Consider the following 57671-nt stretch of genomic DNA (forward strand, 5'->3'; position numbering starts at 1 on the left):
CGCAGGCATCATGGGTGGCGGTATTGCCTATCAGTCCGCGTCCAAAGGCACGCCGATCCTGATGAAAGACATCAACGAACACGGCATCGAGCAAGGTCTGGCAGAAGCCGCCAAGCTGCTGGTCGGTCGCGTTGATAAAGGTCGCATGACCCCGGCGAAAATGGCTGAGGTGCTCAACGGTATTCGCCCGACTCTGTCTTACGGTGATTTTGGCAACGTCGACCTGGTGGTCGAAGCCGTTGTCGAGAACCCTAAGGTCAAGCAGGCCGTTCTGGCCGAGGTGGAAAACCACGTCCGCGAAGATGCCATTCTGGCGTCCAACACTTCGACTATCTCCATCAGTTTGTTGGCCAAGGCCCTCAAGCGTCCGGAGAACTTTGTCGGCATGCACTTCTTCAACCCGGTGCACATGATGCCGCTGGTTGAAGTGATTCGTGGCGAGAAATCCAGCGACCTGGCAGTAGCAACCACCGTTGCTTACGCCAAGAAAATGGGCAAAAACCCGATCGTGGTCAACGACTGCCCGGGCTTTTTGGTCAACCGCGTACTGTTCCCGTACTTCGGCGGTTTCGCCAAGCTGGTCAGCGCCGGTGTCGACTTTGTGCGCATCGACAAAGTGATGGAGAAATTCGGCTGGCCGATGGGCCCTGCCTACCTGATGGACGTGGTCGGTATCGATACCGGTCACCACGGCCGTGACGTGATGGCTGAAGGCTTCCCGGATCGTATGAAAGACGATCGCCGTTCGGCGATTGACGCTCTGTACGAAGCCAAGCGTCTGGGTCAGAAGAACGGCAAGGGCTTCTACGCCTACGAAGAAGACAAGCGCGGCAAGCAGAAGAAAGTCGTTGATTCCAGCGTCCTTGAAGTGCTCAAGCCGATTGTCTACGAGCAACGCGAAGTGACCGACGAAGACATCATCAACTGGATGATGATCCCGCTGTGTCTGGAAACCGTGCGCTGCCTGGAAGACGGCATCGTTGAAACCGCAGCCGAGGCCGATATGGGCCTGGTATACGGCATTGGCTTCCCGCTGTTCCGTGGCGGCGCATTGCGCTACATCGACTCGATCGGTGTTGCACAGTTCGTGGCCCTGGCTGATCAGTACGCTGAACTGGGCGCGCTGTACCACCCGACTGCGAAGCTGCGCGAGATGGCCAAAAACGGTCAGAGCTTCTTCGGTTAAGCGCCCCATTAGAGTGAGAGTGAAATTATGAGCTTGAATCCTAGAGACGTGGTGATTGTTGACTTCGGTCGCACCCCGATGGGCCGCTCCAAGGGTGGCATGCACCGCAACACCCGTGCTGAAGACATGTCTGCGCACCTGATCAGCAAAGTGCTGGAGCGCAACAACAAGGTTGACCCGAACGAAGTGGAAGACGTGATCTGGGGCTGTGTAAACCAGACCCTGGAGCAGGGCTGGAACATCGCGCGCATGGCGTCGCTGATGACCCAGATCCCTCATACTTCGGCCGCGCAAACCGTGAGCCGCTTGTGCGGTTCGTCCATGAGCGCCCTGCACACTGCTGCGCAAGCAATCATGACCGGTAACGGTGACGTTTTCGTGGTGGGTGGCGTCGAGCATATGGGTCACGTAAGCATGATGCACGGCGTTGATCCTAACCCGCACATGTCGCTGTACGCGGCCAAAGCCTCGGGAATGATGGGTCTGACCGCTGAAATGCTGGGCAAGATGCATGGCATCACCCGCGAGCAGCAGGATGCTTTCGCCGTGCGTTCTCACCAGTTGGCTCACAAGGCGACCATTGAAGGCAAGTTCAAGGACGAAATAATCCCTATGCAGGGTTATGACGAAAATGGCTTCCTGAAAATGTTCGACTATGACGAGACCATTCGTCCGGAAACCACCCTGGAAAGCCTCGCGGCGTTGAAGCCTGCCTTCAACCCTAAAGGCGGGACCGTGACAGCGGGCACGTCATCGCAGATCACCGACGGTGCATCGTGCATGATCGTGATGTCGGCACAGCGTGCAAAAGACCTGGGTCTGGAACCGCTGGCGGTGATTCGTTCGATGGCAGTTGCCGGTGTGGATCCGGCGATCATGGGCTATGGTCCAGTACCGGCTACGCAAAAAGCACTGAAGCGCGCGGGCTTGAATATGGCCGATATCGACTTCATTGAGCTCAACGAAGCTTTCGCCGCACAGGCCCTGCCAGTGCTGAAAGATCTGAAAGTGCTCGACAAGATGAATGAGAAGGTTAACCTGCACGGCGGTGCCATCGCCTTGGGCCATCCATTTGGATGCTCGGGTGCTCGTATCTCCGGCACTTTGCTCAATGTGATGAAGCAAAATGGCGGCACTTTCGGGTTGTCCACCATGTGCATTGGTCTTGGCCAGGGCATTGCCACTGTCTTCGAACGCGTTTAAAGCGTTGCGTTGATGGAAGCCGGGGCCATGTGCCCCGGTTTTTGTTTTTTGGGTGTTTTGAATTTTTTTCTTTTAGGGAGCGCAACATGTCGGTACAACTTGGGCTCTATCAGCACTATAAAGGCCCGCAATATCGGGTGTTCAATGTGGCGCGTCACTCTGAGACCGAAGAGGAAGTCGTGTTTTACCAGGCTTTGCATGGTGAATTCGGCTATTGGGTACGTCCGCTGCAGATGTTCATTGAAACGGTCGAATATGAGGGCGAAACAGTCCCTCGTTTCGCACTGGTAAAGGCTGAGCCAAGCATTTTCCCCACGCCATAAGGCAAGGTCGCGCAGAACCCTGTGCTTGACCTCACCTTGTAGCCACTATATATAGCGGTGCCGCGTCAGGCGCGAACCGCCTTTCACTTCTAGAATTCAGGAATTTTCTGATCCATGGGCAAATCGCTGGTCATTGTGGAATCCCCGGCTAAGGCCAAGACCATCAACAAGTACTTGGGTAACGAGTACGTGGTGAAGTCGAGTATCGGCCATATCCGAGACCTGCCCACCAGCGGTTCGGCTAGCGCCACCAAAGAACCTGCTGCCAAGCGCGGCAAGGCTGCTGCTGGTGAGGTGCCGGCCCTGTCGCCCAAAGAGAAAGCTCAAAAGCAGCTGATCTCGCGCATGGGTGTCGATCCGGAGCATGGCTGGAAAGCCAAGTACGAGATCCTCCCGGGCAAGGAAAAGGTCATCGAAGAGCTGCGCCGGCTCGCCAAGGATGCTGACACCATCTATCTCGCAACCGACTTGGATCGCGAGGGGGAAGCCATTGCCTGGCACCTGCGCGAAGCCATCGGTGGTGATGACAGCCGCTACAAGCGCGTGGTGTTCAACGAAATCACCAAGAAGGCGATTCAGGAAGCCTTCTCCAAGCCGGGCGAGCTGGACATCAACCGTGTCAACGCTCAGCAGGCGCGTCGTTTCCTCGACCGCGTGGTGGGCTACATGGTTTCGCCACTGCTGTGGGCGAAAATCGCCCGTGGCCTGTCGGCCGGTCGTGTGCAATCGGTAGCCGTTAAGCTGGTGGTCGAGCGTGAGCGTGAAATTCGTGCGTTCAACCCCGAAGAGTACTGGGAAATCCACGCAGACCTTGGCACTGCCAAGGGTGCGAAAGTGCGCTTCGACGTTGCCCGTGAAAAGGGCGAAGCCTTCAAGCCGCTGAACGAAACTCAGGCCATGGCGGCGCTGGAGAAGCTAAAAGCCTCCAACTACACCATCTCCAAGCGTGAAGACAAGCCGACCAGCAGCAAGCCTTCTGCACCCTTCATTACCTCCACCCTGCAACAGGCCGCGAGCAATCGCCTGGGCTTCGGGGTGAAGAAAACCATGATGATGGCCCAGCGTTTGTACGAAGCCGGCTACATCACGTATATGCGTACCGACTCCACCAACCTCTCGGCTGACGCGGTTGAAATGGCGCGCAACTACATCGAGGGTGAGTTCGGTGCGTCCTACCTGCCGCCGGCACCGAACGTGTACAGCAGCAAGGAAGGCGCTCAGGAGGCTCACGAAGCAATTCGTCCTTCTGACGTTAATACCGATCCAAGCAAGCTGTCGGGCATGGAGCGTGATGCTGAGCGGCTCTACGAGCTGATCTGGCGCCAGTTTGTTGCTTGCCAGATGCTGCCGGCCAAATACCTGTCAACCACCGTCAGCGTCGCTGCCGGTGACTTTGAGCTGCGCGCCAAGGGCCGCATCCTGAAGTTCGACGGCTATACCCGGGTCATGCCGCAAATTGCCAAGCCGGGCGACGACGATGTGCTGCCGGACATGGCGCAGGGCGACGTGCTGAAATTGATCGAACTCGATCCTAGCCAGCACTTCACCAAGCCACCTGCGCGTTACTCCGAAGCCAGTCTGGTTAAAGAGATGGAAAAACGCGGTATCGGTCGTCCCTCGACCTACGCCGCGATCATCGGCACCATTCAGGACCGTGGTTACGTGGCGCTGCATAACCGTCGCTTCTACTCCGAAAAAATGGGTGACATCGTTACCGAACGTTTGTCCGAGAGCTTCTCTGACCTGATGGACTACGGCTTTACCGCCGGTATGGAAGAGAATCTCGATGATGTGGCGCACGGTGAGCGCGACTGGAAAAACGTGCTGGACGAGTTCTACGGCGACTTCAAAAAGAAACTTGAAGTAGCGGCTGCACCGGAAGGCGGGATGCGTGCCAACCAGCCGGTAATGACCGACATTCCGTGCAAGGAATGCGGGCGTCCGATGCAGATACGTACTGCGTCGACCGGTGTGTTCCTGGGTTGCTCGGGCTATAGCCTGCCTCCTAAAGAGCGCTGCAAGGCTACGGTTAATCTCGTACCCGGCGACGAAATTGCTGCCGACGACGAGGGTGAGTCCGAATCGCTGGTACTGCTGGGCAAGCACCGTTGCCCGATTTGCAGCACCGCGATGGATGCTTACCTGCTGGATGAGAAGCACAAGCTGCATATCTGCGGTAACAACCCGGATTGCACGGGCTACGAAATTGAAGAAGGCAGCTACCGCATCAAGGGCTACGAAGGGCCAAGCCTGGAGTGTGACAAGTGCGGTAGCGAGATGCAGCTCAAGACCGGTCGCTTCGGCAAGTTCTTCGGTTGCACCAACGCTGAATGCAAGAACACCCGTAAATTGCTGAAAAGTGGTGAGGCTGCGCCGCCGAAAATGGATCCGGTGAAAATGCCGGAGCTCAAATGCGAGAAGGTCAACGACACGTATATCTTGCGTGACGGTGCTTCGGGGTTGTTCCTGGCGGCCAGTCAGTTTCCGAAAAACCGCGAGACCCGTGCGCCGCTGGTCATCGAAATTGTTCCGCACAAAGACGAGATCGATCCCAAGTATCACTTCCTGTGTGAGGCGCCGAAAAAAGACCCGGATGGTCGTCCTGCGGTAATTCGCTACAGTCGCAAGACCAAAGAGCAGTACGTGCAGACTGAAGTTGAGGGCAAACCAACCGGCTGGCGTGCTTTCTACGACGGCAAGAGCTGGAAAGTTGAAGACAAGCGTAAAGAGAAAGACGCTTGATTTAGCGTGACGGTTTAACAAAAAAACCGCGCAAGGGCTGCATGCCTTGCGCGGTTTTTTTGTGATTGTCCTGTACTGGCCTGTGTAGCAGTTGCCGCAGGCTACCTCCGGTTGCAAAGCAATCGTAAATCCTGCGAGCGGGGGGCTCCTGTTTTACGACGACTGCGTCGCCGGACGTGGCCTGCGGCAACTGCTACAAATAGGAGGGCCCAGCTTTTGGCGCTTGCACCTGCCGCCCCTGATCCCTGAGACTGCTCAGCTGCACTTGTCTAATTCGCTGTGGAGCGCGCCCGCATGGCCCATGAACTCTATACCCGTACCAATCAGAAAATCTATTTCGCCGGTCTGGCCCTGGAGGCCATGAACAAGGCCGGCGAAGGTCGGGCCATGAATGCTCAGGCGCTGGTGCAGGCTGAGCGAGAGTCGGCGGTGTTCCATTTATATGGTGCGCTGTTGGGGTTGTGTCATGAGATCGCGGGGTTCTACCGTCTGCCTCAGGCTAGCGCGCCCAGGGTTGAACTGTTACTCACTCAAGAGGTGCTGGAGGCGATCGCCATCCCCGAATTGGCAGAAATGGTCGAGCTGGCGCGTGCGCCGCAGACATGGCTGGCCCAATTGATAGCCACCCATGGAGCGTTGTATCAGCCCTTGCAGGCGCCGAAAAAGGTTAAGGCCGATGTTTTCCAGCCCTTGATCGTGGCGGTCAATCTTGATGACGAAACGCCCCATGAGCTAAGCCGGGAAACGCTGGAAGAGTGGCGCCAGAATTTGAAGTCTTTGGCTATCCGCTTTCGCGATGGGCTTAATGAGTGCTGATGGTCGAAGTTAAAACTGTACAGTCATTCATCAGGCTGTAATGAAACCGGCACAGATCCCGGGAAATTTCCAAGGGATGGCTGATATAATCCCGCGCTTTCGTGGAGAACAAACTTTTATGCCAACGTCCTTTCTAGAAATTGTCGAGTTGCCAGACGGCCGTATCGAGTTGCGTCGGGCTGAAGACGAAGGGTCTTTGGTGACGCTGAGTTTCTCTGAAGATGCCAAGGCATTTCTTCAGGGGCAGCACGTAGAGGTGGCCAAGGCCATGCTTAGCGTAGGTGTGCAGATGGCCGGCCGGCTGGCCGAAGGTGAGCTCGAAAAAGATGACGGGCCGCATGTTCTTCATTAAGAAGCGACTCGTGCCTCTCGCGTGCCACAGGCCGGCTTCTGTGTTCAGCAGAAGCCCTGTGACAGCGTCATTGGTTTAACCCAGGCGGATATTCAAGCTTTGCCCATGACCGGTGCGTGCCGCGCCAATCAACTGTTGGCGGGCAGCGGTATTCAGCGGGTTGATCCAGCTGACTACCGTGTGGCTTCGGCCCAGGCGCAGGGCTTCGCAGGTGAGTTGCAGCGTGCTTTTATTACCGTTTGGCTGCAGCAGCAAAATACGTTCGCGGTTCAGGCCCGCATCGCGTAACCAGCTTTGAGTCAGGCTGGCGGGTGGTGCAATCAGTGTCAGCCAGCGGTCGTCCGGTTGTTCGCTCAGTTCGCGCAGCATGGGAGCAAGCAGGTTCAGGCAGTTTCCGGCGGCACCGCGCAGCGACAATTCACTGAATACTTCAGGTTCGGCGCTCCAGGGTGAATCGAGCACGTCTTTGATCACAGGGGTCATTGGTTTTGCCATGAACGCCTCGAACAGAGTGAGTTGTGCTGGCAGCGGTGTTTGGGGGAACTGCATGAAGCCTCCTTTAGCGGCGAATGACGCCGACACTCAAGCCTTCAATGACCAGTTCCTGGTCCTTGAGGTTGACTTCAATCGGTGCGAAGTCAGGGTTCTCGGCGATTAGCCAGACCTTGTTACCTTCACGCTTGAAGCGTTTTACAGTCACTTCGTCGTCAATACGGGCCACGACTATCTGGCCGTTACGGGCTTCGCGACAGGTATGAACGGCAAGCAGGTCACCATCGAAGATGCCGACGTCTTTCATGCTCATGCCTTGTACCCGAAGCAGGTAGTCGGCGCGCGGATGGAAGAAGGTCGGGTTGATGTTGCATGACTCTTCGACATGCTCCTGCGCCAGGATCGGGGCGCCGGCAGCAACCCGGCCGATGATGGGCAGGGTGGATTCGTCGGACTTGGCTTCGAAACCGGGGATGCGAATGCCGCGTGATGCTCCTGGAGTCATCTCGATGGCACCCTTGCGGGCAAGGGCCTTGAGATGCTCTTCGGCGGCGTTCGGTGATTTGAAGCCCAGCTCCTGTGCGATCTCGGCACGGGTGGGCGGGTATCCGTTGTCATCCAGGCATCGCTTGATGAAAGCCAGGATCTCAGCTTGGCGTGGCGTCAGTTTTAGCATGTTGATCGCTCTGTCTTTTTATACAGTGACTGGGATTATATACAGTGATAGCTGATTGGCAATCACCCATTTCCAGGAGTCCGCCGGACGGTCGCCTGGGGCGTTGCGCACTTTATCAGCTGCGACCTTGCGGGCCGAGGCTGTGATTAAATGCAAAACTGCACGGTCGCAATGTGAATACGCCACCTTGACTTTTTATAAGCTGAAACGTATGTTTCAAACAACTGTTTAAATGTTTGTCAGGCGGAGTAGCCATGGCCCAGTCGGAAACCGTTGAACGTATCCTTGATGCTGCCGAGCAGCTGTTCGCGGAAAAAGGGTTTGCCGAAACCTCATTGCGGCTGATTACCAGCAAGGCCGGAGTCAATCTCGCGGCGGTCAATTACCATTTCGGTTCAAAGAAAGCGCTGATCCAGGCGGTTTTTTCGCGTTTTCTGGGGCCTTTTTGCGCCAATCTGGATCGCGAGCTTGAGCGCCGTCAGGCCAAACCGGAAAATCGTCCCGCCCTTGAAGAGTTGCTGGAGATGCTGGTCGAGCAGGCGCTGGTGATTCAACCGCGCAGCGGCAATGATCTGTCGATCTTCATGCGCTTGCTGGGTCTGGCATTCAGCCAGAGCCAGGGCCACCTGCGTCGTTACCTTGAAGACATGTACGGCAAGGTTTTCCGCCGTTACATGTTGCTGGTCAATGAAGCAGCCCCGCAAATTCCGCCTCTGGAGTTGTTCTGGCGCGTGCATTTCATGCTCGGCGCCGCGGCGTTCAGCATGTCCGGGATCAAGGCGTTGCGCGCCATTGCCGAAACCGACTTCGGGGTAAACACCTCGATCGAGCAGGTGATGCGTCTGATGGTGCCCTTCCTGGCGGCGGGCATGCGCGCTGAAAGCGGCGTAGTAGATCCGGCAATGGCCAGCGCCCAGCTGCGTCCCCGCACCAAAACCCCGCAGGTCAGCGCCAAGGTTTGACCTGCTGCTGGTGGGCGTGGCAGCTGAGTTCCGCTAAGCTAGCTGCCATGCTTGCCCCTGACTTATTCCCCGTTCCCAACTCGCAGCTGCCTCATTTGTTTGAGGCCCGTAGCGCTGTGTCCGCGGCTTTTTATTTAAAGGATTACCCATGAGTTCTGCCCTGCAAGGCTCCTTGATGGTGGACGTCGCCGGTACCTGGCTGACGGCTGAAGATCGGCAATTGCTGCGCCAGCCTGAAGTGGGGGGGTGATTATGTTTGCCCGTAACATTGAGCATCCCCGCCAGGTGCGCGAGCTGAGTGCTTCGATTCGGGCCATTCGTCCTGACCTGCTGCTGGCGGTCGATCAGGAAGGCGGACGGGTCCAGCGTCTGCGCCAGGGTTTCGTGCGTCTGCCTGCCATGCGCGCCATAGCCGATAACCCCAATGCCGAGTATCTGGCTGAACAATGTGGCTGGATCATGGCGACCGAAGTGCTGGCTGTGGGGTTGGACCTGAGCTTCGCGCCGGTGCTGGATCTGGATTACCAGCGCAGTGCAGTGGTTGGCAGTCGTTCATTCGAAGGCGACCCGCAGCGTGCGGCGTTATTGGCCGGGGCATTTATTCGCGGGATGAATGACGCGGGCATGGCTGCAACCGGCAAGCATTTTCCCGGCCACGGGTGGGCAGAAGCTGATTCCCATGTAGCGATTCCCGTAGATGAACGCAGTCTTGAACAGATCCGCAGTCACGACCTGGTTCCCTTTGCCCTGTTGAGCACGCACCTGGCTGCTGTCATGCCGGCCCATGTGATCTATCCGCAAGTCGACAGTCAGCCAGCCGGTTTTTCCCGTCGTTGGTTGCAGGACATTTTGCGGGGTGAGCTTGCGTTTGACGGCGTGATCTTCAGTGACGATCTGTCGATGGCTGGCGCCCATGTCGTGGGCGATGCGGCCAGCCGTATAGAAGCGGCTCTTTCGGCCGGTTGCGACATGGGGCTGGTGTGCAACGACCGGGCGGCGGCAGAGCTGGCACTTAGCGCGGTGCAGCGCATGAAGGTTACCCCTTCGCCGCGGATTGCCCGTATGCGCGCCCAGGCATGGGCCAGCACCGACTACCGCCAGAGCCCGCGCTGGCTGGTGGCGACGGGTGCGCTCAGAGATGCTCAGTTGATTGATTGAAGGGCTTTGACCTGTAGGAGCGGCCGGTCGACGCTCGATTGCTCGCGAGCTTTTGAAGAGCTCGCGAGCAAGCTCGCTCCTACAGCAGGGCATTGTTTCAGCGCTTTTCGATTTTGGGCGGCAGCGGCGCAAACAGTGCATCGATGTCGTCGTCCTGCAGTTTCCAGTCTCCGGCGATCCGGCCATCCAGAACACCTGCCGCCAAATCCGACTTTTCCTGCTGCAAGTGCTGGATTTTCTCTTCCACGGTGCCGCGGGCAATCATCTTGTACACAAACACCGGTTTTTCCTGGCCGATGCGGTAGGCGCGGTCGGTTGCCTGGTTTTCCGCTGCAGGGTTCCACCACGGATCGTAGTGGATCACGGTGTCGGCCTCGGTCAGGTTCAAGCCCACGCCGCCAGCCTTGAGGCTGATCAAAAAGATCTGCAACGAGCCGCTCTGGAAGTCCTTCACCGGCGCGCGACGGTCGCGGGTTTGCCCGGTCAGGATGGCGTAGCGCACTTTGCGTTTTTTCAGTTCGGCTTCGATCAGCCCGAGCATTGAAGTGAACTGCGAAAACAGCAGGATGCGCCGGCCTTCGGCAAACAGCTCATCAAGCATCAGCATCAAGCTGTCGAGCTTGCCGGAGGTGCTGCCTTTTTTCGGCGGGGTGTCGCTGACCAGTCGCAGGTCGCAACACACCTGGCGTAGTTTGAGCAGCGCTTCAAGGATGATGATCTGGCTGCGGCCGACCCCTTTGCGGGTGATTTCGTCGCGCACCTTTTTGTCCATTGCCAGGCGCATGGTTTCGTACACATCGCGCTGGGCTTCATTGAGATCCACCCAGTGGATGATCTCGGTCTTGGGCGGCAATTCGGTCGCGACCTGCTCCTTGGTGCGGCGCAACAGAAATGGCTTGATCCGCGCATTGAGGTGCTGCAAACGCTCATCGCTGCCCTGACGCTCGATCGGCACCCGGTAATCGCGGTTGAAGGTTTTGACATCACCGAGCCAGCCCGGCAGCAAAAAGTGGAACAGCGACCACAACTCGCCAAGGTGGTTTTCCAGGGGCGTGCCGCTCAGGCACAAGCGCTGACGTGCATTCAGTTCACAGGCGGCCTGAGAAGCCTTGCTGCCGGGATTCTTGATGTATTGCGCTTCATCCAGCACCAGAACATGCAGGGGCAGTGTTGCCAGTCGCTCGATGTCTTTGGGCAACAAGGCATAGGTGGTCAGGATTACGTCATAGTCGTTGAGGTGCTCAAAATGCTTTTTGCGGGTCGCCCCATACAGCGCCAGTACCTTGAGTTGCGGGGTGAAATGCGCCGCCTCGTCGAGCCAGTTGGGAATCAGGCTGGTAGGCATGACCACCATGGCCGGGCGATCCAGTCGGCCGGCGTTTTTCTCACACAGGATATGGGCCAGGGTTTGCAGGGTTTTACCCAGCCCCATGTCGTCCGCCAGGATCCCGCCAACCTCAAGCTGGCGCAGTGACTGCATCCAGCTCAGGCCTTCCAGTTGATACGGGCGCAGGTTGGCGTTGAGGCCCTCCGGGGCCTGGACGCTGAAGTCCTTGATGTCGCGCAGGCGCTGGGCAAAACCACGGATGTGCTCGCCGCCTTCCCAGCGTAAAGGCAGTGCATCCAGAGCGTTAAGGCGCGGCGCATCGGCACTTTTGATGCGCAGGCTGGTTGCACCCGGCTCTCCCAGATAAAACTCGTCCAGGGTCGCCAGTACCGGTTTCAGTCGCCCGTAAGGCAGGGCTACTTGCAGCGGGCCCTGGCCACTGTTGGGGGGGGTGGGGATGTTCACCAGGATCAGATCGTCGTCCCGACGCTTGGCCAGTTTTTCGGGGCTCAGCAGGTCGGTGTGGGAGCGCATCAGGTTTAGCAGAATTGGCAGCAAACTCAGGCGCTGGCCGTTGACGATGATCCCCAGCTCCAGGTCGAACCAGTCGTGCTCCGGGGCCTCATCGACACTGGCGTACCAGTCTTGCACCGGGCTCAAGTCAAAACCGAAGTCTTCATCAATCTGCAACTCCCAGCCTTGTTCACGCAGGCTGGGCATCTGATTGAGGGTGAAGTTGAGCCAGGCACTGTCATTGACCATTTCAAACAGTTCGCCGGCGCTTTCAGGCAACGCCTTGCTCTGGCGGGTGGCAATTTTAAAGCCCAGTGTGCGCAACTGCTCGCGAAAGGCGTTTTCCGCCTCGGGCTGGCGTTTGATCCGTAAGGTCTGGTGTTCCTGGCGGATCAGGATGTCGGCGTTTTTTTGCCCGCTGGCGTATTGCTCAAGGTAATTGAACGACAGCGCGGCACGGTGCTGGATATAGCGCTGCATTTTGCCGTTGCGCGGTTCGAAGGCGCTGAATTCGGCACTGGCCAGCCATAGGCGCGGCACGGGCTGCACATCGTCAATCAGCACTTCGGGCAGGTTGGCAGGGCGACGTGAGTCAAGTACGGCCTGGAGTTTTTCCAGAAGCTCGGCGTCCTGGGCAGCGGCAGGGTAGTTCAAGGTTTCTTCAATCTTCAGTAATACGGCAGCAGTGTGCTTGCAGTTGGCGCGCACCGGGCAGGTGCAATTGGCGCTCACCAGCAGCAATGTGCCTTTGGCCGAGTCGCGCAGTTGAATGGTCTGGCGGTAGGTGTTCTCGCCCGAACCCTGACAGCTTGCAGTAATCAGGCTGTCACCGATCTGGACAATCCTGACGCGGTTTTGCCTGGCGTAACTGCGACCACGCTCCAGGCATTGCTCCTTGAAGCGACTGACCCAGGTCGGTGCGAGCGGTTTGGTCAGTTGCGGTGTCAGGCTCAGGGACATGGGGGCTTCATTCAGGACGACTTCGGCGTCAGACGCTCAAACAGCGTCTCAATAGTGTTGAAGCGTTCTTCGGCACGTTCCATCGGCACCATGAACTTGAACAGGGTGGCGCCTTCGAATTTGTAACGGTTGGGCTGGCCCTGAATCAGCTTGATCAGCACCAGCGGATCAACCGGGGTGTCCGCGGCAAATTCGATGCGTCCACCTTGCGGGCCGGCGTCGACCTTTTTGATCCCCAGTTGCTCGGCCTGCAATTTGAGCAGGGTAATGCGCACCAGATTTTTGGTCGGTTCAGGTAGCAAGCCAAAGCGGTCGATCATCTCGACCTGCAAATCCTTGAGACCTTCTTCGTCGCTGGCGTTGGCAATGCGTTTGTAGAGAATCAGCCGGGTGTGAACATCCGGTAGATAGGCTTCAGGAATAAGGGCCGGTACCCGCAGGTTGATTTCCGGTCCGCCGCCCAGCGGCTGGTCGAGGTTGGGCTGTTCGCCCTTGCGGATCGACTTCACCGCGCGCTCGAGCATTTCCATGTACAGGGTAAAACCGACGGCCTGGATCTGGCCGCTTTGGCCGTCACCGAGCAGCTCGCCCGCACCACGGATTTCCAGGTCGTTGGTGGCCAGCACAAAACCGGCACCCAGGTCCTGGGTGTTGGCGATGGCTTCCAGACGCTTTTGTGCGTCGCCAGTGATTTGCTGGCGCGGTGGTGTCAGCAGGTAGGCGTAAGCCTGGTGGTGACTGCGTCCAACCCGGCCGCGCAACTGGTGCAGCTGTGCCAGGCCGAACTTGTCGGCGCGCTCGATGATGATGGTGTTGGCGCTCGGCACGTCGATCCCGGTCTCGATGATGGTCGAGGCGATCAGCACGTTGAAACGCTTGTGATAGAAGTCGCTCATCACCTGTTCGAGTTCGCGTTCGCGCATCTGCCCGTGGCCGATGCCGATCCGCGCTTCGGGTACCAGCTCTGCCAGTTCGGCGGCGCATTTCTCGATGGTTTTGACATCGTTGTGCAGGTAGTAAACCTGGCCGCCACGCAACAATTCACGCAGCAACGCCTCTTTGACGGTGCTGTTGTTCTGCTCCATGACGAAGGTGCGCACCGACAGGCGGCGGGCGGGCGGCGTGGCAATGATCGACAGATCACGCATGCCCGACACGGCCATGTTCAAGGTGCGAGGGATTGGCGTTGCGGTGAGGGTCAGAATGTCGACCTCGCTGCGCAGGGCCTTGAGCTGTTCTTTCTGGCGCACCCCGAACCGGTGCTCTTCGTCGATGATCACCAGGCCGAGGTTTTTGATTTTGACGTCGTCCTGCAGCAGCTTGTGGGTGCCGATCACGATGTCGATCTTGCCCTCGGCCAGCTGGGCCACGGCAGCGTTGATTTCTTTGGCGGACTTGAAGCGGCTCATCACCTCGACCGTTACGGGCCAGTCGGCAAAACGGTCGCGGAAGCTGTTGTAGTGCTGCTGCGCGAGCAGGGTGGTGGGCACCAGAATCGCCACCTGACGGCCGCCATGCACGGCAATAAAGGCGGCACGCATGGCCACTTCAGTTTTGCCGAAGCCCACGTCGCCACACACCAGGCGGTCCATCGGCTTGGGCGACAACATGTCGGCGCGCACGGCTTCGATGGTGGTTTGCTGGTCCGGCGTTTCCTCGAACGGGAAGCCAGCGCTGAAGGTCGCGTAATCAGCCTTCGGGTCGGCAAACGCATGGCCTTCACGGGCAGCCCGGCGCGCATAGATGTCCAGCAGCTCGGCCGCCACGTCTCGTACTTGCTCGGCGGCTTTGCGCTTGGCTTTTTGCCAGGTTTCGGAGCCCAGGCGATGCAGTGGCGCTAGCTCGTCGTCGCTGCCGGTGTAGCGGGCGATCAGGTGCAGGTTGGCCACGGGCACGTAGAGCTTGGCGCCCTCGGCGTATTCCAGGGTCAGGAACTCGGCCACCTGATTGTCGACTTCCAGCGTCGCCAGCCCTTGATAGCGGCCGACACCGTGGTCGATATGCACCACCGGTGCGCCTTCGCGCAGCTCGGTAAGGTTTTTGATCACTGCGTCGTTGTTGGCGTCGGCGCGTTTCTCGCGACGCCGACGCTGCATCACCCGCTGCCCGAACAGCGGGCTTTCGGCGATCAGTGCCAGCGCCGGATCGTCCAGCAGCAAGCCCTCATCGAGGGGCGCAATGGTGATGGCCAGTCGATGTTTACTGGCCACGAAATCCGGCCAGTTTTCGACGGTTTTCGGGCGAAGTTTCAGACGCTCCAGCAGTTCGAGCAGTACTTCGCGGCGACCGGCGGATTCGGCAGTAAACAGCACGCGGCCATCAAACTGCTCTAAAAACCCGGACAACGCCGCCAGTGGCTGATTGGCCTTGGCTTCGATCGCCAGATTCGGCAGCGGCCGTGCCGGGAAGCGTTCGCGGCTGCTGCCGGTGTCAACGTCGTCCTGGCTGACCACTACCCGTGGCCAGTTTTTCAGCCGGGCAAAGCAGTCATCTACCGGCAGGAACAGTTCGGCAGGCGGCAACAACGGGCGGGACGGGTCGACGCGGCGTTCTTCGTAACGGTTGCGCACGTCAGACCAGAAATTCTCCGCCGCTTGCTCGATACCCGGCAGCGAGAACACTTGTGTGTCTCCCGGCAAGTAGTCGAACAGGGTCGAGGTTTCATCGAAAAACAGCGGCAGGTAGTACTCAATACCTGCAGGGGTGATCCCGCTGCTCAGGTCCTGAAAGACCGGGCAACGGCGGAAGTCCACATCAAAGCGTTCGCGAAAGCGCGCCTTGAAACGGGTTACGGCGTCTTTTTGCAGCGGAAATTCGCGTGCCGGCAGCAAGCGTACCGACTCAACCTTGTCGATCGAGCGCTGGGTTTCCGGGTCGAAGGTGCGCAGGGTTTCGATTTCATCGTCGAACAGGTCGATCCGGTAGGGCAGTTTGCTGCCCATCGGGAACAGGTCGATCAGCGCACCGCGTACCGCGAACTCGCCGTGCTCATACACCGTATCGACGCAGCGATAACCGCTGGCCTCAAGCCGGGTCCGCATCTGCTCGACGTCCAGCTTCTGCCCGATATCCAGCACCAGGCTGCTGCCCAGCAAAAAACGGGTCGGAGCCAGGCGATGTAGGGCCGTCGTGATCGGCACTACCAAAACCCCGTGACTCAGCTCTGGCAGCCGGTACAGGCTGGCGATACGCTGGGAAATGATGTCCTGGTGCGGCGAGAACAGATCGTAGGGCAGGGTTTCCCAGTCGGGAAAATGCAGCACCGGCAACTCGGGCGCGAAAAACCTCAACTCCTGCTCAAGGCGTTCGGCGCTTTGGCTGTCGGCGGTCAGGAGCAGGGTGAAGCGCTGGGCGGCGCTGGCAGCTTCGGCGATTGCGAGGCTCAGGGCGGCACCGGGCAGGTTGCCCCAGTGCTGTTTACCTGCAGTGGCAGGGAGTTTCGGTAGACGCAGGACGGGCACGGAAGGTTGAGCTCCAAGCGTTGCGACAAAGTCGGCAATTGTAACGGGCCAAGGGGCTGGCTGTCAGTTGCAGTCTTTAAAGAGGGTGTTGAAATCTGTGTGTGATACCTGACATGGGGGCGCCAGCAGGGTTGCTCAAGGGCTGCAAGCCCATGAAATGATGGGTGTTATAAATTTATTCGCCTTTATTTACGGGTGCTTAAACGTTTCAGTTATGGCGTATGACAGGCGTGCATTGCCCATGCAGGGAGGCAGCGGCATAATGTAGCCCCTTTTTTCAGCCCCTACATGTGGAAGGTTCCCGTGACTCAGAAGCCCGACCAGTGTCTTGGTGAATGGATCGACCGTGAAGCACTCGCAGAAGCGATGATCCCGCTAATCGGTCAGCTCTACCGCAATAACAATGTGGTGAGTTCGATCTATGGCCGCAGCCTGATCAACCGTTCAGTCATCGCGATTCTCAAAGCTCACCGCTTTGCGCGTCATCGCCAGTCCGATGACAGCGAATTGTCCGTACACGAAACTTTCCCTCTGCTCAAGGCAATGAGCGAGCTCAAGCTCGGTGCTGCTTCGGTAGACCTGGGCAAGCTGGCCGTTAAATTCAAGGCCGAAGGCAATGGCCGTACTGCCGAGCAGTTCGTGCGTGAAGAACTGGCCGATGTAGTGGGTCAGCAGAATGCTTCTGCACGCAAAGGCACTGACGTTGTGCTGTACGGCTTCGGTCGTATCGGCCGTCTGCTGGCACGCATCCTGATCGAAAAAACCGGTGGCGGCGACGGCCTGCGTCTGCGTGCCATCGTGGTGCGCAAAGGCGCCGACAACGATCTGGTCAAGCGTGCCAGCCTGCTGCGTCGTGACTCGGTACATGGCCCGTTCGATGGCACCATCGTTATTGATGAAGTCAACAACACCATCACCGCCAACGGTAACCTGATCCAGGTGATCTACGCGAAGAACCCGACTGAAGTGGACTACACCCAGTACGGTATTCAAAACGCACTGCTGGTGGACAACACCGGCGTATGGCGTGACGCCGAAGGCCTTGGCCAGCACCTGGCATGCCCTGGCATTGACCGCGTGGTGTTGACCGCTCCGGGCAAAGGCAAGCTGAAAAACATCGTTCACGGCATCAACCACGGCGAAATCACCGCAGACGACAAGATCGTTTCGGCGGCATCCTGCACCACCAACGCCATCGTGCCGGTGCTCAAGGCTGTCAACGACAAGTTCGGCATCGTCAACGGTCACGTTGAAACGGTTCACTCGTACACCAACGACCAGAACCTGATCGACAACTTCCACAAGGGCGATCGCCGTGGTCGCAGCGCCGCGCTGAACATGGTTATCACCGAGACCGGTGCTGCCACAGCTGCTGCCAAGGCTCTGCCCGAGCTGGCCGGCAAGCTGACCGGTAACGCGATCCGCGTTCCGACGCCAAACGTTTCGATGGCCATCCTCAACCTCAACCTTGAGAAGCCGGCTACCCGTGAAGAAATGAACGAGTACCTGCGCTACATGGCGTTGCACTCCGATCTGCACAAGCAAATCGACTACGTGAACTCCCAGGAAGTGGTTTCCACTGACTTCGTAGGTTCGCGTCACGCCGGTGTGGTCGATGCTGAAGCCACTATCTGCAATGACAACCGCGTTGTGCTGTACGTGTGGTACGACAACGAATTCGGTTACAGCTGCCAGGTAGTTCGCGTGATGGAAGACATGGCCGGGGTCAACCCGCCAGCGTTCCCGCGCTAAGCAACCGCCGCAACTGAAAACGCCCCGACTGGTTCGGGGCGTTTTTGTGTGTGAAGCTTTTTGTAGTCGCTGCCGAAGGCTGCGAAGGGTTGCTGGGTAACCCGTTTCCTTGAGACCTCATGGATCCGATCGCAGCCTGCGGCAGCGACTACAAGTGTAGCCTTAGCTGTTGCCCGGGATTGCGGCTTGAGCCGTGCGCAGTTCATGTTTGTTGCCGCGAAACAGCACCACGGTTGCAATCAGGCCCAGTACGGCGGCACCGGTCAGCCACAGGCCCGGTGCGGCCTTGTTGTCCAGCACGTGGATCAGGTAGGTACAGGCCGCCGGGGTAAAACCACCGAAGGTCGCAGTCGCCAGGCTATAGGCCAGCGAGAATCCAGTGGTACGCACTTCAACCGGCATGATTTCGGTAAGCGCCACGACCATGGCGCCGTTATACGAGCCATACAGGAACGACAGCCACAGCTCGACGATCAGCAGATGGCTGAAGCTCGGGTTGGCCACCAGCCAGGACAGCGCCGGATAAGCGGTCAGGATCGCCAGGATGGTTGCGCCCAGCAGCAGCGGTTTACGCCCCACTTTATCGGACAGCGCGCCCATGACCGGCAGCCAGAAGAAGTTCGACAGGCCAATGCACACCGTCACCAGCAGCGCATCGAAGTCCGACAGGTGCAGTTCTGACTTGCCGAAGGTCGGGGTGTACGCGGTGATCAGGTAGAACGACACGGTGGTCATTACCACCAGCGCCATGCCGCCCAGTACCAGCCCAAAGTTCTGACCGATGGAACGTACGATTTCACGCAGGGTAGGGTGATGCGTCCGGGCTTCGAACTCAGGGGTTTCTTCCATCGATTTACGGATGACAAAGATCACCGGCACGATCATGCAACCAATCAGGAACGGGATGCGCCAGCCCCAGTCACCCATGTCTTGCGGGCTCAACCAGTGATTGAGGCCAACACCCAGCAGGCCGGCGAAGACCACGGCTGCTTGCTGGCTAGCCGATTGCCAGCTGACGAAGAAGCCTTTGCGCCCGGGGGTGGCGATTTCCGCCAGGTATACCGACACACCGCCCAGTTCCACGCCCGCCGAAAAGCCTTGCAGCAAGCGACCGAGCAAAACCAGTAACGGAGCTGCGACACCCAGTGTGGCGTAGCCCGGTACACAGGCAATCAGCACGGTGCCCATGGCCATCAGGGCGAGGGTAATGATCAGGCCTTTACGGCGGCCATGACGGTCGATATAGGCGCCGAGAAAGATTGCGCCCAATGGACGCATTAGGAAGCCTGCGCCGAAAGTGGCCAAGGCGAGCATTAATGACGCGAATGCGCTGTCGGACGGAAAGAAGGTTTTGGCAATGGCCGTGGCATAGAAGCCAAAGACCATGAAGTCGAACATCTCTAGAAAGTTACCGCTGACAACGCGAAAAATCGCCTTGCCTTTGCCCATACTGGAGGCCATCAAAAATCACCCGCTGTTATCTGTTTTATGCGTAATCCATGTTTTCTTACTCGTCCACACTGCAAGATCAAGGCGTACGCCGTTGTCCAAAACAGTTTTGTAACGATATGTGTATCCGTCTGTGTAGGCAACTGCTGTTGGAACTACAGGAGGCTCAGGGGATTTGTGCCAGCAGGCTCTGGCGCAGCTTTTCAGGCAGTCCGTCAGGGCTGAGCCAGATGCCCAGATAGGCCTTTGCCAATTCCGGGTCCTGGCTGTTGAAGATGACTTTGCCATTGCATTCAAGGTTCAGGCCCCGTTGCGGGTCATAGTCCAGGGCGTAGCGATCACCGCGTTTGATATCGCCAAAGCTGGCTTGCAGCTGTTTCAGCGGTTTTTCCAGGCGGGCAAGGACGGCCGCCGGCTGCTGGCGTTTGAGGATGGTGGCAGAGGCTCGGGTTACATCCTTGTGATCAAGATCGCGCAGATAGAACAGTTCCAGGCGCAGGTCGCGCTGTTCATTGAACGCCTGTTGCGGGCTGAGACCGGGCCGGGTGAACAGTGCTGCAGCGTAAATGTCGGCCCAAAGATACGTCAGCACGATCTGGCCTCTGCGCTCCATGATGTGTGAGCCGTCTTGCCACTGCGCGGGAAAGTTGGCTTCTTTGAGCCGCGCGGGTTCATCAGCCAGGGCGCCGGCGCTACAAGACAGCAGAAGAACGATCAACAACTGGCGCATGCAGGCGATCCTGATCGATGTGTTGCTAAAGGTTATGCCAGTTTTGCGAAAGCATGACGAAGATCTCAGCAGGAGCGCGCTTGCTCGCGAGCATTTGACCTTAATAGCTCGCTCCTGCAGGGCGCGCGCGTCTGAACGATGACAGGCTGACAAAAATTGTTTTCGACCAGACCAAGGGTTAATGTTCGCGGCGTTCAGGCTTCTATAGACTGTGCCCACGTTTTGATCCTTCATGGCGCTGGCCGCGACATGATTTAGCCGCAGGTGCCCAAATGGGTGCTGCGGCCTGTTCTGAGGAGTACGCATGGCTGTCTACAACTACGACGTAGTGGTACTGGGTTCCGGCCCGGCAGGAGAAGGTGCGGCAATGAACGCCGCAAAAGCAGGGCGCAAAGTGGCAATGGTCGATAGCCGGCGCCAGGTGGGCGGCAACTGCACGCACTTGGGCACTATCCCATCCAAAGCCTTGCGTCACTCGGTTCGCCAGATCATGCAGTTCAACACCAACCCGATGTTCCGGGCCATTGGTGAGCCGCGCTGGTTCTCGTTTCCGGACGTGCTCAAAAGCGCCGAAAGAGTCATCTCCAAGCAAGTGGCTTCGCGCACCGGTTTCTATGCGCGCAACCGCGTCGACCTGTTCTTCGGCACCGGCAGCTTCACCGATGAGCAAACCATTGAAGTGGTCTGCAGCAACGGTGTCGTTGAAACCCTGATGGCCAAGCAAATCATTATCGCCACCGGCTCGCGTCCTTATCGCCCGGCCGATATCGATTTCACTCATTCGCGTATCTACGATAGCGACACCATCCTGAGCCTGGGTCATACCCCGCGTAAGCTGATTGTGTATGGCGCCGGGGTGATCGGCTGCGAATACGCCTCGATCTTCAGCGGTCTTGGGGTGTTGATCGAGCTGGTGGACAACCGCGAGCAATTACTGAGCTTCCTCGATTCCGAGATCTCGCAGGCGCTGAGCTATCACTTCAGCAACAACAACATCACGGTTCGCCACAACGAAGAATATGAACGGGTAGAAGGCGTCGAAAACGGCGTGATTCTGCACCTCAAGTCCGGCAAGAAGATCAAGGCTGACGCCTTGCTCTGGTGTAACGGCCGTACCGGCAACACCGATCTGTTGGGTCTGGAAAACATCGGGATCAAGGTCAATGGCCGCGGCCAGATCAGCGTTGATGAAAACTACCGCACCAGCGTGCCGAATATCTATGGCGCGGGCGATGTGATCGGCTGGCCAAGCCTGGCCAGTGCTGCGCATGACCAGGGCCGTTCGGCCGCAGGCAGCATTGTGGATAACGGCAGCTGGCGTTTCGTGAACGATGTGCCAACCGGCATTTACACGATTCCGGAGATCAGCTCGATCGGCAAGAACGAGCAGGAACTGACCCTGGCCAAAGTGCCGTATGAAGTGGGCAAGGCGTTCTTCAAGAGCATGGCGCGGGCACAGATTGCCGGTGAGCCCCAGGGCATGCTGAAAATCCTGTTCCACCGTGAAACCCTGCAAGTGCTGGGTGTTCACTGTTTCGGCTACCAGGCATCAGAGATCGTGCACATCGGTCAGGCGATCATGAACCAGCCGGGTGATCTCAATACCCTGAAGTACTTCGTGAACACCACGTTCAACTACCCGACCATGGCCGAAGCCTATCGGGTAGCCGCTTACGATGGTCTTAACCGGCTTTTTTGAGCGGCTCCGGCCGGTGGCCTGAGCCGGCCGGGGAGACCGATTTCAGCTTTTCCCGAGGGTGGCAATGGCCAAACCGGGAAAGTCTGTAATCAGGCTATCTACGCCGAAGTCGGCGAGCCTGCGCATCAGCGCGGGTTCGTTGACTGTCCACACCGACACATGCAAACCCTGGCGCTGGGCTTTTTCAAGGCGCTCGGGGGTGCAGAGTGTCCAGTTCAGCGCCAGCATTTCACAGCCATAACTTTGCGCGACCTTGATCGGGTCGAGCCAGGCGTATTCGGCTACCAGTCCGCGGGACAGGTCCGGGGTCAGCTCCAGTGCGGCCTTGAGTACTTCACGCGAGCTTGAGGTGACGGTGACCTTGTCCATGATGCCGTGGCGCACCGCCATTTCTCGAATGGCCAGTACGGTGCTTGCAGCCCGGGTGCGGGATGCGCTTTTGACTTCCAGCTGCCAGTGCTCGAAGTTGCATTTCTCGAACAGCTCTTCAAGACGCGGGATAGGGCATGGCTGCATCCAGCCGGGGCCGCCTTTGCGTGCGTCATAGGTCACAAGATCGGCGGCGGTGTGCTCGATGACTTTGCCGCGCCGGTCGGTGGTGCGCTTGAGGGTGGGGTCGTGGATCACCATCAGCTCGCCGTCTCTGGACAGGTGCAGGTCAAGTTCACAACGACGCACGCCATGCTTGAGGCATTGCTCAAAGCTGGCAAGTGTGTTTTCCGGTGCTTCGCCTTTGGCGCCGCGATGGCCATAAATCAGGGTCACAGTTGCTCCTTAATAGGTAGTGCCCGAGTAGTCACTCGGGCACGGATTCGTTTTGTTCGCGGGCCAGGCGGCGTGCCTGCGCCTGTTTTTGCAAAATGTAGCGCGCCAGCAACTGACGTTGGGTGTCGTTAAGGGATTCAAATTCGGTATCGATGGTGTAACCGCCGTCCTGCCCGTGGCACCTTACGACTCGGGCACGCAGCAGCAACCCAAGGGCCTGGGGCATCAGTACCATTTTCACCGAAAGGTGGCTGTCGACCGCGCAGGCATGGGGGTGGTGGAACTCGATGCCACCTTCGGACAGCGTCACCGGTTGAAGCTCGCCGATCTTGCCCAGCACTGTCTGTGCAACGATCTGGCTGAGCAGGTCGACACGTTTGTTCAGGGTTTTAAGGTAGCTGGATACGCTACGGTCACGCTCGCTGATCTGGCGCAGCTGGTGCTGAGACTCGAATTCGCTCAGGTGCAGTTCACTGAGTAAATTGAACAGTGGGGATGCATCCTGCAACACTTTGCTGCTCGCGGCCTCGGAGGCCGACAGCGGGGTTATTTCCAGTGCGATCAGATCCTCGATACGGTAGTATTCGCGGCGATCTGCGTCATTTAATGTCGACATGGCGAACCCATGATGGCGGCTGTGGTCTGAGTGTAAAGCTGCTTATCAGGCCCCGCCACAAGGACGTCTTCTTTTCCCTCGAACAAGCCCCGACATGTTCAGACCTCTCTTCGTATTTATCGGCACGCGTTATACCCGTGCAAAGCGTCGCAATCATTTTGTGTCGTTCATATCGCTGACATCCATGATCGGCCTTGCCCTTGGCGTGGTCGTAATGATTGTGGTGCTCTCGGTGATGAACGGCTTCGATCATGAGATGCGCACCCGCGTGCTGGGCATGGTGCCCCACGCGACTATCGTCGGCGATCAACCGATCAGCGACTGGCAAAGCCTGGCCGACAAAGTCCGGCAGAACCCCAAGGTGGAGGCGGTAGCGCCGTTCACCCAGATGCAGGGGCTGCTGACCCATGACGGCAATGTGCAGAAAGTAATGCTCAATGCCATCGACCCGGTGCAGGAACGCAAGGTCTCGATCATTGACAAGTTCATGCTCGAGGGGCAACTCAACTCGCTGACCCCCGGCAGCTTCGGCATCATCATTGGTGACAAGGCGGCCAAGAAGCTTGGGGTTGCCATCGGTGACAAGCTGACCTTTGTCGCGCCGGAAGTCACTGTGACCCCGGCCGGGATGTTCCCGCGCATGAAGCGTTTCACTGTGCAGGGCATCTTCCATGTCGGCGCGGGTGAGATTGATGGCTACCTGGGCGTGACCAACCTGCAGGATCTGGCGCGTCTGCAGCGCTGGAAGCCTGATCAGGTGCAGGGGTTGCGTCTCAAGTTTGACGACCTGTTCCAGGCGCCGCGTACGGCATGGGAAATCGCCCAGCAGCTGGGCGAGAGTCAGTACTACGCCCGTGACTGGACTCGCACCCATGGCAATTTGTATCAGGCGATCCGCATGGAAAAAGCCATGATCGGTTTGCTGTTGTTGCTGATCGTTGCCGTGGCGGCCTTCAACATCATTTCCACGCTGGTGATGGTGGTTAATGACAAGAAGGGCGACATCGCGATTTTGCGCACCCTGGGCGCTACGCCGGGCACCATCATGGCCATCTTTATGGTCCAGGGCACCGTTATCGGTGTGGTCGGGACAGCCATTGGCGCAGTGCTCGGCATGTTGGCGGCACTCAATGTGAGCGCCGCGATCTCGGCCCTTGAAGGCTTGATCGGGCACAAGTTTCTCAACGCCGACGTGTACTTCATTGACTACCTGCCGTCGCAATTGCAGGCGCAGGATGTGTTGATGGTGTGCGGCGCGGCATTGGTTCTGAGTTTCCTCGCGACCTTGTACCCGGCCTGGCGTGCTGCGCGCACCCAGCCTGCGCAGGCGCTTCGTTATGAGTGAGTTGGGCATGAAAGAACAAGCAGTGTTGAGTTGCCGCGACCTGGGCAAGTCCTACGAGGAAGGCCCGGAGTCGGTCGTGGTGTTGTCCGGCCTGCAGCTGGAGCTGCACCCGGGCGAGCGCGTGGCGATTGTCGGGACCTCGGGTTCGGGCAAAAGTACCTTGCTCAATTTGCTCGGCGGCCTCGACACCCCGTCTTCGGGCAGCGTCTGGCTGGCGGGCGAAGAGCTGTCGGCGCTGGGCGAAAAGGCCCGTGGCCTGCTGCGCAACCGCTCGCTGGGCTTCGTTTACCAGTTTCACCATTTGCTGGCCGAATTCACCGCGCTGGAAAACGTCTGCATGCCATTGCTGATCGGTAAAACCCCGATCCCTGAGGCGCGCGAACGTGCGACCGCGCTGCTGACCCGGGTGGGTCTGGGCCATCGCCTGGAGCACAAGCCGGCAGAACTGTCGGGTGGCGAGCGCCAGCGCGTGGCGATTGCCCGTGCACTGGTCAACAATCCGGGGCTGGTGATGCTTGATGAGCCCACCGGCAACCTCGATTCGCACACTGCCCAGGGCATTCAGGACTTGATGCTGGAACTCAGCACTTCGATGCGCACGGCGTTCCTGGTGGTGACCCACGACATGAACCTGGCCCGCCAGATGGATCGCGTGTTGCACCTTCAGGAAGGTCGTCTGAGCGCGATGTAATCGGCCAAGCCCGGCGCCGCATTCCGGTGCCGGGTCTTTTATTTTTCTACGGTGCCCGCGAATGTTCAGACCGTTATCGATTTTTATCGGCACGCGCTATACCCGCGCCAAGCGCCGCAATCGTTTTGTTTCGTTTATCTCCATGACTTCGATGATCGGCCTCGCCCTGGGCGTGCTGGCAATGATCGTGGTGTTGTCAGTGATGAACGGTTTTCAGCGTGAAATGAGCAACCGCATTCTCGGTATGGTGCCGCACGCGACCATCGTCGGGGTCAAGCCCATCGATGACTGGCGCCCGGTGGCCGAAGCGGCGATGAAGAATCCTGAGGTCACGGCTGCTGTGCCGTTTACCGAGATGGATGGCATGTTGTCCTACAAGGGCTCGATGCAGCCGATTCAGATCAGCGGCGTCGATCCGGCGCTGGAAGGCCAGGTTTCGATCGTTGCCCAGCACATCGTGCAGGGCAAACTCGAAGACCTGAAGCCCGGCGAGTTTGGCGTGGTGCTGGGTGACATTACCGCGCGCCGTTTTCGCCTGGGTGTTGGTGACAAGATCACCCTGATCGTGCCGGAGGCCAGCACCGCGCCGGGGGGGATTACCCCGCGCCTGCAGCGCTTGAATGTGGTCGGTATCTTCAAGGTCGGGGCGGAACTGGACGGCTCCATGGGCCTGATCCACGTGGCCGATGCCGCGGCCATGCAGCACTGGGAGCCGAACCAGGTGCAAAGCGTGCGTCTGGCGGTCAAGGACCTGTACGCGGCGCCACAAGTGTCGAAACAGGTTGCGACCAGCCTGGGTGCCGGGTACACGGCGGATGACTGGACCCACACCCAGGGCAGCCTGTTCAGTGCCATGAAAATGGAAAAAACCATGATCGGCCTGTTGCTGCTGATGATCGTGGCCGTGGCGGCATTCAACATCATCGCCACCTTGATCATGGTGGTGAACGACAAGGGGGCGGACATCGCCATCTTGCGCACGATTGGCGCCACGCCGCGTCAGATCATGGCGATCTTCATGGTCCAGGGCACGGTTATCGGCATTGTCGGCACTCTGATCGGTGGCGTGCTGGGCATAGTCGCAGCGTTGAACGTCAGCGAGCTGGTGGGCTGGATGGAGCGGATTTCCGGGCAGCACATTTTCAGTTCCGACGTGTACTTCGTCAGCAACCTGCCGTCGGAGCTGCAAGGAGGCGATGTAGCCTTGATCTGCGGCGCAGGCTTTTTGCTGAGCTTTCTGGCGACGCTATACCCGGCGTACCGCGCGGCGAAAATCCAGCCGGCCCATGCGCTGCGCTACTCCTGACCGCCCCTGACCCTGTCGGAGCGAGCTTGCTCGCGAGCTCTTCCTGGCGTGCTGAAAAGCTCGCGAGACAAGCTCGCTCCTACAGTACGTGTGGCTGCTCAATTTCCAGCCGTGTCGCGCGGCGAAAATCCAGCCGGCCCATGCGCTGCGCTATTCTTGACCGCCCCTGACCCTGTTGGAGCGAGCTTGCCTCGCGAGCTCTTCGTGTCATGTGCGGGACGGTAGTTCAATCACAAACCGTGTCATGCCATCTTGCGATTCGCACCTGATCTGCCCGCCATGGGCGCGAATGATCGACTGGGTGATGGCCAGTCCCAGCCCCGCATGCTCGCTGCTGCCTTCACGCCGCGCCGGATCGGCACGGTAAAAACGATCAAACAGGCGCGGTAGCAATTGAGCAGCGATTCCCGCTCCGGTGTTTGCGATGCTGATGCGCACGTGGCTCGCCGTTTCTTCGATAAGTACCTTGATGGCTCCACCACCCGGCGTGAAACGCAAGGCGTTATCCAGCAGGTTGGAAAGCGCACGGCGCAACATGCTGCGATCGCCTGCAATCTGTCCGCTACCTTCGCGGGTCAAGGCTATCTGCGAGTCCTCGGCCAGCAGTGCATAAAACTCCAGTAGAGCGTCTACCTCGCGGCCCAGATCCAGCGGCTCGCGACGGGGAGTGAGCAGGCCATGATCGGCCTTGGCCAGATACAGCATGTCGTTGACCAGTTGCGCCATCCACTGCAGTTCCTCGAGGTTGCTGTGCAGGGTCTCGCGGTAGTCATCAATGCTCCGCGGTCGGGTCAGGGTGACCTGGGTGTGCGTCAGCAGGTTCGACAGCGGAGTCCGTAACTCATGCGCAATATCCGCGGAGAACGCGGACAACCGCTGAAATGAGTCATCCAGCCGTTCCAGCATGGCGTTGAAGGCACTGGCCAGTTCTGCCAGTTCGGCGGGCATTTGTTGCTGGGGCAGCCGCGCGTTGAGCGAGTCGGCCGAGACGCTGGCTGCAATCGCGCTCATGCGCCGCAACGGGCGCAAGCCGCTACGGGCGGCCCAAGCTCCCAGAATGGCGGTGGCCAGTGCTGAGAGGCCGACAGTCATCCAGATCAGGCGCTGCATGCGCTGCAGAAAGTGCTGGTGGTGGGTAATGTCCAGTAACAGTGTCAGGCGCGGGGTGTTTTGCGTGTCAGAACTCGGGTTCAGTACCCGGTAATCAATCCCGTTTATTTGCAGGCTGCCAAGACCGGGGCTTACAGGAAGCTGCGGCGGCAAGCCCGGCGAGCTGTCAAACCACAGGTGTCCGTCCGGGCCGCGTACCCGCACTGTCAGATCAGGCTGCTGGCCGAGGTGCTGGCGCAGTGCGGGCAGTCGCTGAGTGAAGCGCTCCAGGGTGTTGGCACCTTGCAGCGTATCGCGCAGTACGCTGAGGCGGCTTTCCATCAGTTGTTGGTCGAGCTCTACGAAATGCACCTCGCTGGCGCGCCCGAACAGCACCCCTGCAAACAGTGAAACCACGGCAGTGCAGCCGGCAAACAACAGCGCCAGACGGCTGCTCAGGGACAGGCGAGGTCTCAAGATGCACGCTCTTCCAGGACGTAACCCATGCCGCGTACGGTATGGATCAGTTTGTGTTCATGGCTGTCGTCGATTTTCAGGCGCAGACGGCGTATCGCCACTTCAATCACGTTGGTGTCGCTGTCGAAGTTCATGTCCCATACCTGTGAGGCGATCAGGGATTTTGGCAACACTTCACCCTGGCGGCGCAGCAGCAACTCCAGCAGGGCGAACTCTTTGGCGGTGAGGTCGATGCGCTGGCCATTGCGCTCGACCCGGCGCCGGATCAGGTCCAGGCGCAGGTCGGCCAGTTGCAGGTGGGTCTCCTGGGCGCTGCTGCTGCCGCGACGCAGCAAACTGCGTACCCGGGCCAGCAGCTCGGAAAAGGCAAAGGGTTTGACCAGATAGTCGTCTGCCCCCAGCTCCAGGCCGTGCACACGGTCTTCGACGGCATCGCGGGCGGTCAGGAACAGCACCGGCATATCCAGCCCCGCTTTGCGCACGGCTTGCAGGATTTGCCAGCCATCGCGGCCCGGCAGCATCACATCAAGAATCAGCAATGAGTAGTCGCCGGTCAGTGCCAGGTGCTGGCCGGTTATTCCGTCGGCGGCCAGCTCGGTGGTAAATCCGGCTTCGCTAAGGCCCTGGCGCAGGTACTGGCCGGTTTTGGCCTGGTCTTCGACTATCAGCAATTTCATGGTTGGCTCATCACAAAAATATCCTCAGCCTTATACATTGGCCCTCGGCGGGTAGGGTCAAGCTGACAAAGTTGTAATCTTACGGTCAGTTGAATGCCAGCGGCGGGGTTTTAAAGTCGGTGAGAATTTGCACATTCTTTGGAGCCAGTATGACTGCGCGTAACCGTTTGGCCCTCGCGGGTTTTTTATTGATGCTCAGCGTTCCGGCCATGGCGTCGCCTGCCGGCCATTTGGATTTTGGTCAGCCGGCACCTGCGGCCAGTGCCACGCGCACCGTTGAGGTCGAGATGACCGATATTGCGTTCACCCCCAAGTCACTGGAGGTCAAGGCCGGGGAGACCGTGCGTTTCGTGCTGGTCAACAAGGGCCAGCTGCTGCACGAATTCAATTTGGGTAATGCGGCCATGCACGCTGCGCATCAGAAAGAAATGCTCGAAATGCAGCAAAGCGGCATGCTCACGCCGACCGGGATGAGTCATGCCGGCATGGATCACGGTTCCATGGGCATGCAGCACGAGGACCCCAACAGTGTGTTGGTCGAGCCGGGTAAAACCGCTGAGTTGACCTGGACCTTCACCCGGGCCGATAACCTGGAGTTTGCCTGCAATGTGCCCGGTCATTACCAGGCGGGAATGGTCGGAAAGGTCAAAGTCAGCCCTTAAACCGTCCTGATCGTCTGCTGGCGCTGAAAGCCTGGCGTAAACCCGATAGAATTGCCGGGTTTTTCTAGCCAGGTTTTTGTCATGCATCCCGCAGCCGAACATTCGCCGCTGGGCAAGTCCAGTGAATACATTAGTACCTACACCCCGTCCCTGCTGTTCCCGATCCCGCGTGCGGCGAAATGGGCCGAGCTGGGCTTGAGCGCCGAGACGCTGCCTTATGTCGGGGTGGACTTCTGGAACTGCTTCGAACTCTCGTGGTTATTGCCATCGGGCAAGCCGGTGGTGGCCATTGGCGAGTTCTGCTTCGCCGCCGATTCGCCGAACATCGTTGAGTCCAAATCCTTCAAGCTGTACCTGAACTCGCTCAATCAGACCGTTTTCGCCGACACACAAAGCCTCGAACAGACATTGCAGGCCGACTTGTCTGCAGCATCAGGCAAGCCTGTCAGCGTGCGCGTGCGCAGCCTGGACGAGGTTCAGGCTGATGGCACTGGTGTGTTGCCCGGTGTGTGCATCGATGATCTGGATATCACGGTCAGCGATTACCAGCAGCCGCGCCCTGAATTGCTCAAGTGCGATGAATCGCGGGTGATCGAGGAAAGCGTCTATAGCCACTTGCTCAAATCCAACTGCCCGGTGACCAGTCAGCCTGACTGGGGCACGGTCGTGGTCGAGTACCGTGGTGCGGCGCTGGATCACGCCAGCTTGCTGGCCTATCTGGTGAGCTTCCGCCAGCACTCGGACTTCCATGAGCAATGTGTGGAGCGGATTTTTCTCGACTTGCAGCGCTTGCTCAAGCCGGAAAAATTGACTGTGTATGCGCGCTATGTGCGTCGTGGCGGGCTGGACATCAACCCGTACCGCAGCACCGAAACGGTCGAGTTCCAGAATGTGCGGCTGGTGCGTCAGTAAAGTCCTGTGACCCTGTAGCAGCGAGCTTGCTCGCGAGCTTTTGATCTTTTAAAAGATCGCGAGGCAAGCTCGCTCCTACAGAAGCATCAGGCGTTATTCAGTGCCCTGGCCTGTTCCAGTACTGCTTCAACATGGCCCGGCACCTTTACGCCGCGCCATTCGTGACGCAACACGCCGTTCTTGTCGATCAGGAACGTGCTGCGGTCCACGCCCATGTATTCCTTGCCGTACAGCTTTTTCAGCTTGATCACGTCAAACAGCTGGCACAGGGCTTCGTCCTTGTCGCTCAGCAACTCGAACGGGAAACCCTGCTTGGCCTTGAAGTTCTCATGGGACTTGAGGCTGTCGCGCGACACACCGAATACTTCGGTGTTGGCCGCCTGAAACTCGGCGTAGTGGTCGCGAAAGCCCTGGCCTTCAGTGGTGCAGCCCGGCGTGCTGTCCTTGGGGTAAAAGTAAATCACCACCTGCTTGCCTTTGAGTGCCGCCAAGCTGACGGTTTGCTCACTGGTAGCCGGGATCTGGAAGTCGCCTACGGGTTGGTCAATTGCAACGGCCATGGGGGGAGCTTCCTTACATTGGGTTTTGTGGGCGCCACGGTTCGATCAGCGCATCAAGGTTCAGTGCGTCGGCGAAGTCCAGGAACTGGTCACGCAACCAGCTGATCTGGATGCCGGCCGGCAGGGTCACGGTGAAAGTGGCGTTGAGCATGGTGCCGCCGGTCTGCGGGGCCTGATAGGTGTCGCAGGTCAGGTTTTCAAGCTCGACATTGTGGTCCATGAAGAACTGGCACAACTCGTTGATGATGTCCGAGCGGTAGGCCGAGCTGACATAAGCCACGTATGGCAGCGCCTGAGGACGGTTTTCAAGGGCCGCACTGCGCACCACATTGACGCTGAAGGCGTGCTTTTTGGCCAGAGAGGGCAGGCCGGCTTCAAGACGGGCCAGCGCGTCCCAGCTGCCAGTGATTTCCAGAACCAGCGCGCTGCATTCGCCGTGGCGAGTGAGCCGGGAGGTTACGACGGCGCAGCGATTTTCATGGCTGGCGCGGCACAGGACGTTAGTCAGCTCCATTGGGTTGGCGCCAAGGGCACTGATGACAAGGAATTGTTCGCGGACTGTGGGGGTGGACATGCAGCCTTCCTAAAACGATGAGCGGTCAGTACGTTCGACGGGTGCGTCCCGGCTTGTCAGGTCTTCTACAAATGCCGAGGCCCGCAAATACGCCGCTACAGCCCGTTTGCAAACGCTGCAAACGGGCCCTGGCGGCGTTTGGGATGGGCTTTTGGCGCTGGATAAAGACCCGTGAAACAGCCTTGCGCACTCATCAGTACCAATCAAAGGCTGAAGGGTAGCGAAAAGCAGCGCGAAGGGGAATGCTCATCGGGCGCGCTGTTGCTTGTGCAAGGGTCATGGCGCCAGTACCATTACGGCTCTCTTTTTCCGGCAGGAGCGGTTGCATGATTGCGGGCAGTATGGTGGCACTGGTCACACCTATGGATGCACAAGGTCGTCTTGACTGGGACGCCCTGAGCAAACTGGTGGACTTTCACCTGCAAGAGGGCACCAACGCCATTGTTGCCGTTGGCACCACAGGTGAATCGGCAACTCTTGATGTGAATGAACACATCGAAGTGATCCGTCACGTGGTCAAACAGGTGGCAGGACGTATTCCGGTAATTGCCGGTACGGGCGCCAACTCGACGCGTGAAGCGATCGAACTGACCACCAACGCGAAGGCCGCCGGCGCTGATGCGTGCCTGCTGGTCACGCCGTATTACAACAAGCCGACCCAGGAAGGGCTGTACCAGCACTTCAAGGCTATCGCCGAAGCGGTCGACATCCCGCAGATCCTTTACAACGTTCCGGGTCGTACTGCCTGCGACATGCTGCCTGCCACGGTTGTACGCCTGTCGACAGTGCCGAACATCATCGGCATCAAGGAAGCCACCGGCGACTTGTCCCGAGTCACGGCGATCCTGGCCGGTGTCAGCGACGACTTCCTGGTGTACTCCGGTGATGACGCCACCGCAGTCGAGCTGATCCTGCTCGGCGGCAAGGGCAATATCTCGGTGACCGCCAACGTTGCCCCGCGTGCCATGAGCGAACTCTGTGCTGCTGCGATGAAGGGTGATGCTGTCACCGCTCGCGCGATTCACGAAAAGCTGATGCCGCTCAATAAAACCCTGTTTATCGAATCCAACCCTATCCCCGTGAAATGGGCGCTGCATGAGATGGGCATGATGCCGGACGGTATCCGTCTGCCGCTCACCTGGCTCAGCGAACCCTGCCACGAACCGCTGCGTCAGGCCCTGCGCCAGTCCGGTGTTTTGGTTTAATTGAGGAAGCATTACGCATGAAGCGATTGGCCGGACTTTCCGCACTAGCCGTGATTATTTCGAGCACCAGCGGCTGCGGTTGGCTGTGGGGTCCAGACGGGTACTTCCGGGACCGTGGCAGCGATTATCTGGAGGCGCAACAAACCGCCCCAATGAAGTTGCCGCCGGGTGTCCAGACTGACAAACGCCTTGTGCCGCTGTTGCCGATCCCGAGCAACGTGCCCGATGACAACGTCAAGGGCGAGTTCCAGGTTCCGCGTCCGCTGCCATTGGCAACGGTTGCCAGCGCCAGCGACTACACCTTGCAAAGAAACGGCGACAGCCGTTGGGTGATGGCGCAGCACGTACCGTCAGAAGTCTGGCCGGTAGCGATGCAGTTCTTCCAGGACAACGGCTTCCGTATCGATGAGCAGCGCCCGCAAACCGGCGAGTTCACCACCACCTGGCAGCGCGCTGACGAACTGTCCGCACCAATGGCCCGCCACATCGGCACCAGTGGCCTGGCAGCTGACAGCGAAACCCGTTTACGGGTTCGCATCGAGCCGGGTGTACAGCGCAACACCAGCGAAATTTATGTGGTGAGCGCCAACCGTCCGGCCGGTAGCACCGCCAACGTCGACTTTGGCCAGACTTCGGTCAACACCGGCCTGGATGCTGCTCTGGTAGACGAAATGCTGATCAGCATGAGCCGCAGCGCCGAGAAGGGCGGTTCGGTTTCGTTACTCGCAGCCCGTGATTTCGACACCCCGGCTCGCGTCAGCCTGAGCGAAGACGGCAGCGGCAACCCGGTATTGAGCCTGACCGAAGACCTCGATCGTGCCTGGTCCGGCGTAGGTCGCGCACTTGAGCAGGGCGAGTGGCGGGTTGAAGACATCAACCGCACCTTGGGTCTGTACTACATCAACCTGGCCGAAAAAGCCGAGAAGAAGGACGAGAAACCTGGTTTCCTGTCCAGCCTTTTCGGCGGCAAACCGGCCAAGGAAGAAGTGGAAGCCCGCGCCCAGCGCTATCAGGTACGCCTGAGCAAGGTCGGGGACAGCGTGCAAGTGACTGTCGAAGAAAACATCAACAAGGTTGCACCGCCAGAAGTGGCGCGCAAAGTGTTGGGCGTCATTCAAGACAACCTGGGCTGACCCTATGCGTTTTGCCGTTCTCGGCAGTGGTAGCCAAGGGAATGGCACGCTGATAGCCAGCGACAGCACCTATGTACTGGTCGATTGCGGTTTCTCGTTAAGGGAAACCGAGCGTCGTCTGGTTCGTTTGGGCATCAGCCCGCACCAGCTGAGCGCGATCCTGGTGACCCACGAACATGCCGATCACGTGCATGGCGTGGGTTTGCTGTCCCGGCGCTACAATGTGCCGGTGTACATGAGTCGTGGCACACAGCGCGGGATGCGCAAACCGCTTGAACCTGCCGGTTTCGTGGCAGGTGGCGAGACGTTGCAGATCGGTGCGTTGACTATCAGTGTGACTCTTGTCGCCCATGATGCTCAGGAACCCACCCAATACGTATTCAGTGACGGTAAGCGGCGTTTTGGCCTGCTGACCGATCTGGGGTCCTATTGTGCGGGTGTACTGGACAGCTATAGCGGCCTGGACGCGTTGATGATCGAGGCCAACCATTGCCGTGACATGCTTGCCCGTGGTCACTATCCCGCCTTCCTCAAGCGGCGGGTAGGTGGTCAGGAAGGACATTTGAACAACCACCAGGCCGCAAGCCTGGTGGCCGAGTTGGGCTGGCAACACCTGCAACACCTGGTACTGGCCCACCTCAGCAGCAAGAACAACCTGCCGCAGCTGGCCCGGCAATGTTTTGTCGACACCCTCGGGTGCGACCCGGACTGGCTGCAACTGGCCGATCAAGATTCAGGGCTCGACTGGCGCACAATCGCCTAGCCCACCTACTTAGCATGCGGAGCCCATCATGGAAAAACGTGAAGAACTCTATCGCGGTAAAGCGAAATCGGTTTACACAACTGACGACGCAAACCGCTTGATCCTGTTGTTTCGCAACGACACCTCAGCGTTCGACGGCAAGCGCATCGAACAGCTGGACCGCAAAGGCATGGTCAACAACAAGTTCAACGCCTTCATCATGCAGAAACTCGAAGAAGCCGGCGTGCCGACCCAATTCGACAAACTGCTGGGCGATAACGAATGCCTGGTCAAAAAACTCGACATGATCCCGGTCGAGTGCGTTGTGCGTAACTACGCTGCCGGCAGCCTGGTCAAGCGTCTGGGTGTGGAAGAGGGCATGAAGCTCAACCCTTACACCTTTGAACTGTTTCTCAAGGACGACGCCAAGGGTGACCCGTTCATCAACGAATCCCACGTCGTGGCGTTCGGTTGGGGCACTGCCGAGCAACTGGTTCGCATGAAAGAACTGTCGCTCAAGGTCAACGAAGTGCTGAACAAGCTGTTCGACGACGCTGGCCTGCTGCTGGTGGACTTCAAACTCGAGTTCGGCGTATTCCACGATGGCAGTATCGTTCTGGGCGACGAATTCAGCCCGGACGGCTGCCGTCTGTGGGACAAGGCCACTGGCAAGAAGATGGACAAGGACCGCTTTCGTCAGGGCCTGGGCGACGTTATCGAAGCCTACGAAGAAGTTGCACAGCGTCTCGGCGTACCGCTTTAAACTGTAAAGGCGCGCAAGCAACTGATAGCACGCGATTTTTTTTGAAATAAGGCTTTGCCAGAATCAAAAACCGCTGTTATGATGCGCGCCGTTGGAGAGATGCCAGAGTGGCCGAATGGGACGGATTCGAAATCCGTTGTACTGGCGACAGTACCTAGGGTTCGAATCCCTATCTCTCCGCCATTATTGAATAAGACGAAGCCCCTGAAATGGTCAAACATTTCAGGGGCTTTTTCGTTGTGCCTGGGAATCGCCGGCAGGCCGGCTCCCACAGTAGGGGCAAGCGTGCTGGCGATGCCTGAGCTCGGTCCCCAGCTCCCTGTAGGAGCCAGCTTGCTGGCCGAGCCACTGACGCCTTAAAAATCTCGCCCAGGCAGTCATATGGCGCAGAGGGGGTATCTGAATCAAAGCGCACCTTCTTCTTCCAGTTTTTCATGTAACTCCAGCGAGTCTCAGCTGTGCACGCAATGTCCTCGGCGCTCAAATAATTTGTCGGAAAAGTGCTGTGCATTGCGGGTTTTGTTCATTCTTGCACCGCGGATTGCGGCTTAACCTGATTCCAGTCGAAGTGTCGCAGGTTAGCGGCGCAAGCTGGAGAAACCCATGAATAATTATAAGAGTCATGACTGGTTGGGCCTGAACTCCGCTGTGTGTGTGGTGACGGGGGCCGCAGGGGGCATCGGTGCAGTTGTCGCACGTGAAATGGTCAATCAGGGCGCCTAGGTTGTATTGCTTGATCTGGATTTGAGCAAATGCACTGAGCTGGCAGCAAATTTGAGTGAGCAAAGCGGGGCGCAAGTCACCGCCCTGGCCTGTGATATCAGTGACCCGCACAGCGTTCGACAGGCTGGCGCGCAGGTTCAGGAGCGCTATGGCCGTTGCGACATTCTGATCAATAACGCCAGCGTCCTGCGCCCGGCGAGCCTCGAAAATATAACCCTGGAACAATGGAATCCCGGCACTTTAAAAGACCTGAGCGTTGTCTGGAAAAACACCAGCGCCCGTCACAGTTGGCGTAATAGCACTACCAGTGACTTTGACGATAATCGCCTGTTCATCAGTTACCCTGTCTCGTTGTTGTGATTGCCCCCCATCTGAAGAGCCTTGAAGGGTGGTGCTAACGTAGTGACCACCCTCCCATTCAGGCCGACATCCCTTCAATCCGGTAATGCCCGAACTCAAGGCTGATTTGTTCGCGCGCCTGTTGATCGATCTGGCGCGCATCCCTCTAACCGGGGCCAGCCTCTGCTCCCGGGGCTGTACTTGCCTGTGAGCGATGTCTTAAAGCCCTGAGCGCTTCTGTGCCCGTTTGCCAATCCTGTCCCCTTTTGTCCTAACGACACGCGTCGCGCAGCCCGGCTGCGCTCCTTGTTACATCCTCCCTGCAACCGCTGGCCCCCCGCGTGTATGCACCTGAACCGCCTGCAAGCCTTGCTGCGCAAGGGGTGACATCGGCTGGCGTACTGTGGCTGGCTGCCCGGCTTCAATGGTTGTGGCCGATTTTTTGTAACTTTTGCGCATTTAGGAGCTTTCCGATTTTCAGGGTGGGGGATGGTCTATAAGATTCGCCCTCGTCAACAGCGCAGTTACAGCAAGACGGACCGCCAGAAGTTGTGATTGCCAAGTATTGAGTGCAGCGTTTCAGGTTTTTTAAATCGTTCTCAAACTAATAAGAAAATAACGACGGCCTGAGTTGCGTCTTCGGCCAAGTGTGCCGTCGTGTACCGATGTTGATTATTTGGGTCCGGGGAATTTTGGGTTCTGGTTGTCCATCTATTAGTGAGAGATAAATGAAAAGCATTGTTATTGCCTTGATGTGTTGTGCAGGTTTTACATGGTCTGCTGCGCATGCGGCGGCCCCCAAGTTAAATGTCGGCTCAATGCATGATTACATTGAATCTGATAAAGGTACTTTGCTCAAACGTGTGCGTAATGCTGGTGATGCCACCGCTTTTGTTCGGGTGGAAATCAGCGAGATTGTTTACGGTGCTGACAATAAACCGACTGAACAAGCGGTTGAGAATACGCGTTTAGGTAACGATAAAGATGGTCTGGTCGCCAGCCCGGCACGCATGATCATTCCGGCCAATAGTCAGCAGGCAACGCGCTTGGTGTATTCCGGAGATCGTACCCGTGAACGTTATTACCGCGTTCGCTACGTGCCGGCAATGCCTGAAAAGAGCGATGATTTTGCGTTGTCTGCTGCGCAGCGCAGCGAATATGAAAAAGAATTAGCGGTCGGTGTAAGTGTCATGGCGGGCTTTGGCACAATTGTTTTTGTGCATCCGACCGGTGCCCGTTACGCCACTGAGTTTAAAGAAGACGCTGGCAGCTTTACCGTTATTAATAACGGCAATAGCACCGTCGTACTTGATGAATTGAAAGAATGTGATACCAAAGGGGCTAATTGCCTGCCACCTAGAAAAGTTCATTTGCTGCCACAGCGCAGTGAAACCTTAAGTAAGGATGGGCAAAAAACCTACCAATTTAGCCTTGTCGAAGGGAGTCAGGAAAAACCGATTCGCCTGGGTTCTAAATAAAAGCAACACCACTTTGTTCCGTGCAGGGACGTTATTTACCTGAGAGAAATGTGAAAATGAAAATTCGTTCGCTGTTTGCAGCTGCCCTTGTTCTTTCTTCTGGTGCCGCTTTCGCTGCTCCGGTTGATATTCAAGTTGATGTTCAGGCCACTATCCCTTCGTCTACCAGTCTTGATGTGTACGATGTGGGTGGCTGGGCTGCGACCCCGCTGACTATGGCATACAACCGAACAACTGAAGCTCTGTCGCCAGTATCGGGCCCGCTGAGCCTCAAGGGTGGTGTCGGTGCTGTTGCCGCTTACCTGAACTTCCCCCCGGTGTTGGTCAGTGGCTCGGACAACATTGCAATGAATGTAACTGTCGGCGGTGTTGCTTTGCCAGTCGGTAACGCGGCACCCGCTGAAGTAGCCACCGCTCCCCAGGCTCTTGCCGGCATCCAGAAAGAGTTCCAGGCGACTGCCGCTGCAGCACCTGCCGGTGGTTATGCCGCAGGTAATTACAACGGCCAGATCCACATGACTTTTGACACTGTAGCGCCTTGATCCCAAAGGCTTGAGTTCATAAGTGAAATAAAGCTCCTGAAGCGGGGCTTAATCCGTACCCCTCCCCGTCTTTAGGAGCTGTTGTGTTATTTAATTCGCATACCTTGAGTGTGGCTGTTTTTTTTGCTGCGCATCTGTTCAGGCATCGACAATAGCGCCTGAAACAGCGCCGGCAAAAAACACGTCTTCACTAAGTTTGCTTGAGCAGACTGAAGGCCTTCCAAAAGATTTTCTAGAACATTTTTTCGACCTGCCTCTGGCAGTTCGTATTGAGCAGGACGGCAAGTTCCTGGGCGATGGTCGGGTGGTCTTGTCGCGTAACAACACCGTTCAATTGCTGGACCTGAGCGAATTTCACGACAGCAAGTTAAGCGCCGTCGACCGCCAGCGCTGGAGCGACTACCTTGAGCAGCCGCGCCCGGTGGGTAATTGCACCAGCAACTGTGACAACGGTCTGGTAGCGATTCATTACAGTCTGCAAAACTCGCTGCTGTCGCTGGTGACCAACACTGCCGAGCTGGACCCTACAGAAGCCCGTTATCACAAGCTGCCCGAGGGTGGCAGTCACGGCCTGATACTGCGCAATCAGTTCAACGTGTCCGGTGGCAGCGGCGCCGATACCAGTGGTCGTTACTCGGTGGATGCCCAGGGCAGTATTGGCAACTGGTCCACGGTCGGCAGCTATCAGGTCGATCGTAGCAGTTACGAAGGCGCCGAAACCCGGCAATCGATCCAGAGCCTGTACGGTCAGCGCGAGCACGACAATAAATTTGTCAAGGCCGGGTTTTTTCTGCCCAATTTTCAAGGGGTAGCGCGCCAGCCCAGCACTCCAGGGTCGGTACCCAATACCATTGTCGGGGTAATGATCGGCTCGTCCGACAGCCTGGCCATCAACAGTTCCAGCCCCAGCATTTACCCGGTCTACGTGACGGCCAATCGCCAGGGCATGGTTGAAATCTATCGTGATGGCAGCCTGATCTATACCCAGCCGGTAGAGCCGGGCCTGCAGCTCATCGATACCCGCCGCCTGCCGGGGGGTATTTACGAGGTGGAGGTGCGTCTGGTTGAGGACGGCAAGGTGACGTCCACCGAGACTGAGCTGATCAATAAGCCCGCGCACTGGAGTAACTCCCAGGAGCGCTGGCGCTACAGTTCGTTCATCGGGCAGCAGCGTAACCTGCTGAACACTTACAGCACCGATCAAGCCGATAATCTGGCAGTCGGCGGGGTGGTCAACTACCTGGCCCACCCTCGTGCCGTATTGGGCGCCATGGTCCAGCAGATTGGCAAAGAGCGAGCGGTGGGCGGTTCGGTCAACTGGCACGCCAGTGATACGTCAAACGTCTATACCAACGTCTTTCACTCCAGCGAACATGGTGTGGGGCTTGATGTGCAGGCGATCCGCAACTATGCCACCGGTAGCGTGATGTTTAACCACAGCCTGAACTGGCAGAACGCCGACAAGTACCTCAAGACCCGGGCCGGTACCCAGCAGAACTCGGCGGTCGCGCTCAATCATCGGCTGGATGACGTCAACAGCCTGACTGCCCGTGCTTCGTACAGCAACGGCGTCACCAGCGGCGTAGGCCTGGACCTATCTTTCAGCCGTCGCTCCAAGGTGCTGGGCAGCGATGCCAACTGGCGGACCTCGGTATTCGACCGGCCGGCAACCAGCAGCAGTGGCAACCAGCGCAATCGCGGGCTCGACGTGACGCTGACCATGGCCTTGGGCAGTGAAGGCCGGCGCTATAGCGTCGGTGCCGGGACCCGGGCCGCCAGCAAAGGCGGGCGTGACCAGTATGTGAATGCCGGTGTTTACCAGGACCTCGAAGGCGGCGTACTCAGTAGTGTCAACGGCAACGTCTCCAGCGACCGTTACGGCGTGGGCCTGAACGGCGGTGCTTCCTTTGAGGGGGATGTGGTACGTGGCGACCTGTTCGCCCAGCGCTCATCCCTCGAAGGTGGCATCACCGGCGGGGTCAACCTGGAAAGTACAGTGGCAATCGGTGGCGGCAAAATGGTCACCGCAGGCAATGGCGTCAACATTGGTGCCCATACCGGGATGATTATCGATGTTGAATCCGACTTGCCGGATCTGGAACTGATGGCGCAGGACACCACGGGCTCCAGCACCACGCTCAAGCCCGGGCGCAACTTTGTACCGGTGACTGCCTACAAGCCAGGCACCCTGCAGCTGGATTTTGCCGGGCGCGATGCGCCGGCGGCGTCCATCCACCCGGCCATGACCAGCTACCACCTGAACAAGGGCGGGGTTGCTTACCGTCAGGTCAAGGTGATGCAGACCCTGACCGTGATGGGCCAGGTGCATGATGCAGACGGCAAGCCATTGCGCGGTGCCGAGGTGCGTAACCATGCCGGGCGCAGCGTCGCCGAAGCGGATGGTTTCTTCACCCTGGAAATGAGTGCCCGCCAGCCGATGCTGGAAGTGACTCACCCAAGCATCAAGGGCTGCACCTTCCATCTGGACGACAAGCGCTACCCGCGTGAAGGCGAGGTGGTGATGGTGGGCAAACTGAAGTGTGACGAATTAAACACGAGCAAACCGTTACTCAGCGCAAGTGTCGAGCAGCAAGGATAAATCATGAATATTAAATTACTTGTTAAGTACAACCCTGCTGGCTTGGTTTTGTTGATGGTGTTGCTGGTAGGGCAGTTGGTTTGGCAGGCGTCGGCACAGGCATTTACCGCCCGCATAACTGCAGAGTTCACTCCCAGCAGAAACAACCCTAACAATCGAACCTTTACTAATACGACACCTCTCGGTGGGGTATGTTCTGGTGCGCACATCGTATGGTGCACTAATAATAATGTGTTTAGCGTCGGCACGGGCTTGGGTGGAGCTGACGGTAGTACTTTAAAAAAAGGTAGTGGTGTCAGTGATCATGGTAGGGGATCAATTTATTTTGACCTCCCTGAGCAGAGGGTGATTACTGTCATTTCGGATACTGGTGAAACAGCAGAACTGTTTCTGCGTATTTCGGGTGTGGCATTTCGGTACGGTGCGTTGGATCCGACCTCTACAACACCAAGCTCTCTATTGGATTTAAGAGGGTGTCGTGAAGTTTATGGTAATGGCAATAGTGTTCGCCCTTTCCGGATTATAATGCGAAATGACAATGGAGCGGGCGGGCGCAGTAGTTGCGCTTATGAGATGTTGGCTAATGAAGAGATGGTAGTTGCTTCATTCGATTTCATCTACGAGATTGAAACGCCGGAACCCCTGAACATGAAAAACGGTATCTATCGGGGTAGTTCAACTTACAGCATGGGGTCATTGGGTAGCGATCTTGATATAGGTGACGAGCTTCTGGCTATTAGAGATACGAGTCTCACTATTGATTTTGAACTTAAGGTAAACCATCTATTTGCCCTCGAGTTCCCGCCAGGCAGCGAGACAGCCATTCTTCAACCTCTGGGCGGCTGGAGTCAGTGGACTGATTATAAAAAGGTACCGGCGACATTACGTAAGGATCAGCACTTCACGGTCAGTGGCTCTACCAACTTTTCGGTCAATCTGAATTGTGAATACTTGATGCCGGATGGACGTTGCGGTATTTCCAATGGAGTCTCTACCGTACCACTGGATGTGGCCATCACCATGCCGGGTTTCCTGGGTCGTGCTGACCTCGGTTTTGCGGAGGCGCTGAATTACCCGCTGACCCAATCATTCACCCATGTGCCAAGGTTCTCCCCCAAGGACGGCGCTACATTTCAGCGACGCTCCTACCTGCGCTTTGAAGTCAATGGCGACCCGATCAAGGAAATGGTCACCCACCCTGGTACCCAGTACAAAGGTCGGGTAACCGTGATATTTGACGCGGATATGTGAAGATATTTTTTCTGGATTAATTTGCCTGCAACGCCCGCGTTGCAGGCTTCGCTGGCAAGCCAGCTCCCACAGCGCTTGCGGTGATGTCCCGGTTTGCACCGCTCCTGTGGGAGCCAGCTTGCTGGCGATAGTGTCGCTGCGGTCATCCGTTCAAAACTCGCTATCTGCATCGCTGGCAAGCCAGCTCCCACAGCGCTGCGCTCATGTCCCGGTTTGCACCGCTTCTGTGGGAGCCAGCTTGCTGGCGATAGTGTCGCTGCGGTCATCCAGTCAAAACTCACCATCAGCATCGCTGGCAAGCCAGCTCCCACAGCGCTGCGCTCATGTCCCGGTTTGCACCGCTCCTGTGGGAGCCAGCTTGCTGGCGATAGTGTCGCTGCGGTCATCCGGTCCAAACTCGCCATCTGCATCTCTGGCAGGCCAGCTCCCACAGCGCTGCGCTCATGTCCCGGTTTGCATCGCTCCTGTGGGTGCCAGCTTGCTGGCGATAGTGTCGCTGCGGTCATCCAGTCCAAACTCGCCATCTGCATCGCTGGCAAGCCAGCTCCCACAATGCTTGCGCTCATATCCTGGTTTGCAGCACTTCTGTGGGAGCCAGCTTGCTGGTGATGGTGTCGCTGCGGTCATCCAGTTAAAACTCGCCATCTGCATCGCTGGCAAGCCAGCTCCCACAACGCTGCGCTCATGTCCCTCACGTCAAGTCAAATTACCCACGGGTGGAATTACTGTTCACTTAAAAGAATGCTATGTCTGCAGTAGGAGCGAACTCTTCGCGGCCATATTTATAATCACGCTCCTACAGCAACCGGGTTCATTTGCGTGACCTGCATAAGGTCAAGGGCACGAGCGTTCTGTGGTTGGGATTGTTCTTGAATGCAGGGCTATCGGTATAGGGTGGAAATAGTATGTCCGGTCTTTATACCGACCCGGAGCATAGGGTGCCTTTATTTAGACGCTCAAACCCTAGTAACGAAGTAAGACATTTCTGAATAGACTGTAAGAAATATCTCGGAAAGTCGGATTTATCCTAAAGCTATTGCGTTATTTTCCTGACATCCTGATCAGGAAATAAGCCAGGTCGGATATATCATGTTCCGAAGTGCTGTTATATAGATCGGAGGCGGTAATGATGGTCGATGAATATATTGCCGTGCTTGCCAGTCAGGGGGCTGGCGAAGATCTGGAATATGACCCCGTATTTATTGCGCTGGTCAATGAGGTGGCCAGTAAAGAGGGCGCTCAGTACGGCGATTATGTATATATCCCGGAACCTGTTGATTGGGCCTCGGTTGAGACTAAATGCAAAAGCCTTTTTGAGCGTACGCTGGATTTTCGCGTGGCAGTTTCTCTGACTCGGGCCTGGCTTGAGCGCGACGGTTTACTGGGCCTGACGAAGGGCTTGAGTGTGCTGGTTTTTCTTGTGCGTGAGCGCTGGGAAGATACCTACCCCAGGTTAAGTCGTGAAGATCAATTCGATTCGCTGGAAAGAATCAATATTCTCGCTGAACTTGCAGTGCCTTCGACGGTGATCGCCAGGCTTCGACAAGAAGTACTGGTTAGTTTGCCCAGTGGCGAGTCTTTGAGTTGTGCCGATTTGGATTTAATTGCAAGTGGCGGGGAATCGGACGGGCGTGAAGAGTGTCTGAAACGGCTGGAAAGTCAGATCGAACCTCAATGTTCGATTGATCTGATGCGAGCGCTGAGTGCACTTAATCGGGTAAAGGGATTGCTGGACAACTTTAATCAATGTCTGGATGAACACACCGGGCTCTGTGAAGTTTCGCCGCTGCACCCGCTCTCTCGGTTAATCCAGCAATGGATACAAGTGGTGGACAGTCGTTTACGCCGTACTGTGCCGGCGGTCTCGTCGGCGCCCGGGCCTGATATGGCCCAGCCTGTTGCCGGCGTCGCATTGCCGGTTGGGGGGTGCCGTTCCAGAGAAGAGGTTATCAGGGCACTTGATGCCATTGCTGCTTATTACACGTGCCATGAGCCCAGTAGCCCCATCCCCATGTTAGTGCAAAGAGTACGACGCCTCGCGGGCATGGATTTTCTGGAAATCATGGCTGAGCTGGCGCCGTCCAGTGTCAGTGACATGCGGGCCTTGGCCGGTATTCAAGAAGATTGACTATTTTTAATCGTGGGTGAGGGTCTGGTATGTCCAGCAATGCAAGTAGTCAAAAATTTATAAACCGTAATCGTGCTCCGCGTGTACAGATTGAATACGACGTTGAGCTATACGGTGCTGAAAAAACCATTGAAATTCCTTTTGTTAATGGTGTGTTTGCCGATTTGTCCGGCTCGAATACCGAAGGCTTGCCCTCGGTGGCCGATCGCAAGTTTCTGGAAATCGACATCGATAACTTTGATGAACGCATGAGTGCAATCGCTCCGGCTTTAAAGTTTAGCGTGAGCAATGAACTGACCGGTGAAGGGCAACTGCCGATCCAGCTGGATATTCAGCGCATGGATGATTTCAGCCCGGGTTCTATCGCCCGCAATATCGAGCCGCTGCGCAAGTTGCTGGAGGCCCGAAATCAACTCTCCAACTTGCTGACCTATATGGACGGCAAAAGTGGTGCCGAGCAACTGGTCGCACAATTGCTCGAAGATCCGGCATTGATGAACTCATTGCTGCAACAGGCTAAACCCGCCGTCCCTGCTGAATAAGGTCACGATCATGACTGCAACTGAACAGCTTCAAAGTCAAGAGAGCCAGACCACTACCCTGGCGGCAGACAGTTTTAGCAGCTTGCTGCAACGCGAATTCAAACCCCGCAGCGAACAGGCCAGTGATGCACTGCACACTGCGGTGCAGACCCTGGCCGAGCAGGCGCTGGGTTCCGTACACCTGATTGCCGATGACACCCTGAGCACCATTGAAGCGCTCATCGCCGCCATCGACAGCAAACTTTCAAGCCAGGTCAATGCGATCCTGCATCATGACGCCTTTCAAAAGCTTGAGTCGTCGTGGCGCGGTCTGCATCACTTGGTGAGCAACACCGAGACCGATGAAAAGCTCAAGATCCGCTTTATCAACATCTCCAAGGCCGAAGTGGCCCGTGAACTGAAGAAGTTCAAAGGCGCTGCCTGGGACCAGAGCCCGCTGTTCAAGAAGATTTATGAGCATGAATACGGGCAGTTTGGCGGTGAGCCCTTCGGTGCATTGATCGCCGACTATTACTTCGATAACAGCCCGCCCGATGTCGAGCTGCTGGCCTCCATGGCCAAGATCGCCGCGGCGGCCCATGCGCCGTTAATCAGTTCTGCTGACCCTGGCGCCCTGTTGATGGACTCCTGGCAAGAGCTGGCCAACCCGCGCGACCTGGGCAAAATCTTCCAGACCCCGGAGCATGCTGCCTGGCGCAACTTCCGTAGCTCCGAAGACTCGCGCTACGTGGGCCTGACCTTGCCGCGCTTCCTCGGTCGCATCCCCTACGGCGCCAAAACCGCACCGGTGGACGACTTCAACTTTGAAGAAGTGACCCAGGGTGATTCGGCTAACTACCTGTGGGTCAATGCCGCCTATGCCATGGGCCTGAATATCAATCAGTCCTTCAAGCAGTTCGGCTGGTGTTCACAGATCCGTGGCATCGAGTCCGGCGGCGCAATCAGTGGCCTGCCGGTGCACACTTACCCAAGTGAAGACGGCGGGGTGGATATGACCTGCCCGACCGAAATCGCCATCAGCGACCGCCGTGAACTTGAACTGGCCAATAACGGTTTTATGCCGCTGGTGCATTGCAAGAACACCTCCATTGCCGCCTTTATCGGCGCGCAGTCCTTGCACAGCCCGCAGCAATACGACGACCCGGATGCCACGGCCAATGCCCGACTGGCCGCACGCCTGCCTTACTTGTTCGCGACTTGCCGTTTTGCCCACTATTTGAAATGCATCGTGCGTGACAAGATCGGCTCGTTCAAGGAACGTGCGGATATAGAAGAGTGGCTCAATAGCTGGATCATGCGGTATGTAGAGCTGAATCCGGCCACTGCGTCGGACGCAGCCAAAGCCCGTAAACCCTTGTCTGCTGCTGAAGTGGTGGTTGAAGAAGATCAAGATAATCCGGGCTTTTACCGGGCTAAGTTTTTCTTGTGCCCACATTATCAGTTGGAAGGCTTGACGGTTTCATTGCGATTGGTAACGAAGTTGCCATCTTTGAAAAACTAGCAGTATTTTTAAAGTTAATAGTTGTTTACGTGGCCGATCGACAGTCTGTCGCGCCACCTCACTGTGTAAAAACTATCGGAGTTTAATATGATTTTGTTGGATTTTAAAACGAAAATTAAAGGCAGCACCACGATAGGTACTGCATACAAAGATCAAATTCTTTTGCAGTCATACGCCTTTAATGTGTCTAAGCATGTTCAAGTACAAGGCAGTGAGCGCCCGTCCAGTCCGGCTTTTATGTCGGAGCTGATGTTTACGAAAACGGCTGATATATCGTCTCCCAATCTTTTTTCAAATGCCATTGAAGGTACGTCACTGGGGGTAGCGACGATCGTTGTATTGCACACAGAAGGCGCAAAGAAAAATATGCCTGCAGTGACCATTAAGCTTGACGACGCCGTCATCAGTTCTTTTTCTTCTCAGTCTGCGGGTGCGGGTCAAGCGGCTGAACACTTCAGCCTGAACTTCACGACGATCAGCTATGAATATCATAAGTTTAACGGTGATAAGGCGGATGGTTCGGTCGTGAAAAAATTCGACCTCAGAACAAAAGTTACTTCATAAACGTCGCTGGCGTTTAGTCGCTTGACGGCAGGGGCCCCGGGCTTGCTCGGGGTTTTCTGTTTTGAAATGGGTATATGTACTTGGGTTGTTGTAGGGTCAAGGTTCAGCCATGAATGATAAAGCCTATACATTGTTGGAACGTTTAAGTATGAGCGTTCGTGCTGAGGTTGCGCCCACTCTATTGGTAAGCAGAGAGTCGTTCTTGTCTCGACTGCGAGCCGACCTCAGTACGTTACTGAACACCAGCGGATTGGCGGGCGGCCTGGAACTTGGCGCAACGCCTTATGTCGCTAATTCAGTAATTAATTACGGCATCGGGAATATCGCTGGGCAGACCCTGTCAGGCCTTGCACCCCAAACCCTGGAAAGACGCATTCGGCATGCCATTTTTACTTACGAACCCAGAATTACTCGCCACAGTTTGCAAGTGTCGTGGATTGCAAATAGCAGTGAGCCAATGGCCGATCTGCAATTTTTGATTCAAGGGCAACTGCGTTCCGGGATGCAGGTTTATCCCTTCAAGTTTTGTTCCTTGTGGAATATCCAAAGCGGCGCGGTCCATATCGACACACCTGACGGCGCGCAACTCCATGGATGAGCGTCTGTTGCGTCTGTATGAGCGCGAACTGGAGTTTCTCCGCGAGGGGGCCGGTGAATTTGCCCGGGTCTACCCCAAGGTCGCCAGTCATATCAATCTGGACTCCCGCCACGATCCCGACCCGAGCGTCGAGCGTTTGCTTGAGGGCCTGGGTTTTCTGACGGCGCGTATTCAGCTGCAAATGGAATCCGAGTTTCCGCAATTCAGCCGAAATTTGCTGGAACGGGTTCAACCCCAATCTTTGGCGCCACTGCCGTCTATGGCGGTGGTGCAGTTAACCCCTGACAAGCATCAGGGCAGCCTGGTCAACGGTTTTTGCCTTGCGGCCGACAGCGCATTGAGTGCGTTCGCCGATGTCGACGGCCAGAGTGCCCGTTGCGAATGGCGAAGCATGCAGCCCGTGACCCTATGGCCATTAGAGGTCGAGTCTGCCGATTACTTGCCCAGTGCCAGCCTGCTGCCGGGAGTGCCTGCCAGGTTCGCCGGCCAGGCGCACTCGGCGGTCCGGCTGCGCTTGAAAACCACCGCAGGCAACTTGTTCAGCCAATTGCCGCTGCAACAGTTATGCCTGTACCTGGGGCGCCCGGGCGCACCGACGCTGGCGCTGCATGAAGCGTTGCTGTCGCGCACCATTGGCCTGATTGCCAGACCTGCGGGCGACGATCACGCCTGGTGTGAGGTGATCGAGCCCGAACACATCAATCAGGCCAATTTTGCGCCGGATGAGGATGCCCAACTCAAGCAACGCTCTGCCGGCGGGGCCAGCGCTTTCGCCTTGTTGCGACGCTTTCTGGCGTTCCCCGAAGGCCAGCGCTTCATTCAATTGTCCGGCCTGGGCCCTGCGGTCCGCCGTTGTACAGAAGAGTCCCTGGAGCTGGTTTTCTTGTTGGCACCCTTGTCAAATCCGCTACCGGCGGATCTTGACCGTTCGTTTTTCAGCTTGTTCTGTGTGCCGGTGCAGAACCTGTTCAAAAAGCGCACCGACCGGATAAACCTACTGCAGCACCGGACCGATATTGATGTGGTCGTCGATCAGGCCAACCCGTTGCATCACGAGATACATCAAGTGCTGGATGTTCAGGGTTACTTTCGTGGCGGTCGCGAGCGCCAGCGCTTCGTCCCGCTGTACTCGCCTGTGGCCCGGCAAGACGATGCCCGGGATACGGGGTTTTTCCAGTGCCAGCGCAGACCCTCGCGGCCCATGGCGGTGGCGGCCAATGGCAAGCAACCCTACGCCGGTTGTGATCTGTCCATTGCTCTGGTGGACCCGAACCACCCGCCGTACCGCCCGGACCTGCATCAATTGGTGGCTGAGGTCATGTGTTCCAATCGGCACCTGGCGCAGCACATCCGTTTTGGCAAAGGCAACACCGACTTTGTGCTCGACGTCAGTGCCCCGGTGGTCGCCATCCGCCGCGTGGCCGGGCCGTCGGCGCCGCTGTCGATGCCGGTTACGGGCGAAGGTCCGTGGAGTGCGATCCAGCATTTGTCGCGCAACTTCCTGCCGTTGGCTGACGAGGACGGCCAGGCTGGAGCCAGGGCCCTGCGCGAGATGCTGGCGCTCTACATCGCCTCTGACGATGCCGTGCTGCAGCGTTTGCTCGAAAGTATCGTCGCGTTGCGCGCCAGCGTGCTGACCCAGCGTTTGCCCGGCCCCGGCCCCGTGGTGTTCGGGCGCGGGCTGCAACTTGAATTGACCCTGGATGACGCCGCCTGCGAAGGCATCGGCGCCTTTGTGCTGGGCGGGGTGCTGGAGGGGTTTTTCGCCCGTTACGCGGCCATCAACTCCTTTACCGGCACCGTGCTGTACACCCGCAGCCGCGGGCTGATTCACCGCTGGCCGGTCAGAGGTGGCCAATGCATGACCCTCTAGATTTCTGGAGCCAACTGCAGACCGGGGCCTGGCGCTTTGATTTTTTCAGTGCCTTGCGCTGCGTCGATGCGCTTGACTCCCGGGCGCCACGCCTGGGTACCAGCGATCACTTGCACCAGGACCCGCTGCGTCTGGGGCAAGCGGTGTCTCTTGGCTTCGAGCCGGGGATGTTGCGCAACCTGCAACTGCGCGAAGGCCAGGCGGCGCAGCTGGCCGTGACGTTCTTTGGCCTGACCGGGGTTAACGGGCCGATGCCCCTGGCGTTCAGTGAGGATGTGCTGTCCCGGCAAATCAATCACAACGATTTCATGCTGGCGGACTTCCTCGACATCTTCCATCACCGCTTGCTGTGCCTGCTGTACCGCAGCTGGGCGGTGACCCGGCCCGTGGTGTCCGCAGACCGTGCGGACCAGGACCGTTTTGGCGACTACGTGCAAGCGTTCGCCCCCCGCAGTGAACGCTATTACGCACCCCGCTATGTCGATCAGCGGCGCAGCGCCGAAGGTCTGCTGGGTGTGCTCAGTGAGCATCTGCAAATGCCGGTGCGGCTGCAGCAATGGTTCGGGCGCTGGAGTGCGCAGGCCAGCGCGCAGCAACCGCAGCTGGGCGGCAGAGGCGCCGCGCAACTGGGCCAGGGTTCATTGTTGGGACGCCGGGTATGGAATGCGCAACACAGCGTGCGCCTGCTTCTGGGACCGTTGCCGATGGCACGGCTGCAGCAGTTTTTGTCCGGCGCGGCGTTGCTTCACAGCTTTAGCCGGTTGGTCGATGACTACCTGGGCGGCTGTTTTGAATGGGATGTGCAATTGCTGCTCGCCGATCCGGCGCAGACAGCCGTGCGGCTGGGGGGCAACCATGCATTGGGCCTGGCTTCATGGTTGCCCGGCACACCGCGTTCGCTTCCACCACGGGCCTGCGTTTTGAGCAGGGCCCGTATCCAGAGACTTCAACAGGAATTGCGCCATGACTGATATCAGCCGAGCCAAGCTATTTGGAAAACTCGACCACCTGGCTTTCCAGGCCATGGAATCCGCCACCAGCCTGTGCCGCCTGCGGGGTAACCCCTACGTTGAGCTGGTGCACTGGTTTCAGCTGGTGCTGCAGGAGCCGGACTCGGACCTGCGCCGGATCAATCAGCGCTTCGAGCTGGATAACGGCAAACTGACGACCGACCTGATCAATGCCCTCGACCGTCTGCCTGCACGCTCTGCCTCGGTAGTGGACTTGTCGGCCCAGCTGGACGAGGCCATGGAGCGCAGCTGGTTGTACGGAGCGTTGCAGCTGGACGCGGTGCGCATTCGCAGCGGCCATGTATTGCTCGGCGTGCTGGGCACCAGCAGCCTGCGCCATACCTTGTTCGCCATGTCCCGGGAGTTCGAAAAGATCAACCGTGAAATGCTCCTCGATCAGTTCAACGACATCGTCCAGCGCTCACCCGAACAACCGGTGGCGCTCGCCGAGGGCGGCAAAAGCACTGTCCCGGATCAGCCCTCCAGTGCTCTGCAGCGTTACACCACTGACCTGACCGGCCAGGCCCGGCGCGGCGAGCTGGACCCGGTCATGGGGCGTAACGATGAAGTGCGCCAGTTGATCGACATCCTTATGCGCCGCCGGCAGAACAACCCGTTGCTGGCAGGCGAGGCGGGGGTGGGCAAGACCGCGGTGGTCGAAGGCTTTGCCCAGCGCATCGTCGCCGGTGATGTACCGGAGGCGTTTCGTCAGGCCCGGGTGCTGGCCCTTGATATTGGTTTGTTGCAAGCCGGGGCCGGGGTCAAGGGCGAGTTTGAACAGCGCCTGCGCCAAGTGGTCGATGAGGTTCAGGCCGCAGCACTGCCGACCCTGCTGTTTATTGATGAGGTTCACACCCTGGTGGGCGCCGGTGGCCAGGCAGGCACCGGCGATGCCGCCAATTTGCTCAAACCGATGCTGGCCCGCGGGCAACTGCGCACCATTGGCGCCACCACCTGGGACGAATACAAAAAGCACATTGAAAAAGACCCGGCCCTGAAACGGCGCTTCCAGGTGCTGCGGGTGGAAGAGCCAAGCCCCGAGGTAGCGGTCAACATGCTGCGCAGCGTGCTGCCCACCTTGCAGGCGCACCATCAGGTGCAGATTCTCGACGAAGCGCTGCATGCGGCCGTGAATCTGTCCCATCGGTACTTGCCCGACCGCCAGCTCCCGGATAAAGCCATCAGCCTGCTCGACACCGCCTGTGCCCGGGTGCGCATCAGTCAACAGGCGGTCCCCGGGGTACTGGCCGACAATCGCGAGCGTCTTGCTTACCTGAGAGCTGAAAAAGCCATGCTGGAAACTGAAGAGGCCATCGGCCTGGCCGACCCGGAGCGGATGCTGAGCCTGGAGCAACAATTGCGCAAAGAGCAGCACGACCTGCTGGGGCTCGAGGCGCGCTGGCAAGTAGAAGCGGCATGGGTTGAGGAAATTCATCAACTGCGTGCCCGTTTGCGCGCCGAAGATGCGGGCTCAACCCCTGAAGATGCCGCATTGCACGCGGCCCTGTTGGAGCGCGCAGACTTGCTGCTGCAACGTTTGCAGGACGCTCACGCCCACACGTCGGCCCTGGTGCTGCCGGATGTCGACGCCCAGGCCGTTGCGGATGTTTTGCAGGGCTGGACCGGGATCCCGGTGGGCACCTTGCAGCGTGACGAACTCGACACCATTCTCAACCTGGCTGCCAGCCTGGAACAACGGATCATCGGCCAGCCCCATGCCATGCAGGCGATTGCCTGCCGGATCCAGACCTCCCGCGCAGGCCTGGACCACCCCGGCAAACCGGTGGGGGTGTTCATGCTGGCCGGCCCCTCGGGGGTCGGCAAGACCGAAACCGCACTGGCCCTGGCCGAGCTGTTGTATGGCGGCGAACAGAACCTGGTCACCCTCAACATGAGCGAGTACCAGGAACCCCACAGCGTGGCCTCGCTCAAGGGCGCGCCCCCCGGCTATGTCGGCTATGGCGAGGGCGGCGTCCTGACCGAAGCGGTCCGCCGCCGACCGCATTGCGTGATTTTGCTGGACGAAATGGAGAAGGCTCATCCGGATGTGCACGAGGTGTTCTTCCAGGTATTCGACAAGGGCTGGATGGAAGACGGCGAAGGGCAGGTCATCGATTTTCGCAACACCCTGATCCTGATGACCACCAACGTTGGCTCCGAGGTGCTGTTCAACCTACGCGGCGGTGAAACGGCCGAGGACCTTGAACAGTTACTGCGCCCGCAATTGCTCAACGTATTCCCGCCGGCACTGCTGGGGCGGCTGGTGGCCATCCCGTACTTCCCCCTGAGCGACCAGATGCTGGGCAGCATTGTGGAAATGCAACTGCAGCGCGTGGTGCAACGGGTCCAGGGCCGCTACCAGGTGCCGTTGCACTACGACGCGGCACTGGTGGCGCATATCGTCGGCCAGTGCACCGACCGGCAGAGTGGCGGGCGCATGGTCGACTCCATCCTCACCCGCGAGTTGTTGCCGCAGTTGAGCCGGGTGTTTCTGCAATGGACCAAGGATCAGAAAGCTCCTGAGAGTCTGAGACTGGAGGTGGTGGAGAACGGGGTGCGTCTGGAGGTTGAATTTTAGTGGGTTGCGTAATGTCTCGCGGTTGTTCCTTAATTCATAAAGTTTGTTTGTAATGTTGTAATGATGGGGTTTGATATGAGTTTTGAACATGTATATGAAGCTGTAAGCTATAGAGATCACTTGAACGCAACGGGTAGCAGGGGAAACTGTCTTGGGCAGTCATGGCTTTGGATGACAGATATTCTTGCAGGAAGTGCGATTTCCTTAGCTCCCGCTTGTTTTTTAAAGGGGGACGTATTGCAGAAGGAGTATTTGCAGCATGTTGCGCGTGGAGGCGCTTGTGTAGTTGATATGGGATTTTATATTCAGAAGGGGCGCGAGCTGCAAGGAAGTGCTCGAGGACGATGTTTGGTTCAGCGTAATGCTAGCGGTAATGCTAGTGCGTTCGAAATGGTTAACGCATTCGCACGTAATGCGCAAGGCGATGCGGGCATGATTATGACGTGGAATATAAGTGATAAAAGAAAAAGGTTAAGCTATCATGATGAAGACTATGAATCTGGCCATGCAGTGGCTCTGCTTAGGTTGAATGATGAAGGTAAAATCTACTTGTATGACCCTAATACCGGAGTTCATGAGTGGCATGAGGCAGTTGGTGTCAATTTATACACCGATATCGAGCGATATTTGATGGCTCGGTCACGCCGTGCGGTGTTTTTATCCTGTGTGAGCATGTTTTCTAGACAAGGTGTTTCTCCTCTTAATTTTAGAAAAGTATATGTTTGATTTTTGGTGCTTGGTATTTTTTTAGAGGCCAAACATCAGAAGGTTTCAGTGGGGCTATTTGTGAACGTGGCAAAGGCGCAGGTGTGTCTTGAAGTTGAGACCGGGTAGAAAGCTGCGTGTGATTTTGCTGGACGAAATGGAGAAGGCCCACCTGGACGTGCACGATGTGATCTTCCAGGTATACGACAAAGGCTGGATGGAAGACGGCTAAGGGAAGGTCATCGATTTTCGCAACACCCTGATCCCGATGACCACTAGCGTTGGCTCCGAGGTGTTGTTCAACCTACACGGCGGCGAAACCGCCGAGGACTTTGAACAGTTACTGCGCCCGCAATTGCTCAACGTATTCCCCCCGACCCTGCTGGGGCTGCTGCTGGCCATCCCGTACTTCCCCCTTAGCGACCCGATGCTGGGCAGCATTGTGGAAATGCAACTGCAGCGTGTGGTGCAACGGGTACCGATCCGTTACCAGGTGCCCTTGCACTACGACGCGGCACTGGTAGCCCATATTGTCGGCCAGTGCACCGACCGCCACAGCGGCCGGCGGATGGTCGACACCATCCTCACCAACGAGTTGCTGCCGCTTTGATTCGTTGACTTTTAAAAGTCGTTATTTGACAGTTATTTTATGAGGTGTTTGTGGGTTTAAGTTGAGAGTACCAGATCCGAGTTACAGGATTCACCTGGCCAGTAATTGGCACGCGGGATATTGTGTAGGGCAATGTGTAAATTGGATATTTTGGAGGAGAGGGAGGTTTCTTTGAAATCGCCTGATTTTAACCGCGGCAGTATCTATCAGAAAGCTTATCTTGAAATGTCGAGAAAGCATCCAGGCGGTCAGAAACAAGCAGATTTGTATCAGCTAAAGGCGACTGTTTATAGCGCTAAAACATCTCGCGTACGTCCTGAGATTGCGTGCACTGTTAAAGATGAAATAGCCGAAACGAATAGGTCGGCCCGAATACTGATGGAGAAGTTGACGACGACCCCCGGGTTTGTTTTTTTGTTGATGGGGTGGGGAGATACTTTAAATAATCACGCTATGGCAATGCTGAAATTAAATAATAATAATGTTTTTTATATGACCCTAATTATGGCCTGCATGAGCACACTGGCCCGAAATCTGATCTGTATGGTCAGGTGAAAGCGTACTTGTCAAATAATACACCTGTACTTCGAAATGCTGAAATGAATGACTGTCTGTTGCTAAGTGCGATGTATCCTTTGAAGATTAAGTATGTGTAAATATTTGCTGCCCACGTGGGGGGAAATTAAAAACGCGGGGTACTGAAAGCAGAACCTTCCTGTTGTGAATTTATCGCGCCACTCTTGAATGATGGCCTTGGAGTGTCTCTGTTGTTAAGTATTGCGTTGGCCTTAAATATTAAGTCGTCTGCAGTGCTTTGAGTTGTGCAGTGAGGGGTGAACGAAGATTTGCGCCGGTATACTTGCCATTGATACAGGCTCAGCCTGCGCTAGCGTTAGGTTCGATGGGTAACTTTAGTTGCGTTATATGGCGGGTGGGACTCGCCACCAAGAGTAAATTGGATACATGATCAATTTCAGAGCTTTCCTATTTCATGATACCTATTTTTCTTTAGCCCGCGCCCCCCATCTATTTACTTTCGGTTGACACCTGAAGCCATCGATCAATTAGCAGAGGGCAATCTGTGCCAGAACAAGTTGTTATGGGGGCGTTGTTGAGTTGTTCGTTCGGCGCCGCACCTGCCAAGTTGGGCGTATTGCCGGTCAACCGAGTCAATGCCGAAGGCCAGCCCGCCGCCACGATTATGGATCACAAGCCCATGGTCAATATCGCGCCGTTCGGTGTGTGCAGTTAATGGCCAACCCGACGGTGTCTGCCGCGACTTCTGCGGTGATGGGGGTGTTGACCCCCGTGCCGTGCATTCCGGCGACCAGTTCGCCCTGGACCCCCGGTGCGGCCAAAACCCTGGTCGCCGGGCAACCAGCGTTACACCGGTTTTAAGTGATGGGTAACGGGAGACCGAGACTGTAACAGTCACAGCTTAACGAGCTTTCTGGGGTGTAGCTGCTGAGGGGTTGGTATCGGTTCGATACTTTTCTGACTTGCAACAATGCGAACTAATAGCGCTGTGTTAGAGGGTGATTTTTGGTATGAGTTTTGAACTATTACATGCGGCAACAAGTTATCGAGAGTATTTGCGTGCCACTGATAGTCCTGGGCTTTGCATGGGGATGACGTGGCTATGGGCGTCAGGCGCGATGGGAGGAACGACAAATGCCTTGATGCCTCCCAATGTTTTAATGGGGGGGCAGGTGCAGGGTGAATATGAGGCCGGTAATCAGGATGCCATCTATTTTTTTAATCGAAAGGTGTCCGAATTGCAGTCAAAAGCGCCGGGGAAGTGCTTGCAGCAGCGGAATACAGAAGACTCAAAAACTTCGGTGGATATCGTTAATGCATTGGCGGATGGTTTTTCTGGAAATGCGGCAGTCATAATGTGCTGGGGAATAAACAAGCGCAAAAGTAAACTGGATAAAGCTTTCGGTAGGTACGATTCCGCGCATGCAATGGGGTTGCTGAAGCTAAAGCATAATGGGAAGATTTACTTGTATGATCCTAATCGCGGTGTTTATGAGTGGCGTCGAACTAATGGGGTGGAGTTGAAAAAAGATATCAAGCATTTTATGCTAAGCCCTTCGCGGGCGATGGTGGCTCTTTATTCTGCTGTAATGGTTTTCACGGAGCATGATATTCCTCTGAATGAACATGTCATGGGCTAGTGTCTGAGGGCGCATGGTTGTTCTTTTGTGTGGGTCATAGTGTGAGTGGGTCGATTTAAATTTCTTGAACTTGAAGTGTGACATAGGAATGGTTATTCCCTTTGGATACGCACCCAACCTGAAGGTTGTTCAAAATAACGACATTTTAACATTCTGCTTGAGGCGTGCATGTCTGCGGCTTCTAGGTATCTGAAAAAAACTAGGACTTTCAGAGCATTCCTATTCCATGATTCCTATTTTTCTTTAGTCTGCGCCCTCCATCTATTTACTTTCGGTTGACACCTGAAGCCATCGATCAATTAGCAGAGGGCAATCTGTGCCAGAACAAGTTGTGATGGGCGCGTTGTTAAGTTGTTCGTTCGGCGCCGCACCTGCCAAGTTGGCGGTGTTGCCGGTCAACCGAGTCAATGCCGAAGGCCAGCCCGCCGCCACGATTATGGATCACAAGCCCATGGTCAATATCGCGCCCTTCGGTGTGTGCAAGTCCATGGCCAACCCGACGGTGTCTGCCGCGACTTCTGCGGCGATGGGGGTGTTGACCCCCATGCCGTGTATTCCGGCGACCAGTTCGCCCTGGACCCCCGGTGCGGCCAAAACCCTGATCGCCGGGCAGCCGGCGTTACACGCTAAATGCACCTGTACCTGCAACTGGGGAGGGATGATCAAGATCGATCAGCCCGGCACCGGTAAAACCACTGTTACCTGAGGAGCGGGTTCGCGATGAGTGATTCTGTACGACCAAGCTGTTCCTTCACCGGGCCATCAGGCGCCAGTGATTTGCTGTTTGCCGGGCTGCATGGCGATGAGGGCCTCAGCGAGCTGTTTGAGTACCGGGTTACGGCGCTGAGCCCGCAGGGCGAGTTGAAGGCCGATGACTGGCTGGGCAAGGCGCTGGCTACCACCCTTGCCCACGGTGCGGACAAGCCTGAAATGCACCGTGTCCTGCACGGCTATGTGTGTGGTTTTCGCCGTCTGGCCGATGAGGGGCAGTTGCTCTGCTATGAGTTTTTACTGCGCCCCTGGCTTTGGTTTGCAACCTGCGCCAGCAACTGCCGGATTTTCCAGAACCAGACGGTGCCCGAAGTGCTCAAGGCGGTGCTGGAGCCGTACCCCGGTGAGGTGGAGTGGGCCCAGA

At 57.3% G+C, this 57671-nt stretch carries 50 protein-coding genes, 1 tRNA gene and 2 pseudogenes (2 of these 53 only partly in view); 41 read left to right on the forward strand and 12 right to left on the reverse strand.

Annotated elements, in window-relative coordinates; translation table 11 throughout:
* The 6 genes from fadB to AOC04_RS03770 form a co-directional block, all read left to right on the forward strand.
* A protein-coding gene (fadB, locus tag AOC04_RS03745; RefSeq protein WP_060691212.1) for a fatty acid oxidation complex subunit alpha FadB crosses the window boundary here: on the forward strand, positions 1 to 1186 show its 3' portion. Its footprint begins 962 nt before the window's first position; the window shows 1186 of its 2148 coding nt (coding positions 963–2148); the start codon falls outside the window, past its left edge; its stop codon occupies positions 1184 to 1186.
* 27 nt (positions 1187 to 1213) lie between these two features.
* On the forward strand, positions 1214 to 2389 hold the full coding sequence (gene fadA / locus AOC04_RS03750) for an acetyl-CoA C-acyltransferase FadA (protein ID WP_060691213.1): 1176 nt from the start codon (positions 1214 to 1216) through the stop codon (positions 2387 to 2389).
* Between the two features lie 86 nt (positions 2390 to 2475).
* Positions 2476 to 2712 (forward strand): DUF1653 domain-containing protein, encoded by a 237-nt coding sequence (locus tag AOC04_RS03755; protein ID WP_060691214.1) that lies wholly within the window; start codon positions 2476 to 2478, stop codon positions 2710 to 2712.
* Positions 2713 to 2826: 114 nt separating this feature from the next.
* A complete protein-coding gene (topA, locus tag AOC04_RS03760) occupies positions 2827 to 5454 on the forward strand; it encodes a type I DNA topoisomerase (RefSeq protein WP_060691215.1) in 2628 nt (875 codons plus the stop codon).
* A 294-nt stretch (positions 5455 to 5748) separates the two neighbouring features.
* The gene (locus tag AOC04_RS03765) at positions 5749 to 6270 is read left to right on the forward strand and encodes a DUF6586 family protein (protein ID WP_060691216.1); all 522 of its coding nucleotides are present in this window, start codon (positions 5749 to 5751) and stop codon (positions 6268 to 6270) included.
* A gap of 118 nt (positions 6271 to 6388) precedes the next feature.
* Positions 6389 to 6622: a hypothetical protein gene (locus AOC04_RS03770; protein ID WP_060696865.1), complete on the forward strand. Its 234-nt coding sequence runs from the start codon at positions 6389 to 6391 to the stop codon at positions 6620 to 6622.
* Positions 6623 to 6697: 75 nt separating this feature from the next.
* Here AOC04_RS03770 and sulA read toward each other — a convergent pair whose 3' ends face one another.
* Entirely contained in the window at positions 6698 to 7171 is a 474-nt protein-coding gene (gene sulA, locus AOC04_RS03775) for an SOS-induced cell division inhibitor SulA (RefSeq protein WP_060691217.1), read from the reverse strand.
* Positions 7172 to 7181: 10 nt separating this feature from the next.
* Positions 7182 to 7790: a transcriptional repressor LexA gene (gene lexA / locus AOC04_RS03780; protein ID WP_003446624.1), complete on the reverse strand. Its 609-nt coding sequence runs from the start codon at positions 7788 to 7790 to the stop codon at positions 7182 to 7184.
* 254 nt (positions 7791 to 8044) lie between these two features.
* On the opposite strand from lexA, the gene AOC04_RS03785 reads away from it, so the two are divergent.
* Together AOC04_RS03785 and nagZ are read left to right on the forward strand one after the other, a co-directional pair.
* Entirely contained in the window at positions 8045 to 8752 is a 708-nt protein-coding gene (locus tag AOC04_RS03785; RefSeq protein ID WP_060691218.1) for a TetR/AcrR family transcriptional regulator, read from the forward strand.
* Between the two features lie 160 nt (positions 8753 to 8912).
* A pseudogene (nagZ, locus tag AOC04_RS03790) lies at positions 8913 to 9910 on the forward strand (beta-N-acetylhexosaminidase).
* Between the two features lie 97 nt (positions 9911 to 10007).
* On the opposite strand, the gene AOC04_RS03795 reads toward nagZ, so the two are convergent.
* Positions 10008 to 12710 (reverse strand): DEAD/DEAH box helicase, encoded by a 2703-nt coding sequence (locus AOC04_RS03795; protein WP_060691219.1) that lies wholly within the window; start codon positions 12708 to 12710, stop codon positions 10008 to 10010.
* Between the two features lie 11 nt (positions 12711 to 12721).
* A complete protein-coding gene (gene mfd, locus AOC04_RS03800) occupies positions 12722 to 16171 on the reverse strand; it encodes a transcription-repair coupling factor (protein WP_060691220.1) in 3450 nt (1149 codons plus the stop codon).
* A 288-nt stretch (positions 16172 to 16459) separates the two neighbouring features.
* On the opposite strand from mfd, the gene AOC04_RS03805 reads away from it, so the two are divergent.
* Positions 16460 to 17923, forward strand: coding sequence for a glyceraldehyde-3-phosphate dehydrogenase (locus tag AOC04_RS03805; RefSeq protein ID WP_060691221.1), 1464 nt, complete (start codon positions 16460 to 16462; stop codon positions 17921 to 17923).
* 162 nt (positions 17924 to 18085) lie between these two features.
* Here the strand turns inward: AOC04_RS03805 and tcuC are convergent, their stop codons facing one another.
* Both tcuC and AOC04_RS03815 read right to left on the reverse strand, forming a co-directional pair.
* Positions 18086 to 19384 carry an MFS transporter gene (gene tcuC, locus AOC04_RS03810; protein WP_060691222.1) on the reverse strand — a complete coding sequence of 433 codons (1299 nt, stop codon included), beginning with the start codon at positions 19382 to 19384 and terminating at the stop codon, positions 18086 to 18088.
* Between the two features lie 154 nt (positions 19385 to 19538).
* Entirely contained in the window at positions 19539 to 20102 is a 564-nt protein-coding gene (locus AOC04_RS03815; RefSeq protein WP_060691223.1) for a chalcone isomerase family protein, read from the reverse strand.
* A 304-nt stretch (positions 20103 to 20406) separates the two neighbouring features.
* On the opposite strand from AOC04_RS03815, the gene sthA reads away from it, so the two are divergent.
* Positions 20407 to 21801: a Si-specific NAD(P)(+) transhydrogenase gene (gene sthA, locus AOC04_RS03820; RefSeq protein WP_060691224.1), complete on the forward strand. Its 1395-nt coding sequence runs from the start codon at positions 20407 to 20409 to the stop codon at positions 21799 to 21801.
* A gap of 42 nt (positions 21802 to 21843) precedes the next feature.
* Here sthA and AOC04_RS03825 read toward each other — a convergent pair whose 3' ends face one another.
* Together AOC04_RS03825 and AOC04_RS03830 are read right to left on the reverse strand one after the other, a co-directional pair.
* A complete protein-coding gene (locus tag AOC04_RS03825) occupies positions 21844 to 22566 on the reverse strand; it encodes a glycerophosphodiester phosphodiesterase (RefSeq protein WP_060691225.1) in 723 nt (240 codons plus the stop codon).
* A 31-nt stretch (positions 22567 to 22597) separates the two neighbouring features.
* Complete coding sequence (locus tag AOC04_RS03830) at positions 22598 to 23182, reverse strand: PilZ domain-containing protein (RefSeq protein ID WP_060691226.1); 585 nt, start codon at positions 23180 to 23182, stop codon at positions 22598 to 22600.
* Positions 23183 to 23276: 94 nt separating this feature from the next.
* Here AOC04_RS03830 and AOC04_RS03835 point away from each other — a divergent pair, with 94 nt between their 5' ends.
* The 3 genes from AOC04_RS03835 to AOC04_RS03845 all read left to right on the forward strand — a co-directional run bounded on the left by AOC04_RS03835 (position 23277) and on the right by AOC04_RS03845 (position 26524).
* A complete protein-coding gene (locus tag AOC04_RS03835) occupies positions 23277 to 24527 on the forward strand; it encodes a lipoprotein-releasing ABC transporter permease subunit (protein ID WP_060691227.1) in 1251 nt (416 codons plus the stop codon).
* Positions 24528 to 24534: 7 nt separating this feature from the next.
* Entirely contained in the window at positions 24535 to 25218 is a 684-nt protein-coding gene (gene lolD / locus AOC04_RS03840; protein WP_165439647.1) for a lipoprotein-releasing ABC transporter ATP-binding protein LolD, read from the forward strand.
* A gap of 61 nt (positions 25219 to 25279) precedes the next feature.
* Positions 25280 to 26524 carry a lipoprotein-releasing ABC transporter permease subunit gene (locus tag AOC04_RS03845; RefSeq protein ID WP_060691228.1) on the forward strand — a complete coding sequence of 415 codons (1245 nt, stop codon included), beginning with the start codon at positions 25280 to 25282 and terminating at the stop codon, positions 26522 to 26524.
* 207 nt (positions 26525 to 26731) lie between these two features.
* Here AOC04_RS03845 and AOC04_RS03850 read toward each other — a convergent pair whose 3' ends face one another.
* Together AOC04_RS03850 and AOC04_RS03855 are read right to left on the reverse strand one after the other, a co-directional pair.
* Positions 26732 to 28090, reverse strand: coding sequence for a heavy metal sensor histidine kinase (locus tag AOC04_RS03850; RefSeq protein ID WP_060691229.1), 1359 nt, complete (start codon positions 28088 to 28090; stop codon positions 26732 to 26734).
* Positions 28087 to 28767: a heavy metal response regulator transcription factor gene (locus AOC04_RS03855; protein WP_060691230.1), complete on the reverse strand. Its 681-nt coding sequence runs from the start codon at positions 28765 to 28767 to the stop codon at positions 28087 to 28089. Before AOC04_RS03855 ends, AOC04_RS03850 begins: the two co-directional genes overlap by 4 nt.
* A 149-nt stretch (positions 28768 to 28916) precedes the next feature.
* On the opposite strand from AOC04_RS03855, the gene copI reads away from it, so the two are divergent.
* Both copI and queF read left to right on the forward strand, forming a co-directional pair.
* On the forward strand, positions 28917 to 29429 hold the full coding sequence (gene copI / locus AOC04_RS03860; protein WP_060691231.1) for a copper-resistant cuproprotein CopI: 513 nt from the start codon (positions 28917 to 28919) through the stop codon (positions 29427 to 29429).
* 81 nt (positions 29430 to 29510) lie between these two features.
* Positions 29511 to 30341, forward strand: a complete 831-nt coding sequence (gene queF, locus AOC04_RS03865) for an NADPH-dependent 7-cyano-7-deazaguanine reductase QueF (protein WP_060691232.1) — start codon at positions 29511 to 29513, stop codon at positions 30339 to 30341.
* Between the two features lie 86 nt (positions 30342 to 30427).
* Here queF and AOC04_RS03870 read toward each other — a convergent pair whose 3' ends face one another.
* Together AOC04_RS03870 and AOC04_RS03875 are read right to left on the reverse strand one after the other, a co-directional pair.
* Positions 30428 to 30901 carry a peroxiredoxin gene (locus AOC04_RS03870; RefSeq protein ID WP_060691233.1) on the reverse strand — a complete coding sequence of 158 codons (474 nt, stop codon included), beginning with the start codon at positions 30899 to 30901 and terminating at the stop codon, positions 30428 to 30430.
* A 13-nt stretch (positions 30902 to 30914) separates the two neighbouring features.
* On the reverse strand, positions 30915 to 31475 hold the full coding sequence (locus AOC04_RS03875; RefSeq protein WP_060691234.1) for a glycine cleavage system transcriptional repressor: 561 nt from the start codon (positions 31473 to 31475) through the stop codon (positions 30915 to 30917).
* Positions 31476 to 31801: 326 nt separating this feature from the next.
* Between AOC04_RS03875 and dapA the strand changes: the two genes are divergently transcribed.
* From dapA to AOC04_RS03995, 26 genes and pseudogenes are all read left to right on the forward strand, one after another.
* Positions 31802 to 32680: a 4-hydroxy-tetrahydrodipicolinate synthase gene (gene dapA / locus AOC04_RS03880; RefSeq protein ID WP_060691235.1), complete on the forward strand. Its 879-nt coding sequence runs from the start codon at positions 31802 to 31804 to the stop codon at positions 32678 to 32680.
* A 17-nt stretch (positions 32681 to 32697) separates the two neighbouring features.
* Entirely contained in the window at positions 32698 to 33813 is a 1116-nt protein-coding gene (gene bamC, locus AOC04_RS03885; protein ID WP_060691236.1) for an outer membrane protein assembly factor BamC, read from the forward strand.
* Between the two features lie 4 nt (positions 33814 to 33817).
* Positions 33818 to 34576 carry an MBL fold metallo-hydrolase gene (locus tag AOC04_RS03890; protein ID WP_060691237.1) on the forward strand — a complete coding sequence of 253 codons (759 nt, stop codon included), beginning with the start codon at positions 33818 to 33820 and terminating at the stop codon, positions 34574 to 34576.
* Between the two features lie 28 nt (positions 34577 to 34604).
* Complete coding sequence (gene purC, locus AOC04_RS03895; RefSeq protein WP_003446678.1) at positions 34605 to 35318, forward strand: phosphoribosylaminoimidazolesuccinocarboxamide synthase; 714 nt, start codon at positions 34605 to 34607, stop codon at positions 35316 to 35318.
* Between the two features lie 93 nt (positions 35319 to 35411).
* Positions 35412 to 35501, forward strand: a tRNA-Ser gene (locus AOC04_RS03900).
* Between the two features lie 591 nt (positions 35502 to 36092).
* Positions 36093 to 36401, forward strand: a complete 309-nt coding sequence (locus AOC04_RS24410; RefSeq protein ID WP_418054939.1) for an SDR family NAD(P)-dependent oxidoreductase — start codon at positions 36093 to 36095, stop codon at positions 36399 to 36401.
* Positions 36402 to 37108: 707 nt separating this feature from the next.
* Complete coding sequence (locus AOC04_RS03910; protein WP_073514968.1) at positions 37109 to 37858, forward strand: pilus assembly protein; 750 nt, start codon at positions 37109 to 37111, stop codon at positions 37856 to 37858.
* A gap of 56 nt (positions 37859 to 37914) precedes the next feature.
* Positions 37915 to 38400 (forward strand): CS1 type fimbrial major subunit, encoded by a 486-nt coding sequence (locus tag AOC04_RS03915; RefSeq protein ID WP_060691238.1) that lies wholly within the window; start codon positions 37915 to 37917, stop codon positions 38398 to 38400.
* 196 nt (positions 38401 to 38596) lie between these two features.
* Positions 38597 to 40999 carry a TcfC E-set like domain-containing protein gene (locus AOC04_RS03920; RefSeq protein ID WP_237178890.1) on the forward strand — a complete coding sequence of 801 codons (2403 nt, stop codon included), beginning with the start codon at positions 38597 to 38599 and terminating at the stop codon, positions 40997 to 40999.
* A gap of 3 nt (positions 41000 to 41002) precedes the next feature.
* Entirely contained in the window at positions 41003 to 42250 is a 1248-nt protein-coding gene (locus AOC04_RS23725; protein WP_125878539.1) for a hypothetical protein, read from the forward strand.
* 1126 nt (positions 42251 to 43376) lie between these two features.
* Positions 43377 to 44378 carry a type VI secretion system protein TssA gene (locus tag AOC04_RS03930; RefSeq protein WP_060691241.1) on the forward strand — a complete coding sequence of 334 codons (1002 nt, stop codon included), beginning with the start codon at positions 43377 to 43379 and terminating at the stop codon, positions 44376 to 44378.
* A 29-nt stretch (positions 44379 to 44407) separates the two neighbouring features.
* The gene (gene tssB / locus AOC04_RS03935) at positions 44408 to 44920 is read left to right on the forward strand and encodes a type VI secretion system contractile sheath small subunit (protein WP_060691242.1); all 513 of its coding nucleotides are present in this window, start codon (positions 44408 to 44410) and stop codon (positions 44918 to 44920) included.
* A 10-nt stretch (positions 44921 to 44930) separates the two neighbouring features.
* The gene (tssC, locus tag AOC04_RS03940; protein WP_060691243.1) at positions 44931 to 46421 is read left to right on the forward strand and encodes a type VI secretion system contractile sheath large subunit; all 1491 of its coding nucleotides are present in this window, start codon (positions 44931 to 44933) and stop codon (positions 46419 to 46421) included.
* A gap of 87 nt (positions 46422 to 46508) precedes the next feature.
* The gene (locus tag AOC04_RS03945) at positions 46509 to 46985 is read left to right on the forward strand and encodes a type VI secretion system tube protein Hcp (protein ID WP_060691244.1); all 477 of its coding nucleotides are present in this window, start codon (positions 46509 to 46511) and stop codon (positions 46983 to 46985) included.
* A 109-nt stretch (positions 46986 to 47094) separates the two neighbouring features.
* Positions 47095 to 47583, forward strand: a complete 489-nt coding sequence (gene tssE / locus AOC04_RS03950) for a type VI secretion system baseplate subunit TssE (protein ID WP_073514969.1) — start codon at positions 47095 to 47097, stop codon at positions 47581 to 47583.
* Positions 47576 to 49456, forward strand: coding sequence for a type VI secretion system baseplate subunit TssF (gene tssF, locus AOC04_RS03955; protein ID WP_060691245.1), 1881 nt, complete (start codon positions 47576 to 47578; stop codon positions 49454 to 49456). Before tssE ends, tssF begins: the two co-directional genes overlap by 8 nt.
* On the forward strand, positions 49441 to 50427 hold the full coding sequence (tssG, locus tag AOC04_RS03960; RefSeq protein ID WP_060691246.1) for a type VI secretion system baseplate subunit TssG: 987 nt from the start codon (positions 49441 to 49443) through the stop codon (positions 50425 to 50427). The genes tssF and tssG overlap by 16 nt, the downstream gene beginning before the upstream one ends.
* Complete coding sequence (gene tssH, locus AOC04_RS03965; RefSeq protein ID WP_060691247.1) at positions 50420 to 53044, forward strand: type VI secretion system ATPase TssH; 2625 nt, start codon at positions 50420 to 50422, stop codon at positions 53042 to 53044. Before tssG ends, tssH begins: the two co-directional genes overlap by 8 nt.
* A 75-nt stretch (positions 53045 to 53119) precedes the next feature.
* Positions 53120 to 53770, forward strand: coding sequence for a hypothetical protein (locus AOC04_RS23730; protein ID WP_125878540.1), 651 nt, complete (start codon positions 53120 to 53122; stop codon positions 53768 to 53770).
* 88 nt (positions 53771 to 53858) lie between these two features.
* Positions 53859 to 53981, forward strand: coding sequence for an AAA family ATPase (locus AOC04_RS24320; protein WP_257719954.1), 123 nt, complete (start codon positions 53859 to 53861; stop codon positions 53979 to 53981).
* Positions 53982 to 54017: 36 nt separating this feature from the next.
* Entirely contained in the window at positions 54018 to 54359 is a 342-nt protein-coding gene (locus AOC04_RS03970; RefSeq protein ID WP_060691248.1) for a hypothetical protein, read from the forward strand.
* Positions 54360 to 54530: 171 nt separating this feature from the next.
* Complete coding sequence (locus tag AOC04_RS03975) at positions 54531 to 54914, forward strand: hypothetical protein (RefSeq protein WP_125878541.1); 384 nt, start codon at positions 54531 to 54533, stop codon at positions 54912 to 54914.
* 544 nt (positions 54915 to 55458) lie between these two features.
* Positions 55459 to 55745 (forward strand): annotated as a pseudogene (locus tag AOC04_RS03980) (DUF4280 domain-containing protein); the annotation flags it as partial.
* A gap of 161 nt (positions 55746 to 55906) precedes the next feature.
* Positions 55907 to 56536 carry a hypothetical protein gene (locus AOC04_RS03985; protein WP_060691250.1) on the forward strand — a complete coding sequence of 210 codons (630 nt, stop codon included), beginning with the start codon at positions 55907 to 55909 and terminating at the stop codon, positions 56534 to 56536.
* Positions 56537 to 56870: 334 nt separating this feature from the next.
* Complete coding sequence (locus AOC04_RS03990) at positions 56871 to 57242, forward strand: DUF4280 domain-containing protein (RefSeq protein WP_060691251.1); 372 nt, start codon at positions 56871 to 56873, stop codon at positions 57240 to 57242.
* A 14-nt stretch (positions 57243 to 57256) separates the two neighbouring features.
* Positions 57257 to 57671 carry the 5' portion of a type VI secretion system Vgr family protein gene (locus AOC04_RS03995; protein WP_060691252.1) on the forward strand. The gene runs 1670 nt beyond the window's last position, so only the first 415 of its 2085 coding nucleotides appear in the window; it begins with the start codon at positions 57257 to 57259; the stop codon falls past the right edge of the window.

Origin of the sequence: Pseudomonas versuta, assembly GCF_001294575.1 — a bacterium.
In the GTDB taxonomy this organism is placed as follows: Bacteria; Pseudomonadota; Gammaproteobacteria; order Pseudomonadales; family Pseudomonadaceae; genus Aquipseudomonas; species Aquipseudomonas versuta.

Bases quoted from the DNA above. Each gene is read 5' to 3' on its own strand.
- AOC04_RS03770 (WP_060696865.1), top strand. From the start codon at position 6,389: ATGCCAACGTCCTTTCTAGAAATTGTCGAGTTGCCAGACGGCCGTATC.
- AOC04_RS03985 (WP_060691250.1), top strand. From the start codon at position 55,907: ATGAGTTTTGAACTATTACATGCGGCAACAAGTTATCGAGAGTATTTG.
- tssE (WP_073514969.1), top strand. From the start codon at position 47,095: ATGAATGATAAAGCCTATACATTGTTGGAACGTTTAAGTATGAGCGTT.
- tssG (WP_060691246.1), top strand. From the start codon at position 49,441: ATGCATGACCCTCTAGATTTCTGGAGCCAACTGCAGACCGGGGCCTGG.
- topA (WP_060691215.1), top strand. From the start codon at position 2,827: ATGGGCAAATCGCTGGTCATTGTGGAATCCCCGGCTAAGGCCAAGACC.
- AOC04_RS03870 (WP_060691233.1), bottom strand. From the start codon at position 30,901: ATGGCCGTTGCAATTGACCAACCCGTAGGCGACTTCCAGATCCCGGCT.
- AOC04_RS03755 (WP_060691214.1), top strand. From the start codon at position 2,476: ATGTCGGTACAACTTGGGCTCTATCAGCACTATAAAGGCCCGCAATAT.
- dapA (WP_060691235.1), top strand. From the start codon at position 31,802: ATGATTGCGGGCAGTATGGTGGCACTGGTCACACCTATGGATGCACAA.
- sulA (WP_060691217.1), bottom strand. From the start codon at position 7,171: ATGCAGTTCCCCCAAACACCGCTGCCAGCACAACTCACTCTGTTCGAG.
- tssH (WP_060691247.1), top strand. From the start codon at position 50,420: ATGACTGATATCAGCCGAGCCAAGCTATTTGGAAAACTCGACCACCTG.
- AOC04_RS23725 (WP_125878539.1), top strand. From the start codon at position 41,003: ATGAATATTAAATTACTTGTTAAGTACAACCCTGCTGGCTTGGTTTTG.
- fadA (WP_060691213.1), top strand. From the start codon at position 1,214: ATGAGCTTGAATCCTAGAGACGTGGTGATTGTTGACTTCGGTCGCACC.
- tssC (WP_060691243.1), top strand. From the start codon at position 44,931: ATGACTGCAACTGAACAGCTTCAAAGTCAAGAGAGCCAGACCACTACC.
- AOC04_RS03765 (WP_060691216.1), top strand. From the start codon at position 5,749: ATGGCCCATGAACTCTATACCCGTACCAATCAGAAAATCTATTTCGCC.
- copI (WP_060691231.1), top strand. From the start codon at position 28,917: ATGACTGCGCGTAACCGTTTGGCCCTCGCGGGTTTTTTATTGATGCTC.
- lexA (WP_003446624.1), bottom strand. From the start codon at position 7,790: ATGCTAAAACTGACGCCACGCCAAGCTGAGATCCTGGCTTTCATCAAG.
- sthA (WP_060691224.1), top strand. From the start codon at position 20,407: ATGGCTGTCTACAACTACGACGTAGTGGTACTGGGTTCCGGCCCGGCA.
- tcuC (WP_060691222.1), bottom strand. From the start codon at position 19,384: ATGGCCTCCAGTATGGGCAAAGGCAAGGCGATTTTTCGCGTTGTCAGC.
- AOC04_RS03910 (WP_073514968.1), top strand. From the start codon at position 37,109: ATGAAAAGCATTGTTATTGCCTTGATGTGTTGTGCAGGTTTTACATGG.
- AOC04_RS03990 (WP_060691251.1), top strand. From the start codon at position 56,871: ATGGGCGCGTTGTTAAGTTGTTCGTTCGGCGCCGCACCTGCCAAGTTG.
- AOC04_RS03945 (WP_060691244.1), top strand. From the start codon at position 46,509: ATGATTTTGTTGGATTTTAAAACGAAAATTAAAGGCAGCACCACGATA.
- AOC04_RS03915 (WP_060691238.1), top strand. From the start codon at position 37,915: ATGAAAATTCGTTCGCTGTTTGCAGCTGCCCTTGTTCTTTCTTCTGGT.
- AOC04_RS03890 (WP_060691237.1), top strand. From the start codon at position 33,818: ATGCGTTTTGCCGTTCTCGGCAGTGGTAGCCAAGGGAATGGCACGCTG.
- AOC04_RS03835 (WP_060691227.1), top strand. From the start codon at position 23,277: ATGTTCAGACCTCTCTTCGTATTTATCGGCACGCGTTATACCCGTGCA.
- AOC04_RS03930 (WP_060691241.1), top strand. From the start codon at position 43,377: ATGATGGTCGATGAATATATTGCCGTGCTTGCCAGTCAGGGGGCTGGC.
- AOC04_RS03855 (WP_060691230.1), bottom strand. From the start codon at position 28,767: ATGAAATTGCTGATAGTCGAAGACCAGGCCAAAACCGGCCAGTACCTG.
- bamC (WP_060691236.1), top strand. From the start codon at position 32,698: ATGAAGCGATTGGCCGGACTTTCCGCACTAGCCGTGATTATTTCGAGC.
- AOC04_RS03830 (WP_060691226.1), bottom strand. From the start codon at position 23,182: ATGTCGACATTAAATGACGCAGATCGCCGCGAATACTACCGTATCGAG.
- AOC04_RS03795 (WP_060691219.1), bottom strand. From the start codon at position 12,710: ATGTCCCTGAGCCTGACACCGCAACTGACCAAACCGCTCGCACCGACC.
- purC (WP_003446678.1), top strand. From the start codon at position 34,605: ATGGAAAAACGTGAAGAACTCTATCGCGGTAAAGCGAAATCGGTTTAC.
- tssF (WP_060691245.1), top strand. From the start codon at position 47,576: ATGGATGAGCGTCTGTTGCGTCTGTATGAGCGCGAACTGGAGTTTCTC.
- AOC04_RS03805 (WP_060691221.1), top strand. From the start codon at position 16,460: ATGTGGAAGGTTCCCGTGACTCAGAAGCCCGACCAGTGTCTTGGTGAA.
- AOC04_RS03815 (WP_060691223.1), bottom strand. From the start codon at position 20,102: ATGCGCCAGTTGTTGATCGTTCTTCTGCTGTCTTGTAGCGCCGGCGCC.
- AOC04_RS23730 (WP_125878540.1), top strand. From the start codon at position 53,120: ATGAGTTTTGAACATGTATATGAAGCTGTAAGCTATAGAGATCACTTG.
- queF (WP_060691232.1), top strand. From the start codon at position 29,511: ATGCATCCCGCAGCCGAACATTCGCCGCTGGGCAAGTCCAGTGAATAC.
- tssB (WP_060691242.1), top strand. From the start codon at position 44,408: ATGTCCAGCAATGCAAGTAGTCAAAAATTTATAAACCGTAATCGTGCT.
- AOC04_RS03970 (WP_060691248.1), top strand. From the start codon at position 54,018: ATGACCACTAGCGTTGGCTCCGAGGTGTTGTTCAACCTACACGGCGGC.
- AOC04_RS03845 (WP_060691228.1), top strand. From the start codon at position 25,280: ATGTTCAGACCGTTATCGATTTTTATCGGCACGCGCTATACCCGCGCC.
- AOC04_RS03875 (WP_060691234.1), bottom strand. From the start codon at position 31,475: ATGTCCACCCCCACAGTCCGCGAACAATTCCTTGTCATCAGTGCCCTT.
- lolD (WP_165439647.1), top strand. From the start codon at position 24,535: ATGAAAGAACAAGCAGTGTTGAGTTGCCGCGACCTGGGCAAGTCCTAC.
- AOC04_RS03785 (WP_060691218.1), top strand. From the start codon at position 8,045: ATGGCCCAGTCGGAAACCGTTGAACGTATCCTTGATGCTGCCGAGCAG.